The organism is Spirulina sp. CCNP1310 (genome assembly GCF_034932185.1).
Taxonomy (GTDB): Bacteria; Cyanobacteriota; Cyanobacteriia; order Cyanobacteriales; family Spirulinaceae; genus Spirulina.
Genome location: NZ_JAYGHW010000008.1, coordinates 1 through 56371, shown reverse-complemented (window position 1 = coordinate 56371; position 56371 = coordinate 1). Strand labels below are relative to the sequence as shown.

The window sequence follows — 56371 nt, the reverse complement described above, 5'->3', positions numbered from 1 at the left end:
TACCCCTTGAGCATCCTGCAAGGCGGGGAAGGGGATAAAAAACAACATATCCTGAGGGATGAACGTCACACGGGCGGCAGGATCACGGGGGAGTAAGGAGGCAATAGGGGCGATCAGCAGTTGGTGGAGTTGTTGCAGTTGCTCATCCGCAGTACGACCGCGACGGCTGAGGAGGCGGTTGCGAGTGCGTTCGACGAGGAGGCCGAGGTCTTCCTCTAGGGCAAGGGTGCGGTGATGAATTTCCCCGCTGGGGGTGATCACCCAGATCAGCAGTTGGGTGGGAGTTCCGGCGGGGGGTTCCCCCGGTTGGGGGGTGCGATAACTAAAGGGTGCATCGTAGAGGAGGCTGTACTGAACGAGGGTGGTTTGTTCGCGGCGGGCGATCGCCTGAATTTCCGCCACCGTCGGCGGTTCGAGGTCAATATAGCGATTTGTTCCTGCCTGACGATTGAGCAAGAGTTGTAAGAGGGCGCGACTGCGGCCCGCCTCAGCCGCAACGAGGGCATCATCGGGGCGATTTTGAGCCATCAATACCCCTTGTAATGTGCGGTAAGCATCAACGCTGGGGCTATAGCTGCCGATGGTGACTTCATCGCGGGTGGTGGCATAGAGGTTGGTATTCTCCAAAAGGATGCGGCGGCCATAGCTATCCATGGCCAACCCATCGCGGAGACTGGTTTCTGCGGCGGCCCATTGCTTCGCCTGCGCTTGGAGAAACCCCAAATGCTGCAAACGGAAGCCCGCACTCACCAGATTACCCACATCTGCTTGTTTCCAGGTGGTCGGGTTGGTACTCATCCCGAACTGGGCGTAGGCCTGCTGCTGGTAGGCGATCGCCCCCTGAAGATCCCCTTGCCAAAAAGCCAACTGGGCCAACTCGTCGAGGGTGGTGGCCACCTGTAAACGCACCTTAGGGGTGAAGCTTTGGGCAAGGGTCAGCCGTTGTTGTTGGATGGCTCTGGCTTGGGCAAAGTTACGCTGATCACTGTGAAGATCCGCCAAGAGCGCCAACATTGTCCAGCGGTTACTTTCGACAATATAGGTGTTGGGGTTGGGGTAAGCATCCAGGCGTTTGAGTCCCTCCTCTAGGAGGGCGATCGCCTCCCCATGCCGCTCCTGGCGTTGGAGATACCGGCCCAATTGGTTGACAATGGCAATCCAGGCGGTGAGATCAAGATCCGTCATGGTGGTGGCGGGTAGGGCGGCTCGTAGGGTGGCGATCGCCCCTGGTGGATCCCCATAAACCTGGAGCGCCGCTAAAATCCCCGCCGCCGCTGTGCGTTCATACACAGGGCTATCAACGGGTAAAAGCCGCATATATTCCTTCATCAGCCCAATCCCCCGGTCAAACTTTCCCCCATCCCCCAGGGATAAATACCCCAAACCCAAGGCATACAGCACCATCCGACGGCTTTGGGTGGAAAGATTCCCCCTTAACTCCCCTTCTAAAAACGTCAGGCCATAAACATCGCCAGCTTGGGCATAGATCGCCGCTAATTGTTGCAACGCCGTCGCTTCAGTCACATCTTGATTTTGCCGCAACAAAGCGAGGGCCTGTTCAAAGGCCGGGCGAGCTTCATCAAACCGGCCAAAATATTGCAGCGCAATGCCATAACTCAACCAAGCCCGCCCCAGCAGCATCCCATCATTCCCCGCCGCTGTTCGTTGGGCAGGGAACATTTCAATCACCATCCGATAGACGGCGGCGGTTTGCTCGTTGACATCTTGAGTTGTTGGCGTTGCTTGCGGTTGGGGAGGATCCAGAATTTGAATATTTTCAAGACCCTCAATATTTTCAATGCCTTCAATACCTTGAATGTCCTCCCCAAACCCCAAACCGCCACCTTGCCCCGTTAATAGCAACGCCCCTAAGAGCGATGCCCCCCACCGTTCCCAGTTTTTCATGATCATTTCTGCCAACTGCTCTTTTCGGTTATAGCCTTTATTGGGGAAATGGCAGCGATCTAATCTCGCCAGCAAGGGGCGATCGCCTCCCATCGTCGTGATACAGTTTTCCCACGCTCACCCTCCCCCTTTGACCCGTGAACCTCCCCACCTGGATCACCGTTTCCCGCCTCGCCGCCGTTCCCTTCCTCCTCTATTGGCTCCAATCCCCCACCCCAGAGCGCCAATGGTGGGCGGTAGCTGCCTTTTTGCTGGCGGCGGGAACGGATTGGCTCGATGGCTACCTGGCCCGCCGTTTGAACCAAGTCACGGATTTAGGCAAATTCCTCGATCCCTTGGTGGATAAGCTCCTTGTCCTTGCCCCTCTATTGGGTTTGATTGCCTTGGGACGGGTTCCCGCTTGGGGCGTGTTCTTAATTTTGGGGCGGGAGTTGGCTGTTGCCGGTTGGCGGGTGAATCAAACCCAGATTAGCGGGGCAAACCTTTGGGGGAAGGTGAAAACCGTGGTGCAAATGGGGGCGATCGCCCTTCTCATCGCCCCCGTTCCCCAATGGCAAGGGGTGGCGATCGCCACCTTTTGGCTAGCGGTAGCCTTAACCCTCATTTCCGGCGGCATCTACCTTTGGCCGCCATCTTCTCCCCCAGAATGAGAGGCTTCTAGCAATTTCCTAATCTGCGTAGGGGCGAAACATTTTTCGCCCCTATATCCAGGGTTTCAATTTTGCGATTTTGCATAAATTTAGCTGATCGCCTTAAACTTTGGAGACCCAATCATGGTTAAGCCACCTGATCATTCTCATTGAGACCATGGCCTAAAATTTTGTATACCTGTTTGTGCATAAACACCGCTACCAAATCCCCATTAATCTTTCCTTTATCTGCCTCCTCCCGCAGGATGCGTAACGCCACATCTAAAGGCAACGGCCGTTTATAGGGTCGATCCGCCGCAGTTAAAGCATCGTAGATATCCGCGATCGCCATCATCTGGGTTTGAATCGGAATCTCATCCCCTTTCAATCCCCTTGGATAACCACTACCATCCAGCTTTTCATGGTGGCCATAGGCAATAAGGGGAATCCCTTGTAGCGGTTTTGTCCAGGGAATTTGTTTCAAAAACTCATAGGAATAGGTGACATGGGCTTGAATTGCTTGCCATTCTATTTGGGTGAGATTACCCATGGGCAGCATTAATTGTTCGATTTCCTGGGGTGTGAGCAGGGGTTGTAATTCCCCATTCACATCTTGGTAACGATATTCTGCCAAAGCCGTTAATTCTCCCCAGGCCTCCTCTGAAAGGGCTTCAAATTGTTTAGGGGCGATCGCCTCCGGCTCATTAATTTCTAAAATTAACGATTGATACCGATGGAGGGTGGCGATCGCTCGCTCTAACTGTGCATCTAAACCTTTTAAATATTGGCAATGGGGGCAATTTTCCCCCTCCTGATGAATGTGGCTAGCATGGTTTACTAAATAGGCATATTTGGCCTCTGCGCAATCTCGCTCTAGGGTGCGTTGGGCCACCGCAAAGCGCTGTTGAATGACCATCAACTGTTCAGGATATAATTTTTTGCGTTTATTGAGAATTGCCTCAGGAACCCCCACCTTGCCAAAATCATGGAGTAAGGCAGCATAACGAATTTCTTGAATTTGGGGCGGCGTGAAATAAATTAACTGTAAAGGCCCCTTGATCACATCCCCCACCTGCTGGGCTAACTGCACCGTTAAATCCGCCACCCGCTCCGAATGGCCCGAAGTGGTGGGGTCTCGGGCTTCAATTACCTGCACCGCAGACCGGACAAACCCCTCAAATAAATTTTCAATATTCTCATGGAGCATTTTGCGCTCAATGGAAATTGCCGCCTGGGATGCCAGCGATCGTATCACCCGCTCCTCCCATTCCGAATAGGGTTGGGTGACAGTGACAGCATTTTCGGGGGTGATCCTCACATCAGGGCGAATCTTGCGATTGATCAATTGCAATACCCCAATGGTTTCCCCCGTGTTGTCCTGCATGGGTAAAACCAAAACTGAACAGGTTTGATACTCAAAATCTTGATCAAAATTGCGGTCCAATTGATAGGGCAATCCTGGTAAAATATTTTGAGCATCGGGAATATTTAAAGTGCGCCCCGTCAAGGCCACATAGCCTGCCAAGCTATGGCGGGTGAGGGGAATGGCAAATTCCCGCAGGCGTACATGGGGCAGAGAATCATTCTGGGCCACCTTAAATAACAGATAACGACTTTCCCCCTCCTGTTGTTGGACTAAAAAGACACTCCCTGCGTCACTGTAAGTAATTTCTCGACTTTTCGTCAAAATAAAGGCGAGCAGTTCCTCGAGATCCTGAGCCATTGACAAGGCTGTGCCAATGGAGAGCAGTTTTTCGATTAACTTAATGTGATCACTAGGAATAGACGTTAAATCAGAGGATCCAGAAGGTTGTCGTCCATGGGAAGCCGTCATGGTAATTGCAAGAGAACGGGGAGGGTTCTGACTCATGAGCAATATTATCGCAATTATGCGGGGCAAACTGTTTTCCCGCGACGGGTTCAGGTTCGATGCTGGCCGTTGGCTCAGATACGGAGAATTTTGCCACTATCGGTTAAACTCACCCCCGAAGGGTATCATTTTCTTCCAAAATCACCATGGCTTTGAAACCCACCCTCGCTTTTCAATTCCCCACCGTTGCCCCCGCTCTCAAGTTAGGAACCATTTTGCTCCTGCTCCTGGGCATTGGTTTTGGCACGGTGGGGGATTATGGTGTGTCTTGGGATGAAGGCACGGAAATTTCGACGGTGAAATATAACTTTGAATGGGTTACTCAGGGACGGGAGATTCCCAAAGACCTCAAGCATTACGGTTTACTCTTTAACCTCACCGCAGAATTGGCCTATCAGGGGAAAGCCTTCATCGAACAGGGTTTAAACTATAATCCCCTAGCAGAGCAGGGCTTAGAAGAAGGCGATCGCGCCATTGCCCAAGCCATCCACCGTCGCATTGAGATTAAACATCCCCTGACGTTTTTAACGGCGATGATCGCCTACGGCTCAGTGGCGGCCCTGGTGGCCATGTTCACGGGCTTTGAATATGCTTGGTTTGGCCCCTTGGTGTTAGCCCTGATTCCCCGGTTTTGGGCCCATGGGTTTTATAACCCCAAGGATATCCCCTTTGCTGCCCTGTTTACCCTCACCACAGCGGTCGGCGCTGCCCTGATTGCCTACGACCTTCGCCCCCGCCCTAACCCCCTCAGCCCCCATCGCTTCCCGCTTTATACCGCCCTCTATGGGGTCTTGATTGGCATTCTTTGTAGTACCCGGATTGGCGGGTTTGTGGTGTTGGGCTTTTTCCCCTGCGCCCATGTCATCGCCCAAGGTTTTCGTCGCGGTTGGTTGGCGATGCTGGGCCAAGCTGCCCCTAGTTATCTGCTCATGGGGATCACTTGGGCGGTGACAACGACGGTGTTACACCCGGCGGCCTGGGGGAATCCCTTGGGTTGGTTTTTGGAAACTTTGGCCTATTTATCCCAACATACTTGGCCGGGGGTGGTGGTGTTTGCGGGGGAAACCCTACCGGCTTCTGAAATTCCCCGTTCCTATTTGCCGGTGTGGTTGTGGCAAACTACGCCGTTACTGTGGCAGGTGGGGTTGGGGTTGGGGTTGCTGTTTATGGGGATTAATTTTCGCCGTTTTACCCCCTTGCAACGGGGGGCAACGGTGTTGCTTTTATTGCAAATGATCGCGTTGCCGGGGTTGGCCATTGCCCATGGTTCCCCGATTTATAACGGTCTGCGCCAGTTTTTGTTTATCCTGCCGGGGGTGGGGGCGATCGCCGCTGCGGGGTTGATTTGGAGTTATCAGCAGTTGGTGGGGCGGGTACAGCGGTTTTTTGCTTTGACGGGGATCACCCTAGCCATGAGTGCGATCGCCGTCACGATGATTACCCTCCATCCCCACCAATACGTTTATTTCAACCGCATTTCGGGGGGATTGCCCGCCGCCTATGGTCGCTACGATACGGACTACTGGGGCCTGAGCTTACGGGAAGCCATTGAATGGGTGAATGAGCAGGCCCCCCAGGGCGCAACGGTGGCCGTCGGTGGCCCCCAATATATCGCCCAAATGTTTACCAGCCCCGATTTAACCCTGTTGGATCTAGAAGTAGATTTAGACTATGGTGCGAAAGGTTCGCCCCCGGATTACTACGTGGCCATGCCCTATATTGAATTGCCTTTGCTCTTTCCTCAATGCCCGGTGGTTTACGCCGTAGAGCGGGAGGGAGTGCCTTTATCGACGGTGAAGCGGTGTGAGTAGGGAAATGGGGAATGGGGAATGGCTGTAGGGGCGTTGGCGTAAGCCTGCCGGAGGCACAAAAATTTTTCGCCCTCCCCTGTTTAGGCCTTCCTCGCGCTCGGTTTTTCGCCCCTACTCTAGAAAATCGGTGGTGATTTCTACAGCTAGGGTTTCTTCGTCTATGGCGACGTAGAGGGTGTTGGGGCGGCAACAAACTTGGCAATCCTCAATATAGGACTGGGTGAGGCCTTGGCTCAAGTCTACCCAGGTAGAATTGACTTCGCCGCAACAGGCGCAATAATATTCCGCAACGTTTTCCACAGGTCTTTTTAAGAGCAAAATTGAGGCCCTACTGGTGATCTGGCCAGAAAATCAGTCAGAATAGGATCATGATCCCCGATGTAATCTACCACACCATCGGGATTTCCTCCCTCCACTGGACAGAGCAATGGCGAAGGCGAAACGACGAAAACTTTTTCCCTGTGGTCATCGTGGCCAAGGTCAAGTCTGCCATCGTTGCGCCCAAGAGGCGGAGGCTCGGAATGAACGACAATCGGAAAAAGCCCATTGGCTCGCAACCTTTAGAGAAGATGTCATCGATTTGACCCATCTGCCGAAAAATGTGGTGCTCAAGGCCCGCCAAATTATCAATGGCCTCCAAGAGCAGCAGGATTATCGCCGCTACAAGGGCAAGCGACTCCGCCACAATCGGTTTGTGATTAGCATTCCGGTGACGCGCCATTATCGGCTCCTCTGTCGGGATCACGGCAGTCTGGTGGTTCCGGAAGCGGTGATTTCCCATGAAGACTACAATGTTTGTAAACCCGGCGGCTAGTTGTAAGGCAAGGAAGCATCATGCAGATTTATCTGGATTACAGTGCCACCACTCCCCCGGATCCGGCGGTGGTGGCAACGATGCAACGCCAAGCTTTAACGGGCTGGGGCAATCCTTCCAGTCTGCACCATTGGGGGGAACGGGGGGCTTTGGCGGTGGAAATGGCCCGTTGGCAAGTGGCGCAACTGATCCAAGCTCCTAGCCCGGAAACAATTGTGTTCACTTCGGGGGGAACGGAGGCTAATAACCTGGCGATTTTTGGCGTGGCCCATGGCTACGATCGCCCCCAGCATTTAATTATTTCCGCCGTTGAGCATGATGCGATCGCCGCCCCCGCTCGGCAATTAGAAGCAAGGGGTTGGCAACTAACGGTGTTGCCGGTGGATCCAACGGGGTGGGTAAATCCTTTCGATTTAGTTGCGGCGTTGCGGCCCAATACGGTTTTAGTGTCGATGATTTATGGTCAAAGTGAGGTGGGGACAATCCAGGCGATCGCCGATCTAGCCCAAATTACCCACCGCCATGGGGCCTTGTTTCACACCGACGCGGTGCAGGTGGTGGGGCGGTTGCCGGTGGATGTGCAGGGGTTGGGGGTGGATTTGCTCTCGCTATCGGGCCATAAGTTCTATGGCCCCCAAGGTTCCGGGGCGCTCTATGTGCGGCCGGGGGTGGCATTGGTTCCCCTGTTAGCGGGGGGGGGTCAGGAGGGAAAATTGCGATCGGGAACCCAGGCGGTTCCGACCTTGGCGGGGTTAGGGGTGGCGGCGGCTTTGGCGGCGGAAAGGCTGGCGGCGGAATCGAAGCGGTTAGGGGAATTGCGCGATCGCCTGCTCTCCCAATTACGCCACAATCCCCACCTCCTCCCCACGGGCAACTTTAACCACCGCCTCCCCCATCACCTCAGTTTTGTTTTAAAGGATGTTCCCCCCACGCTGACGGGGCGGGAATTGGTGCGGCAAATGAATTTAGCAGGGATTGCCATCAGTGCCGGTTCTGCTTGCCACAGTGGCCAGGCGGCCCCCAGTCCGGTTTTAACGGCGATGGGTTATGGGGCCAGGCAGGCGCAAACGGGAATCCGCTTTTCCTTAGGGCGGGAGACGATGGCGGCGGATGTGGATTGGGTGGCAATGGTGTTGGAGCAGGTGTTGGGGCGGGCGATCGCCTCCCATTTGGCCCCTGTCGCGGGTTGAAACAAAGTTGAAACAAAACAGCCTACAGGCGGGCTGTAGGCTAAATAAACTCTTCGTCTGTCGTTTTGTCGAGAAAATCCAAGCAGGTCGCGTCGGGGGCGGTGCTTGTAATATTTCTTTACGAGATCAGTGTAGCAGGATTGACAAACCTTTCCAAAATTAATTTGAATTAATTTGTCTGTAGGGGCGAAAAATTTTTCGCCCCCTAAACTTTTCGCCCCTACGCAAGGAAGGCGGCGGCCTGGTGCGATCGCCCCCATAACACCTGCTCCCGTTTATAAATGGCTACGCCGGGTTTCGCCCCCTTGGGTTTATAAACAAATTTTGGCTGAGTGTAAACGACAGGAACTTGATCACTATGACGACCCCGGCTGTAGTAGGCTGCTAAATTGGCCGCAAATTGCAAATCTTCCCCATCGGCAACGGCTCCCGGCGGCAATCGCAACAGCACATGACTCCCGGCAATTTCCTGGGCATGGAACCAGAGATCATATTCCCCAGCGGTGCGAAAGGTGAGGTGATCATTTTGACGATTATTGCGCCCCACCCACACCTCAAACCCAGAGGGGGAAGGGTAGCGGCGGGGTTGGGAGGGATTCGGGACAACAGGGCGATCTTTCCCCGCATTCAAATAGCCCGCTTCGATTAACTCACTGCGAATTTCCGCCAGGGAGATGAGATCATCGGGGCCGAGATAGCGATCGCCCGCTAAACTCGTCTCAATATTTTCCAAATAGGCAATTTCCCCCTCCACAGCTTCCAATAAGGGAACCACGGCAATTTGCGCCCGCTTTAGTTTTTGGTGTTGTTTGTAGAAGGCTTGGGCATTTTGCAAGCCGGTTTTTTCGGGATTGAGGCGGATATTAACGGATTTGCCGGTATCCAAATCGGGGACGCTGATTTTTTTCGCCCCCGGTTGCCAGCGGTGGAGATGGGTCATGAGCAGATCGGCGCGATCGCGATACACCTGAGCATCGGCGGATTGGGTGAGGCGATCGCGGAATGTCGTCGCTTTGTGCCGCAATTTTTCTAAGCGGGTTTTGACCGTTTGGCTCAATTGGTGGTGGAGTTGTTGAAAAGCCTGCTGCTCTCCCTGTTGGCTGTAGTATTCATCGAGCAAAACCTGCAACGCCATCACCTCGCCCCCTGCACCGGGTAAAACGCGATAACCTTGGGGTAAGCGGGTGGGGGTGAAGTTGCCCGTATTGAGGATCTCGATCCATTGCTGCCATTGCTGCCAGAGGTGATCCCATTGGCTCGGCGTGAGGCTGTGGGTGGATTGTTGGGGATCGAGGCCGGCCATGGTGGCTAAATGACGGCTCACCATCGGACTGAGGCCACGATAGGTTTTCAGGAGTTGCTTATGGAGGGGGCCGGGGATGAGGCTGACCCGCTCCTGCCAACGGCTTTGCGGTTCCTCTTTTTGGGGGATCGCTCCGAGCAGGGGCGGTGGCGGTTCGTAGGTTTGGCCGGTTTGGACGGTGCGGAGGCGGGATTGTTGGGCGTTGACCTGATGGGCGGTGGTGATAATTTGCTGATCCCGATCCGTTAACACCACATTGCTGTATTTCCCCATGATTTCCCCATAGAGATGCCACAGGGCCGGCTCCCCTGGCCGGCGGGAAAATTGCAAATCCACCACCCGCTCCCAAGGTTGGAGGGGGGCGATCGCCACCAGGGCTAAACCATTAAGTTGATGGCGCAATTGATCACTGAGGGTGAAGGTATCCGGATGACGGGGGGGAGGGCTACCGATACAGAGCCGCGCCCGCTCTGGATGCCAGCAGAGGGTTAACCAACCTCGGCCTTGGAGCGTGCGCAGGGCGAAACAAAGGGTGTGGCGATCGCGCTGATAAACCTGCTCCAGCTTTGCCGGAACCCAATCCCTGTTTAATTCGTGGCAAACCGCCACCAGCGTTGTATAGTCAAAAGCTTGCATCGTTCAATCTGCTCAACTGTTGGCGGGTTTTCAGTGATCCGGAATCTGTAGGGGCGTTGGCGTAAGCCTGCCGGAGGCACAAAAATCTTTCGCCCTCCCCACTAAATTCCGTACTAGGATAGAGATCATCCTTTACCCCTGGCCCTATCCTCGATTTTCCCCCTGTCTATGGATAGCCCTTTGATTAATATTGGCTTTGGCAATATTGTCGCCAGTCAGCGGATTATCGCCATTGTCAGCCCCGAATCGGCACCCATTAAGCGTATCATTACAGAAGCCCGCGATCGCGGCCAACTCATTGATGCCACCTATGGCCGCCGTACCCGTGCGGTGATCATCACCGATTCTAACCATATTGTGCTATCGGCCATCCACCCGGAAACTGTAGCCCAACGCTTCCTCCACCCTAAAGATTCCCCCGCCCCGTAGCCCCAATGAATTGCACTGAAACCCTCGCCCCCCAATCCCCCACCCTCACCCCCTTAGGTCGATTAGTGGTGTTAACGGGGCCCAGCGGTGTGGGCAAGGGAACCCTCGTTAAAGCCTTACTCGCCAAACATCCCCCATTGCACCTATCGGTTTCCGCCACCACCCGCGCCCCCCGCCCTGGGGAAACCCACGGCAAAGAATATTATTTTTTAGACCGGCCCGAATTTGAAACGCTGATCGCCACGGATCAACTGTTGGAATGGGCGGAATATGCGGGTAATTTTTACGGCACGCCCCGCCAAGCCGTGGAAGCGGAAATTGCCCAAGGGAAAACGGTGATTTTGGAAATTGAACTGGTGGGGGCGCGGGCAATTCGGGAGACATTCCCCGCTGCACTGCGGGTGTTTATTTTGCCCCCCTCGTTGGATGAGTTGGAACGACGACTGCGCGATCGCGGCACGGATGCCGATCCCGCCATTCGCCGCCGCCTAGACCATGCCCAGGCGGAAATTGCCGCCCGCGATGAATTCGATGTGCAGATCATCAATGATGATTTTGATCGCGCCCTCGAACAGATGGAGCGGGTAATTATCGGTTAGGAAGCATCCCTCACCCTAAATCCCTCTCCCAACATGGGCAAGGGACTTTGAATCTGGCTCCCCTTCTCCCTTTTTGGGAGAAGGGGCGGGGGGATGAGGGCAGACTAGGATATATTCATCGGTTAACCGCCATCCTTTTCTCCCCAGAGAAACGATAGTATGGGAAAATAACCCAACCTTAAAGATCTGCCTAAAACCGCTATGACCTCCTATGCCGCCGCTTCTGCCCGCGCCGAAATGAGTGAGCTTCGGCGTTTAAAAACCCTCCTCCCCCCAGAATTACAAAGTTGGGTGATGGTGGAAGCCTCTACTGAAGTGAATCCCCCCTTGATCCGCTGCGAAGAATTGGGCCGGGATGAAATCGAAATTCAAATTGATCTGTCCAAATGGGATAACCTCGCCATTGATCAGCGCAATCTCTTGTTTTGGCATGAGGTGGGCCGGATTCAGAACGACACGATCCCCAAAGAAGGCTGGGAAATGGCGGCTCTGGCCATTGGTTTGGGGGGAGCCGTGGGGGAATTATGGGTACAGGATGGCCTGTTATTGGTGTTAGCTTTGGCGCTTTGTGGCGTGTCGGGGTTTCGGCTCTGGCAGAAAAATAATGGGGATAAACGGTTAGGGGAAGCCCTAGAAGCGGATCAACGGGCGATCGCCCTCGCCACCCGTTTCGGTTACAGTATGCCTAACGCCTATAAAAGTCTCGGCAGTGCCTTAAAAACCCTGATCGAGCAAACCCCCAACCGTCGCCAACGCAAAAAATTTGAAACCCGTCTCCAAGCCCTCCGCCGCAGTGCCAATAAGGCCAAGGCCAAAATGGAAAGCAGCCCCACTGATGCCCCCCGACCCATCCTCTAACCCCTCAGATCCCTCTGGCTACGCCGGCCCCCTTAAGGGGGCTGGAATGCAGAACCCCCCCCTTTTTAAGGGGGGGCAGGGGGGGATCACCCTCACTGTTTCCGAACCAGCCCCCCGCCTCGATCGCTGGCTAGCTGCGCAAATTCCCGACCTTTCCCGCTCCCGGCTCCAAAAACTGATCGAGCAGGGGCAAGTGCAACGCAACGGCTCCCCCTGCACGGAGAAAAAAACAGGTCTGCAACCGGGGGACTCCCTCACCCTGACGATCCCTCCCCTCACCGGCCCCAACCTTGAGCCGGAAGCCATCCCCCTTGATATCCTCTACGAAGATCCTTCTTTAATCATCATTAATAAAGCCGCCGGGATGGTGGTACATCCTGCCCCTGGCCATAGTCAGGGGACGCTCGTTCATGCCCTCTTGCACCATTGCCAAGATTTAGCAGGGATTGGGGGGGAAGAGCGGCCGGGCATCGTTCACCGTTTGGATAAAGACACCAGCGGCGTGATGGTGGTGGCGAAAACGGAGCAGGCGTTACACCATCTGCAAGCTCAAATTAAAGCCAAAACTGCCCAACGCATCTATCACGGCATTGTCTACGGTGCGCCCCGTGATCAGCAGGGAACGGTGGATGCGCCCATTGGCCATCATCCGGCGGGGTTGAAGAAGATGGCGATCTGTGAGAACGGGCGGGAAGCTGTGACCCATTGGCAGGTTTTAGAGCGATTGGGAAACTATACGCTGCTGGAATTTCACCTCACCACGGGGCGCACCCATCAAATCCGTGTCCATTTGGCCCACATTGGCTATGCTTTGGTGGGTGATCCCCTCTATGGGCCGGGGCGATCGCTCGGAGTCAACCTCACCGGCCAAGCCCTCCATGCCTATTGTTTGCGGTTGGATCATCCCCTAACGGGGGAAAGATTGGAGGCGATCGCCCCCTACCCCCCGGAATTCCTACGATTACAGCGGGTGTTATCGCGGCGAGCCTGATGGTAACTTTAATAAGATTCTCAACGATTGCGATCTCAGCGAAAAATCGTGTTAGACCAGAGGCAAAATCTGTTATTGTCTACCCCCTTTTGACTGATGTTGCGTTCTTGTTTTACCCTCACTCTGTTGGCTTGGGGAGGTCTTACGCTTCCCGCCCTTGCCCAATCCATCACCACTGCTAACGATGGAACCGGCACAATGATTCAATATCAAGGGCAAACCTACCAAATTCAAGGGGGAACCCAGGCCGGGGCGAATTTGTTCCACAGTTTTCAGCAATTTGGCCTAAATGCGGGGGAAATTGCGCAGTTTTTAACCCAGCCGGGCATTGCCAACGTTTTAGGGCGGGTGACGGGGGGCGATGCCTCGGTGATTAATGGGTTGATTCAAGTTACGGGCAGTGCGGCGGATTTGTACCTGATCAATCCAGCGGGGATCCTGTTTGGGCCGGGGGCGCGGTTGGATGTGCCGGGGTCGTTTACCGCCACGACGGGCGATCGCATCAGCTTTCCCGGCGGTTGGTTTAATGCCACAGGAGCGAACGATTACGCCCAATTAAGCGGCTCTCCCTTGTTAATCTCCTTTCTCGATCAAGGGGGGTTAATTCTCAATCAAGGGGATTTAGCTGTTAATCCCGGTGAAAGTATCAGCTTAATCGGCGGGCAGGTGATCAACACAGGTAGCTTCACGGCTCCAGGGGGAACGGTGGTGATTACCGCTGTCGAGGGAAGTCAGCGGGTGCGGCTATCGCAACCCGGCCATTTATTGAGCTTGGAATTAGAACCGGAGCAAATCCCGGTGAATAGTCCCCTCAAGATCCAGGATCTTCCTGAACTGCTCACGGGCAAAGGCATCGATCCCAATTTTACCGTCACGCCCACGGGGGAATTGCAACTATCCGGCTCCGATTTACAGATCCCAACCCAAGGAGGAACGACCGTAATTACGGGCCAAATCGAGACCAGTGGGGACGAAACGGGGGGAAATATTGGCATTTTTGGCAGTCAGATCGCGTTAGTGGATGCTGAGATTACCGCCAATGGCCAAGGTGGCGGCACAATTTTAATCGGTGGCGAGCAGCAGGGTAAGGGGTCGGTTCCCAATGCTACCCATTTATTTGTGGATCAGCAGAGCAAAATTGCAGCGGATGGTGTGGGAAATGGTGATGGCGGTCGGGTGATTTTGTTTGCCAGTGATACGGCGCGAATTTTCGGCAACCTCAGCGCTAGGGGTGGGAATTTCGGGGGCGATGGCGGCTTTATTGAAACCAGCGGATTACACAATTTACAGATTGAAGGGAGTCCCGATGTTGCTGCCCCCCAAGGTCAAGCCGGAACCTGGCTCATTGACCCCAATAACATTGAAATTGGCACGAGTCCGAGCAATAACATGACGGGGACAAATCCCTTCACCTCTAACAATGATGGGGCATTTTTAAGTATTGGTGATCTCACAACTGCCTTAAATACCGGTGCATCGGTGCGAGTGGTGACAGGCAATAGTGGAACCAATAGCCAAGTAGGAAATATTACCTTATCTGATTCTTTAACATATGCTGGCACGAGTCCAGGCTTCCTCAGTTTAGAAGCTCATAATTCCATTTTTATTAATAACAGCATTGCATCGGGGCCATCGTCTTTAAACCTATCCTTGATTGGGGATTCTGATAATAATGGTGAGGGTCGGGTGGTAATCAATCAGGCGATTAACACCAATGGTGGATCGATTGCAATTACCGGAAAAACTTTAGGGAGTGAAGCAGGCGTATTGTTACAAGATAATGGTTCTCTTGACTCTAGGGGTGGTGACATGAGTATTACGGGTTCAAGTGTCAATGGTAGCGGCATTCTCATTCAATCTAATCTGAATTCACAAGGGGGAAATATTACCCTCAATGGAGTTAGTCGTAATCCCAACTTTAGGACAAGATTGGATGAGTCGGGAGAACTCATTTTTATCGTTGATGATGCTGGTGTAGATATTAATTTTGGATTGATCAATTCCTCAGGGGGAAATATTCGTATTGTTGGGAATGGAGTGGGGGGAGCAGGAATTGCCATCATAGGCAATACTATTTCTTCCTTTGGTGGAACTATTGATCTGATTGGTGATAGTCAAGGAATTGGTGGCGTGATCAGTTTGAATAGTCCCTTATTTTCGGGTGGGGGAAATATTAATATCAGTCATCAAGGCGGAGAAACTGCTAATAATTATGGCATTTTTTTGGGTGGGTCAATTGATAGTAGCACTGTGAGTCTGGGTAATGGTGGAGCCATTGCCCTTTCTGCTCCCAACAATATTGCCGTATCTAGCCTGAACTCCCAAAGTGAGACCGGACGGGGGGGAAATATCACTGTTACCAGCCAACGATTCTTTCAAGCTATCGGCTCTTTTACAGCCCGCAATGGCGTTTTAGCCAGTATTTCTGCGGCTGGGGCGCTGGGAGGCGGTGATATTACGATCACCCATGGTGGGAATGGGACTGTCCCTTTTATTGTGGGAGATGCCAATATCAATCAGCGCGATCGCAATGGTACAGCCGCCGCAATTACGAATGGAGATTTTACAATTAACGTCGGTGAAAGTTTTAATCGCAGCCATACCTTAGGAAATATTCGTATTATTACGGGAGATAACTTCAGTTGCCCGCCCTATTGTCAAGAAATAACCTCTTCCTTGGATGTGGCGGAAGAAAGTAATTTTATCGGTGAAAATTTTGCCCAAGGAATTTTACAACGCATTGCGAAGGCCACAGGGGTGAAACCGGCGATTCTCTATGCGGGTTTTGTGCCGGCGGGGGTGGTGGCTGCCCCGACCGTGGAGCGATTGGAGGCAAATTTAAGCCAAGGCGTGCAGCAATTTGATCCCCTCCAAGCCACCGCCACAGATGTTGCTTTCTCCTTAGAACCCCAAGGGAGCGATCGCCTCCAACTACTATTGATCACCGCCAATGGCTCCCCCATTGTCGAAACCCTAGCGATTACCCGGGGGGAGATAGAGGCTTTGGTGGGACGATTCCGGCGGGCGGTAAGTAATCTGCGGAGTCAGGCCTATTTCACTCCCGCCCAAGAACTGTATCAACAGTTGATTGCTCCCTTTGAGGCGGTGCTGACGGAGCGGGAAATTGATAATCTCGTGTTGATTGGCGATGAGGGATTGCGATCGCTCCCCCTCGCCGCCCTCCATGATGGCAACGGCTTCCTCATCGAACGGTTTAGCCTGGGGCAAATGCCCAGTCTTTCCCTAACGAATTTCAACTACCAACCGATCACCGCGAATACGCCTGTTTTGGCCATGGGGGCATCAGAATTCACCGCCCGCAACCTCAGCCCGCTCCCCGCTGTTCCTAACGAATTGGCGAAAATTACCCAGCAACGGCGGGGAGAAATTTACCTCAACGAGCAATTTACCTGGCGCAATCTCAAGGCCCAAAGCCAGGAGCGCCAATTTCAAATTCTCCACCTTGCCACCCATGCTTTTTTTGACCCGAATCGTACCGAAACCGCCTATATCCAACTTTGGGGAGAGGAGGCGATCGCCCTGAGTAGCCTGCGGGAATTGCGGCTCTATACCGAGCCACCGCTAGAACTGTTGATCCTCAGTGCCTGTACAACCGCTGTGGGGAACCAAGAGGCCGAATTAGGTTTTGCAGGGGCAGCGGTGCAGGCAGGGGTGAAGTCAGTTTTGGCGAGTTTATGGCAAGTTTCCGATGCAGGGACAGCGGTGCTGATGAATGAGTTGTACTACCAATTGGCACAGCCGGAAGTAACGATCAAAGCGGAAGCTGTGCGTCGCGCTCAACTGGCCTTACTCAATCAGGAGTATCCCGGCGGCATGACCGTGGATGTCGTCCCTAGCGAAGATTTTTCCCATCCCTTCTATTGGAGCGCCTTTAGTTTAGTCGGCAGTCCTTGGTAATATGGAATCCGCTGAATCAGAAAAAAATTAATCATTAAAAATCAATCCATGTAGGGGCAAAAAATCTTTTGCCCTCCCCACACCGATCAATGAATTAACGAGAAGCCCCCACGGGTAAGGGGGAAGAGGATTGGGTTTGATTCAAAACGCGGTTTAACTTGCCACTGTGGTAGCCTTCGAGATCGAGGGTAACGTAGAGAAAACCGAGGTTTTCAAAGGCTGTTACTAAAGCTGGTAAATCCGTCTGAGCCACAAAATCCTTAATCTGCTCTGGCGGTAATTCAATGCGGGCCGTATCCCCCACTGAACGGACGCGGATATTTTGCCATCCCAAGCGGCGTAGATGCACCTCTGCCCGGCCCACCCGCTGCAATTTCGCCACGGTGATTTCTTCCCCGTAGGGAAAGCGGGAACTGAGACAGGGTTGGGCGGGTTTATCCCACCAGGGCAGGCCTAACTCGCGGCTCAGTTGGCGGACTTGGGCTTTGGTGATCCCTAATTCCGCCAGGGGCGATCGCGCCCCCCGTTCCTTAGCGGCCTGAATCCCAGGGCGATAATCCTGCAAATCATCCCCATTCACCCCATCGACAACGTAGGGATAGCCCCGCTCTAGGGCCAGGGGTTTGAGGGTGTCGTGGAGTTCGCTTTTGCAGAAGTAGCAGCGGTTGACGGGATTGCTACTGTAGTTGGGGTTGTTTAATTCATGGGTGATGACGCATTCGTGGTGAATGCCAATCGTTGCCGCTTGCACCTTGGCATCTTCCAAATCCTCTGGCAACAGAGAGGGGGAAACGGCGGTAATGGCCAGGGCGCGATCGCCCAGCACATCATAGGCCACCTTTGCCACAAGGGTGCTATCAATCCCCCCAGAATAGGCAATGAGGGCCTGACCCATCTCGGCAAAGAGCGATCGCAACTGTTCTAACTGACCCATATCCTGCTTCCTTTGATTCCCAACCTCTACTGTAGCGAATCCCCCCTTTTTAAAGGAGCGTACTCTTGAACCCCCTTTTTAAAGGAGCGTACTCTTGAACCCCCCTTATTAAGGGAGCGTACTTTTGAACCCCCCCTTTTTAAGGGGGGGCAGGGGGGGATCCCGCCCCGCCGCAGTTTGTATGATCCCCCCGGCTGCGCCGACCCCCTTCATAAGGGGGTTTTCTTGAACCCCCCCTTTTTAAGGGGGGGCAGGGGGGGATCACCCCTGCAATGCCGCCAGCCGTCGCGCTAAAAACGAAGGCAACGCAAAGGCCGCTTGATGAATAGCCGCATTGTAATATTCAAACTCCAACCCCGAAGCCGTCACCCTTTCTGGATCAAAATCAGCGATGGGATCGAGGGATTTAGCTGCAAAGGTGAACGACCATAGCCCTCCTGGATACCCCAAGTTTGAATAATTATAGAGCCGTACAATGGGGAAACATTCCTGCAAGACCATCAGCAATTTATTTTGCATTTCGGCAAAGTAAAAGGGGGATTCTCCTTGGGAAACCACAATGCCATCATTGTTTAAGACGCGGTTAACATTGCGATAAAAATCAACCCCAAATAACGGCGTTGCTGGCCCGATGGGATCGGTGGAATCCACTAACACCACATCAAAGGTTTCTGGGGTTTGTGCCACATATTCCACGCCATCGGCAATCTGTAAATCCAGGCGGGGATCATCGAGCATTTTGGCCGTTTGGGGAATATGTTCCCGGCAGGCATCCACGACCATTTGATCAATTTCCACCATCACACAACGCTCTACACCAGGATGGCGTAAAACTTCCCGTGCTGTGCCGCCATCGCCACCGCCAATAATTAATACCCGTTTCGGTTGGGGATGGACAAATAACGGCACATGGACGAGCATATCGTGGTAGATAAATTCATCGGCCTCAGTGAGCATGACATAGCCATCATTGAGGAGAATTTTGCCATATTTTTCTGTATCAAAAACCTCTACCCGTTGGAAGGGACTTTGAGCCGCAAACAGTTGTTTTGTGGCGCGGTAGTGAAGTTCCAGAAAATCGTGTTTTTCAATTGCCCAAAGCGAAGATTGTAGCTCAGTCATAATCATGATTCCCCACGGGAAAAAAAGAGCGCGAGGTCAATACCATTATTACGGAGTTTGTGGCGTTGATCGCAGGATTTGATCGGCAACGCGGCACACCTCCACCATTGGCCCCACATCATGGACACGTAAAATATCGCAACGGGTGGCGATCGCCCCCCCTGCTGCCCCCGCTGTCCCCCAAATCCGCAATTGGGGATCGGGTTGGTTGAGGATCTGGCCGATGAAGCTTTTCCGGGAGGGGCCGATCAGCAGGGGGCAACGGAGGGAGTCGAATTCCCGGAGGCGGTGCAGGAGTTCAATATTTTGGGGGGCGGTTTTGGCGAAACCAATGCCGGGGTCAAGGATGAGGTGCGATCGCTCCACCCCTGCCTGTACAGCTAAATCGATCTGGGTTTGAAAAAAAGTGGTGATTTCGCCGATTAAATCTTGATAATCCGTCAGGGTTTGCATCGTGGCCGGTGTGCCTCGAATGTGCATCAGCACATAGGGAACGCCGAGGCGGGCGACGGTGGGGAACATTTCCGGATCAAATGTGCCGCCGGAAATATCGTTAATTAAATTCGCCCCCGCTGCTACCGCTGCCTCAGCAACAGCGGCGCGGGTGGTGTCGATGGAGATGGGGGTGGAATATTGGGCGCGGATCTGCTCGATGATCGGGATCGTGCGATCTAGTTCCTCTGTAAGGCTGATTTCCACCGCACCGGGCCGCGTCGATTGCCCCCCCACATCGATAATATCCACGCCAGCGGCCACCATCTGCGCCACTTGGGCCATGGCTTGATCAGGGGCGTTGAATTGACCCCCATCGCTAAAGCTGTCGGGGGTGACATTGAGAATGCCCATGATATAGGTGCGATCGCCCCAAGCAAAAAGGCGATCGCCCATCATCAACGGCGTTAATCCACGTGTATCAGTCATGATGAATCGTGAATAAATAGTATCCTCTCGTGCCATGGCTCTGCCGTGGCACGGGCCTTGGGCGGCTCTGCCGCCGGTTAAACAAGGGAGGCAGAGCCTCCGAGGGGCGTTACTTGGCAGAGCCAAGTAACGAGGAAAATTTAACCCCCTTTTTAAGGGGGTCGGCGTAGCCGGGGGGATCTTTTATTCGTAGTTAACAATCCGGGCAAAATCCCCCGCTTCCAAACTTGCGCCCCCCACTAACGCCCCGTCAATTTCGGGCTGGGCCATAATTTCATCCACATTACTCGGCTTCACCGAACCGCCATACTGAATTGGCACATCGGGATTGTCCAACTGAGCACGAATCAACCCAATCACCCGATTGGCCTCCGTCGCTTCGCAGGTGTCCCCCGTGCCGATCGCCCAAATCGGCTCATAGGCAATCACCAAATTGCTTTGATCCACCCCCACCAAATCTGCCTTCAGTTGAGCGAGGATCACCGCTTCCGTTTCCCCGGCATCCCGTTGGGCCTTCGTTTCCCCCACACAGAGGATCGGCGTAATCGCATACTGCTGCGCCGCCTTGAGACGCAAATTCACCGTCTCATCGGTTTCGCCAAAATACTGTCGCCGCTCACTGTGGCCGACGATCACATAACTCACCCCAATTTCTTTCAGCATCACACCGGAAACTTCGCCGGTATAGGCCCCCACTTCTTCCCAATGGATATTTTGCGCCCCTAACCGCACCCGGCTCCCGTGGAGATTTTGGGACATGGGATCAAGGGCCGTAAAGGGTGAGCAGAGAATAATCCCCCGTGCCGGATCGGTGTTTTCTACGTGGGGTAAAAAGCTCTGGAGAAACGCTTTCGCTTCTGCCTGAGTTTTATACATTTTCCAGTTTCCCGCGATCAAAATTTTGCGCACAGCTTAACAGGTAGGGTTGGATTGACAATCTTTTTAGTCTACGGCCTGAGGGGATCTTCTCGCTAGGGAATTTGTTAATCATGAAGCGGAAAGCGGATCGAGAGAAGTGGTGTAGGGGCGAAAAATTTAGTGGTGTAGGGGCGAAAAATTTTTCGCCCCTCCGCAGATTCTAAAAATAGTCCTGGGGTATGCTCACAGTCCGTGGCTTTTGCCCTCACCCTAAATCCCTCTCCCAGGAAGGGCGAGGGACTTTGAATTAGAGTCCATGGCTTTTGCCAATCACCCAATGGCGGCGGAAAAAGCGGGCGAGATTAGCCTCTTCTAGGGGCAGATAAATGGGGCGGCCATGGGGGCAGGTGCGGGGGTTGCGGGTTTGTTGCCATTGATCTACGAGGGTTTGCATTTCTGGCAATGTCAAGGGGATGCCGTTGCGGATCGCGCTGCGGCAGGCGGTGGCCACCTGGGCGGTTTCTAAATCTCCCCCCCGGCTCAATTCCAGCAAGGCATCAGTGCGATTCGCGATAGCGCACCCATCGCCCCCTGCCAAAAGCGCAGGAATCTGGCGCACGGCCCACAGATTTTCCCCAAAGGCATCAACGGTAATCCCTAACCGTTGCAATTGAGCAATGGCGCGATCGCCCAATCCCGGCAACAAAATCGGGGGATCCAACTCCACCAATTCCCAAGCCTGTTGCAACTGCTCAAACAACACCCGCTCATGGGCAATATGTTGCTCAATCAACCACAGGCCATGGTCATGCTCCGCGACAATATAGGTTTGATTGACCTGAGCCACGACGCGCAAATTGAGCGGCCCCAAGGGTTGGGCCGTTAAGGGATTAATCCGGCGATCTAACGTATAGGCTCCTTGGGTTTCCGCTGTTTTGAGTAACGTTCCTAACCGTTGATCCTGACCCTGGGTTTGCAATTCCAGGGGGCTAAGGCGGAGGGCTTGATCGACCCCTTGGGCAACGCGATCGCGCCATTGATCCAAATGGTGTAAATAAACCTCGCTTTTGGCGGGGTGACGGTTCCAGTCGATTTGTTCGGGGGGGAGGTGGAGGTGAAGGAAAGCGAGGGGATAGCGATCGCGGGGGAGGGTGCGGCTCAAACTAGCCAGTAGGGTTTGCTCTAGGGCGGGCGATCGCACCACCCGGCCATTGATGGCCACCTTGAGCCAATCGGGGCGGCGACGATGGCAACGATCGGGCAACCCCAACAGCAACTCAATTTCTTCATCCTCTGCCCAATAGGCCAGATCCGGCTCCTGCACGCGCCGCAACAGTTGCGGCACAATCCCCTGCACCGTTGCCCTCGGCAACACCGTCAACCAAGATTTTTCTTCCACCGCAACGCTCCAATGAATGCGGGGATGGCAGAGGGCTAAATGGTGGATCAGGGTTTGAATTTCCTTCAACTGTTGGGCCACCGACGGCAACCCCTGCCGCCGTACTGGAATATTGCCAAACAGATCGCCAACGGTGATCACCGTACCAGGGGCCAGGGCCACAGGTTCCAAGTTTTGCACTTCCCCTTTGTGGCTATAGCTGGCCTGCCAGCCGCCCCCCAACCCCTGGCAACGACTGCGGATCGTTAAATTTGCCAATTGGGCAATACTATGGAGCGCCTCGCCCCGAAAGCCCAAACTGGTAATTTTCCACAGATCCGCTGTCGTGTGGATTTTGCTCGTCGTGTGGGGTTGGGCGCAATGGCGGAGATTATCGGGATTCATGCCCTGGCCATCGTCCGCCACCTCCACCCGCCAAGCCGTGGGGGAAAGGGCGATCGCCACCCGTTGCCCTCCCGCATCGAGGGCATTTTCTGCCAATTCCCGCACCACCGCCGCCAAAGAATCGATCACTTCACCAGCGGCAATGATCTGAATAACATCGGGGGGGAGGGGTTGAATCGTAGCCATTACTGGCGGGGGGTGAGAGGCCAACCGAGGCGGGTGGGCTGTTGGTAAACCCGTTTTAATGTGTTGAGATCCCGTTGGGAAATGGGGGGGGGATTGCTCACTTGGGTTTCATAGAGAACATCTTCGCGGTTGGGGCTATGGCCCCAGATCCCCAAAGCATGGCCGAACTCATGGCGGGCCGTGCCAGCGGTTTGCCGTTGGCCTTGATGGGGGCTGATATAGACGGTGAAGCGATGGGCGAGGCGGGGGGGATCAGTGGGGGTGAGATAGACCTGATAACGGGCTTGGCCATGTTGGGCGGCGGGAATGTTGAGGCGGCCAGCTTGGCGATCAATGGTGATTTGGCGGGGGGGGCGCGATCGCACCACAACAATATCGGCATTTTCCAGATCCGCTGTTTCCACAAGGGGAATATATCGCCGCCAATCCTCTAAACCTTGACGCACCGCCACTAACCAAGCCTGAGCCTGATCGGGGTTTTCCCCAGCGAGATCAAAGCCAACGGTAATCGGAAAATCTGACCACACCAACGCCCCCAAGGGGGTTGATTCGAGGGCCGCAAAATAGTCCTCTCCTTCCGCTGTCGTGAAGGACTGAAACAAGGAAGGGAGGGGATGGGGATGCAAGGGGGGTAAGTTGGCCCCGATGACGGGGCCAGGGATGAGCCAAAGGAGAAGGGCGATCGCCCCTCCCCATAACCATTGCCCCCGCATCAGCCTATTCCGCCGGAATCGATTCCGGTGTACCGGGCAAATCCGTGGGGATTGATTGCCCACCGGGAACTGTTTGCTCAATCAAAGGGGCAGAGGGAGCGGCTTCAATGTTCGGGGTTCCGAGCCAACCCGCTGCCAGGATCACACTCAAGCTCATAAAAATCACACTCAGGAGCCAAGTGATCCGGTTAAGGGTGGTTTCGGCGGTTTTCGCACTGGTAAAGAGTTGAGCCTGGCCGCCAATGCCGCCGATGCCATCGCCTTTGGGACTATGGAGAATGACGAGAATGATCAAGAATAAAGCCGATGCTGCCCAAACGGTTTGGACAATCGATGTAACATCCATAATGAGCTTGAGTCAATAAATTTGGGATTACCGATCTTTTAGCTTAACCCAAGATGAGGGGTGGGGAGTAGGAAGTGGGAAGTGGGAAGTTAGGTGAGGAGGGCGAGGAGGTCGCTTTCGGATTTGCGGAAGCCGGTGAGGACGGCGTTACCGTCTTTGATGAAGATGGGCCGTTTGAGGAGCATGGCATCGGACGCAAAGGCGGCGATCCATTGTGCATCGCTCCAATCCTGTCGTTCGGGGCCGAGGGCGCGGTAGGACTGGCCGGAGGTGTTACGGAGGGGTTTGTTCCCCAATTGACCCACCCAAGTGGTGATTAATTCGGCGTTGGGGGGGTCGGTTTTGACGTTGATAAATGTGTGGGGGATGTTGTGATCATTGAGCCAGGCGATCGCTTTTTTGCAAGTGCCGCAGTGGGGAATACCGTAGAGGGTGAGCATGGTTGAGCCAGGTTGAGGGGTGGGGGCGATGGGAGTGAATGATGCGATGAATGTTAGAAGCGATTCCTCCGGCTGTGCCTTGAGTGTGTGATTGAATTACGATTAGAATTATCTTTCTAAAGAGATAGCAGGTTAAGAGTCAAGTCAATATCTTACCGGTTTTCTGAGTCTGAAGGGAAAAATCTGATGTTACGAAATTTCAAAGCTTTCGGAAATCAAAGTTTCCTTGATCTGTAGCAAAGTATACATCTTCAAGCATCAATCAACAAAAACTCATCCTACTTTGTTTAACTTAATACTTTGTTTACATTTATACAACCTTGCATTTGTAACAAATCAATAACATCTGAACTCCAAAAAAATTGCTTATGTTATCGTGAGATTGAAATATCAATAAAGTTAATTCAAAAATGTTTTGAATTAACTTGTGTATCCTATTGTTGTATCATGGGAGGAACAATGAAAAAAGTTGTCTTGGGTATCAGCGTTGCATTGTGTACATTTTTTGCTCAAAGTTCCAATGCTGAAATGTACAATCTTGGCCCTGCTTCAACAGGTCAGCCTATCATCTTAGATGGTAGTTCAGTTTCAATGAATGGCCGAAATAGTGCCTCAGCATGGGTTGGATTTACCTACTATTTAGGTCGAACTCGTTTTGCTGCGGATGCTCACTGTGGCAAAGGAGAATGGTATTCTGGCGGGTCAACACATAAACCTCAATCACAAGCCACTCGCAATATGTTAAGTATTGTTTGTTCGGCACGGTGGCGTGATCAAGATGCTGAAGATACAGGATATATGTTGGTTTTTGACCCACCTTCTAATGTGCGTAATCAGCCCAATGGAAATGTGATTTTTACAGTTACAGAAATGATAGTCATTCCTGTCTATCCAGAATCTCAAAATGGTTGGTTTTCCACTTACAGTTTTGGTGGTGGATGGATTCATGAATCACAATTACGCCCGTTTTATTAATTAAAAGCAGTGATTTTCAAAGGGCTTTTCTATTCATCAAGACAAGCCCTTTTGTCAGTATTTTTGATCAGCATACGCATTCTAGGGTATGTCAATTTGTCTCTTGTCCCATCAAGATAAAACTGAGCCATGTCAACATCAGAGCAATCACCGAAAAGTTCAGAGCAATCACTACAAAGTCTGGAATCTATCGTTAAAGATATATCCAAGTTTATTGAGAAATTACCGGATTTTATACCACAAAAGGCGGAAATTTGTGAAAGCTTAAACAATCTTCGTAGTGCAATTCAATCATACCGCCCACCTCGAATTATGGTTATCGGTATAACCAATTCTGGCAAGTCTTCCTTGATTAATGCAATTTGCAATTTGTATGTAACAAAGGTTAGTGCAGTAAGACCTCAACCCGTTGCAGCTGAGTGGAAAGATTATTATCACAACGGAGTCAGTTTATTTCAGATTCTTGATACAGAAGGTTTTCAAGCAATGGAAGCCTTCCAAGGAGAAAATACAATGAATCAATCATTTCAGAGTATTTTGAATGCAGTTAAGAAGAATTATCCTGATGTTATTCTCTTCGTGCATCCGGCTCATTCTGTTAATGCTGGAATTCGTGCAAATGTAGAAAATGCTGAACGTATTGTGAAGCATATATTCAACTGTCATCATTTAAAAGTTCCCGTTTTAGGTGTTTTAACGCAAGCTGATAGAATAAATCCTACACAAGGACTTCATGATCCCGATTCACGCAAAAGAAAAAATATTAAAGAAGCAAGAGATGATTTGTACGGACATTTACAGCAAAATCAAATTTTAAAACCAGTGGATGTGATTCCAGTATGCAGCTATGTAGAGTTTGAAGATATTAAAAACGGATTTCCTATACCAGATACAGATGAGAGATGGAATATCGATCAATTGATTGAAGCAATGATTCATTGTACTGGACAAGAAGCTAAGATGGGAATTGCCAGAATTTCCAATCTGAAAGAGTTCCGTTTGAATGCAGCAAATCAGATTGTAAACTGTTGTGCAGCCATTGCAGCAATAGCATCTAGTAACCCTATTCCCGGAATATCGGCTCCAATGGTTGGAAGTTTACAAGCTTTTATGGTGGGCTATATTGCTTGGCTTGGTGGATATGATTTTTCAGAGAAAACCATTGAAAACTTTCTAGGTGTTGGTGCTTTGGGTATTGCTGGTATTACTGACGTTGGCCTCAAACTTATTCCAGGTGTAGGGATTGTTTTGTCTGCAACAGCAAATGCAGCTACAACCCATGGATTAGGAAAGGTAGCAATAGGATACTTTCTAAAGAATAATATCTAGAATTATCGCGATCGCACCTTTTTCCAATCATCCAATCTCTCAATCATTAATATCTCAGAAGTAAGGTGTGGAGGCTGAAAAATTAAAACTCAGTGAGGCGTTATCCAAAAAATTGCTAGATACCAAACTGACTCATGTTCTCCAAGCCTTCAAAATTGATGAAATCTCCTTAGCAGAAATTACCCCAGAAGTTGAAGCCGTAAGGACAGAAATTCATGACCAGCAAATCGCCCATTTTTGTGCATTCTAATCCAGCTACAGAAAAAAGCTTCTCGAAAGTTGGCCCCAATCATATCAACCCTTACCCCATCCTCAATATGACATTTATCACTGACACTCCGGTAACTTGGCAATACCTAGATATTGATGCTCAAAATCAGGCAACAATTACCCATAGTCGCGTTTCAGTTTCCCAACTGATTCAAGAAAAACACGCCCACGGCTGGAGTCCAGAAGAACTGCACTTTCAACACCCAGAAATTTCCCTGGCTGCTATTTATTCTGCCCTCAGTTATTACTACACCTATCAACCCCAGATTGATGCTCAAATTGCTCAAGAACAAGAAACAATCCAGAACCTGCAAGCTGATTTAATTACAATGGGAGTCGGTCATCATACTGCCGACTTCAAACAAACGCTTCGGCAAAAACGGCAACAGCAAGGATAAGAAATGGCAATCTCCTACTATTTCGATGCTCCAGTTCATCGAGCCATTAAAATTGGCTTACAACTGAGAGGTATTGAGGTTTTGACCGCTCAACAAGACAATAACAGTAGTGCTATTGATGAAATCATTTTGAGTCGTTCTGTGCAACTCAAACGTCCTCTTGTAACCACGGATCATGATTTTCTAGTGTTAGCTAAAAATTGCGTCAATCAAGGTGAAGCGTTTACAGGAATTTTCTTTTTAAGTCCTAAAGTGTCGATTGGTTATGTAATAGAAGAATTAGAGTTTTATGCCAAGATTGGCGAATTAGAAGACTTCGCCAATCAAGTGATTTTTGTTTGATCTTGAAGTTCCGAAACTTTATCCATGAGAGTAAAAACAATGAACTTTGTGGTTTGCATCAAAAATACAGACTATGCCACTTCCCTAGAAGTTCGCAAAATCTATCAAGTCTTACCCGACGCAAAAGCCAATCACCATCAAATGATTCGCATTATCGATGAAACAGGCGAAGATTATCTCTATCCTAACGCCTATTTTATGCCCATTGAACTCCCTGCCCCACTCCAACAAGCTTTAGCAATGTCTTAGGCTGTGTGCAATCAAAAAATGAGTTTTTGAGCTAGGTTATCTGAAGCGATCGCAAAAGTGAGATGCACCTCACTTAAAAACCCCATCTCTAGGGGAGATGGGGCATCGATAGGTAGAACCTCAATAGTTAATGCTTAATCTTCGTCCGACTGTTCCGCTTTACCACCGGGAGAAGCATTATAAAGAGCATCTAACTTTTCACGGGCATCATCCACATTGATCGATCGCACCACCAATAACGGTTCATTAATCGGTTGCCCCTGATCATCCAAGAGTTCCGGGTGGGGAACCCGCACCGGGCGACGGTTTGGAGTGGGCCGGCCTTGGGGGTTCCGGGAACGACGTTGAGAGTCCGTGTTGAGCGTGATTAAACTGCGAATTAAAGTGCTAACCGCAAAAAAAGCAATAATCGTAAAGGCCAAAATATAAAGTAATTGGGGCATGAGCTGCGTCCTCTAGGCGAACAGGTGGGTGGGTTGCAAACCGGAAAAAGGAGTTAAGGAGACTGGGAAACGCGCCATTGGTGGCCAATTCGCCAGCATTCTGTAACCAGTTGATGCCAGGGGGCGAGGGTGCTGGGGGCAATGCCAACGCCCGTCACGGCTAAGAGGGCTTTCACGCTGCGGACTTCTGCTTCTGCTTCGTGAATGCGTTGGAGCAAGCGGGCTTGTTCCGAGGCAGTCAGGTTAGACAGATGATGGGTTTCCAACAGGAGACGCGATCGCCCAAACCAATACAAGAAATCATCAAGGAGGGGATCGAGAATGGCTTGGATCAGTCGAGAGTCGGAGGAGTCAGGCGGAGCCATAATTTAATGATAGCGAGTTTACCCACAGATGCTGTGGGCAAGGTTTCCTTCATTGTAACCGAATGTCAAGATTTCTCAGGTTTTTGTGACGAAATCAGCCCCACCCCCGCAAACTCAAGGCTCTGGAAACTCATAATCCATCGCCAGCACATCCGCGACGATGGGTTTAATCTGGTTAACGACGATCGCCTGATGGACAGGATGGGGCTGATAGGCCTCAAGGCCGGCGCGATCGCTAAACCGCACCACGAGGCCATGGCTATAGCCTTGGGAGCGGCCCGAAAAATCCGTCCCACAGGACAGGGAAACAATACCGGGGATCTGTCCCTCCATGGCCTGAAGGGCAGCCATGACAGCGGCGATCGCCTCAGGACTCGCCCCCTCCTGCCATCGAAACAAGACAATATGCTCAATCATCACAATCTGGAATCAACAGTTTTTCCAGGATCCCCAAAAATGCCAAAATTGCCCAAAACCTTTAGGAAAAAATAACAAACCCTGTTGGGAGGGAAAGGAGAGGGAAAGGAGAGAGAAAAAAGAAGAGAGGAAAGAGGGGTTTCACTCTTCCTCACTCCTCACTCCTCACTCCTCACTCCTCACTCCTCACTCCTACGCTGCCGTCACCAACAGCGTTAATTCCTCCCGCCCCACCACCTGCACCGGCATCCCCGGAGCAAACACTTGGCCATCTAAACAGCGGGCAAACCAATAGGTTCCCTGGAACTTGACCCGGCCCCGCTGGGTAGGGGCGATCGCCCGCTCGACAATGGCCGTCCCCTGCCAAACATAAAGATGGCGGTAAACGTGGGATTGAGCTTGAAAGGGTTTTAAAATGTTAAACATGGCTTGGCAATTGTTCTGTAGGGGCAGTGATTACCATTGAAAGCCACTCATTTTGTAACCATAAAGGGCTAACAAATGAGGGGTTTAACCCTGCCGAGTTTACGCTTGTTGCTATTGCTCTTCTCAGAAAGTATTTCTGTCTCCGGTGTTCCAGGATTAACCAGTTTAATTTCTGGCACAAGCCCTTAAAATACTCAAAACCACCGGCTTTCAATCCGGAAATTTTGCGCCATCATCTTCTTTCCCTAACGTTTTATGACCCACCCCATGATTCAAAATCGCATTTTTCTCGTCGGTTGCAGTCGTTCCGGCACAACGCTCCTCCAATGTTTAATCGCTGCTCACTCGCAAATCATTTCCTTTCCGGAATCGAAGTTTTTTGAGCATCTCATCCCCAGCCACGAACCCCGGCGGTTACAGTGGGGCCTCGCTTCTCGGCAGTTTTATCCCTGGATTACCCAGTTTTGCACCGATATGGGCCATCCCGAAAGGGCGAAACATTGGTCAAAATGGCCCTTGCCGATTCGTTGGCAGGTGCGGCAATTTGTGCGGGAATTGGATGCGATCGCCCTTGCATCCGGCCATACCCTCTGGCTCGAAAAAACCCCGGAACATCTCCATGCGTTGGATTGGATTGAACGGGATATTCCCGATGTCAAGGTGATTCATCTCGTCCGCAATGGGGCGGATGTGGTGGCTTCCCTCTGGGATGCCACCCGGCGCGATCGCGCTAAATGGGGCCATGACCACGGCACGATTGAGCAATGTATTCAACGCTGGACACGAGATATTGAAGTCGCTCGCCAACATTTACATAAACCCAATCATCATCTCGTTCGCTATGAGGCCTTGGTGGAAAATCCTCGCCAAATCATGGAAGAACTTTGTACCTTTTTAGCCATTCCCTTTGAATTAACAATGTTAGAAGACTACAAAACCACCGCCAAACCGCTGATGCAAAACCGCTATCAAAACTGTGAACCGGCAGTAACCTCTCAAATTCAAAACGCCAACGCTACGAAATTTTTCACCCTCTTTTCCGAAACAGAGCAGGCGGAGATCCGCGAAAAACTAGCAGTGGTGGACTTAGAGGGGTTAGGGGCGATCGCCTCATCCTCCCGCTAAAAAACTATCCAGATCAGACCGCTGCTTGCTAGGATCAAAGGCTGGAAATCCACAGAACAACCCATGACCACCCCCTCCCAAATCCCCGCCCACGGCGGGCATTTAATCAACCGGATTGCCAATGCCGCCGAGGGCAACGAATTCCGGGCCCAAGGGGATCACCTCCCCCGCGTTCAACTCGATGAACGGGCGTTTTCCGATCTGGTGATGATTGCGATCGGGGGATTCAGCCCCTTGACCGGCTTCATGAACCAAGCCGACTATGAAACCGTTGTCACCGATATGCGGTTAGCCAATGGCCTGCCTTGGGCTGTGCCGGTGACGCTTTCCGTCACTGAAGCCGTCGCCGAACCCCTCAAGGAAGGGAGTTGGGTACGGTTAGATGACCCCACCGGCCGGTTTGTGGGGGTGTTGGAACTGAGCCAGAAATACCGCTACAACAAAACCCATGAGGCGATCAACGTCTATCGCACCGATGAAGAACAACATCCCGGCGTGAAGGTGATTTATGACCAGGGGCCGATCAACTTGGCCGGCCCGATTTGGCTCCTCGAACGGGATCCCCATCCCCTCTTTCCCAACTATCAAATTGACCCCACCGCCTCCCGCGCCCTGTTCCAAGAACGGGGCTGGCGCACCGTCGTCGGGTTCCAAACCCGTAACCCCATCCACCGCGCCCACGAATACATTCAGAAATGCGCCTTGGAAACCGTCGATGGTTTATTTTTACATCCCTTAGTGGGGGCCACGAAAAGCGATGACATTCCCGCTGATGTGCGGATGCGCTGCTATGAAATCATGATGGAGCATTATTTCCCCCAAGACCGGGTGATTTTGGCCATTAACCCCTCGGCCATGCGCTACGCCGGCCCCCGCGAGGCGATTTTCCACGCCTTAATTCGTAAAAACTACGGTTGTACCCATTTCATCGTTGGCCGGGATCATGCCGGGGTGGGGGACTATTACGGAACCTATGATGCCCAACATATTTTTGATGAGTTTGAACCGGCGGAACTGGGAATTATCCCGATGAAGTTTGAGCACGCCTTCTATTGCACCCGGACGCAGCAGATGGCCACGACGAAAACCAGTCCCAGTACACCGGAGGAACGGGTTCATTTATCCGGGACGAAGGTGCGGGCGTTGTTGCGTAGTGGCGAATTGCCGCCGCCGGAATTTTCTCGGCCGGAGGTGGCGCGGGAGTTGGCGCGGGCGATGCAGATCCCGCATTAAAATCTCCCATTCACAGTTCCTCTGGGGAGGATGGGGGCAGATCGCCCCGTCAGATCCTCCCCCTTTCCTGTTAGGCTGATAGCAACGCACTCGAGATCATCAGCAGCACGGGTTATGGGATTGGATCGGCGCACCTTTTTGCAACGGGTGGGGCTAGCCCTGCTGACGACCGGAACCGGGGCGATCGCCCCTTCCCCCAGTTGGGCAGCCTCCGCCACAGAGTATCAACAAACTTTAACCGCTGCGGGCCCTCGTAAGTTGGCCCTCCTAGTGGGGATTAATCATTACCCCCATCATCCCGCCCTCGAAGGGTGCGTGACGGATGTGGAATTACAACGGGATCTCCTGATCCATCGCTTTGGGTTTGTCCCGGCGGATATTATCACGCTGACGGATCAGCAGGGAACTCGCGAAAATATTGAGACGGCTTTTTCTGAGCATTTAATTAAACAGGCGAAAACCGGCGATCAGGTGCTGTTCCATTTCAGCGGCTATGGGGCCCAAGTCCATGGCCCTGGGGATCAGCCGATGCTGATCAATCGTTTGGTTTCTGTGGATCGTGAAACCGCTGAGACTGCTGAGACTACTGAGGGGGTGGGCAATGGCATTTTAGAGGAAACGCTGTTGCTACTGTTGCGATCGCTCCCCACAACCCAGGCCCTAGTGGTGTTGGATACGGCCTATCAAAGTTTTGGGCAGTTGCTCCAGGGCAGTTGGCGATCGCGCTCCCATCCCGATGCTCCGGCAGCATCCCCCAATCCAGCGGAGTTGGTGGTGGTGGATCAACTGCGCCAACGCCTCGGACGGGCCCGATTTAAGGCCAATCTCCCCCTCAATTGGCAGCAATGGCCGGGGCTACTGTTGGGGTCAGATGGAGCCTTAGAAGGGCGGTGGTCGGGGATGACAGCGGGGCTATTGACCTATAGTTTGACCCAATGGCTTTGGGCCCATACCCCCGCCCCGACTCTCTGGTTTACCCTTGAACATCTCAGCGAAACCTTAACGCCCGCTGCGGCTCAGGAACCCTATATTAAGGGGAAAGTCCAGGGCGATCGCCCCCTTTTCAACACCAACCCCGCCCAACCCACGGGCATCGAGGGCTATATTGCGACGGTAGCCGAAAATACTAATGAAATTCAGTTGCAATTGGGGGGGATGAATCCCTGGATTTGGAGCCATAGCCAGGGGCGATCGCAGTTTCGGGTGACGGGGACGGAGCAGGTCTTAGAGGTGCGATCGCGTTCGGGTTTGACCGCCAAGGCCATCGCCCTAGGGCAAACACCGCTCCAACCGGGGCAAGGGGTGGAGGAATGGCTCCGGGTCTTCCCGCGCAATCTGGGCCTCACCATTGCCCTTGATCCCCAATTGCAACGAATCGAGCGGGTGGATGCCACCAGTGCTTTAGCCAATATTGGCAGCGTCAGTAATGTCGTCCTCGCTGGGGAACAGGCCACAGACTATCTCCTCAGTCGTACCGGGTCGATTGTGCCGGTGGCCATTGCCACGACCCAACAGCAGGAAATTGCCCAGGGCTATGAGTTATTTTCCGCTGGCGGTGTGCCGGTTCCCAATACCGTCGGCAGTTCTGAGGAGGCGGTGAAGTTAGCGGTGAATCGCTTTGTGCCTACCCTCACAACGCTGTTAGCGGCTAAATGGTGGCAGTTATTGAGCAATGGGGAATCTTCCCAATTGCCGATTCAGGTCTCCCTGAGTCAGATCCAGACGGAGCCGAAGCTATTAGCCCAATATCGCACCCGCCGCGCCCAAACCTTGACCCAACCCCCCCCCATCCTCACATCCCCCGGTTTGCTCTCTTTACCCTTGGGAACGATGGTGCAATATCAAGTGGAAAATTGGGGGGATGACCCGATTCATATGCTTGTGGTGGGGTTAGATAGTCGCAACCGGGCCATTGCCCTTTATCCTCCGGTGACGGGCGATCGCTCCCACTGGGTCATTGAACCACAAACGGTATTGACCCTACCGGCCCCCACCTCCAGCCTCACGGGCATCATGGCCGGTTCCCCCGGCCTCAACCGGCTCTACGTCATCTGTAGCCGCGCCCCCTTCCCCGCCACCCGCAAACACCTCGCCCAACAGCCCCAACCGAAAGGCGAAGGCGATCGCTTTATGGAACTTGCCAACCCCCTGCGGTTAACCCAAGCCCTGCTCCAAGACCTCCACGCCGCCAGCCAACCCCTGGCCAAGGGGGATAGCAGCGATCATTACGAGTTCCACGTCGCCGCCTGGGCTGCCATGCCGTTAATCTATGCCGTAGGTTGAGAGCAAGGAGAGGAGAGAGGATAGAGCAAAGAGGATAGAGTCTTCTCACTCCTCACTCCTCACTTCTCACTCCTCACTCCTCACTCCTCACTCCTCACTCCTCACTTCTCACTCCTCACTTCTCACTCCTCACTCCTCACTCCTCACTTCCCACTTCTCAATTTCGTATCATCCTCGTTACATTCGCTAAAATTTTGTTGTATAACCCTAGGTTAAGCCCCTGTTAACAGAGAGGAGTCTGGCGCGTGAATGCCGCAGAACAAGCCAAAGACCTAGAACTGACCACCAAAATTGCTGCGATCGCCAATTTATTTAAAGTGGAATTCCCCGATGCCAAGGCGGATCTCACCCCCTGGCGCAGTGATCCCGATACACAAGAATGGGTCGATCCCGATTCCATTGATCTCGGCTTTCATTTCCCCGGCTGGAGTCCCCGGCTTCAGGGGCGGAGCATTTTGGTGCAAGTTCGCTTCCATGGGGAGGGGGAAGAGCGGCGGCTGATTGGCGTTGAGGTGGCCGGTTTTAATCATCGCGGTGAGGCTTGGCGGTTTTCGACGGTGGATCGCTGGCACATTGAGGGTTCGGATCTACCCTATGGCGATGTGACGGAGAAACTCAAGGTGTTTTGTCGGCAAATTTTTGAATTATTTGCCACGGTTTAGTTTTTTTTGCTACCATAGTTGACTGTTTGCTAGCATAGCTCAATTGGTAGAGCACCTCACTTGTAATGAGACGGTTGCGGGTTCAAGTCCTGTTGCTAGCTTTGGGTTTGGTGCGTGATCGCGTCATGATTGGCGTGGGGGCGAAAAATTTTTGTGCCTCCGGCAGGCTTACGCCAACGCCCCTACAGAATTTAGTCGCCCCGAAAATCCCCCGTTGGGATCACGCCCTAACCCCGCAAATGGGCCACAATGGCCTTTAACCCTAAGCGGTAACTCATCGCCCCAAAGCCGCTAATTTGGCCAATTACCACGGGGGCGATATAGGAATGGTGGCGGAATTCCTCGCGGCGGTAGATGTTGCTGAGGTGGACTTCGACGGTGGGGATTTGGACGGCGGCGATCGCATCCCGGATCGCAACGCTGGTATGGGTATAGGCTCCGGCGTTGATCACAAACCCATCGACGGTATTGAGGCCGCCCTGGATCTGATCCACCAGTTCCCCCTCATGGTTCGATTGGAAACAGGTAAGATTTACGCCCAACTCAGCCCCATCGGCCATCAGTTGCGCGTTAATCGCTGCAAGGGTTAAAACACCATAAATTCCCGGCTCTCGTTGCCCCAACAGATTGAGGTTGGGGCCGTGAAGAACCGAGATGTTCAAGGAAGGTATGGAGTTGTCGGTCATCGGGGTCGCCCGTCCTTTTAGGGTTAGCGAGAACGACGACGGTCATGCACAGGAATGGGAATCAGTTCCGGTTCGGGTTCCGGTTCTGGGCCAAAGAGTGCCTCGACAATGCGGCGGGCCCATGCTTTGAGTTCTTCCAATACCTTATCTAAATAGTCCATCGAACAAAATGCTCCTGTGAGACCTTAGTTCTATTTTAACGACAGCATTCAAGAGCGAACGCTATTTTTTAACATTGAGTTTTATCTCTGGCTCTATTGTAACGAAATTTTACAAAAATGATGAACAATGGCAAGTATTTTGGCCTATGGCCCCTAAAATGCGCTTTGCCTCAAGGATCAGGGGCGGTGGGTTAAAGTCCTAACAGTTGGCGACGGAGGCGATCGAGGGCATGGCAGGCGCTCAGGTCTCGAATGGTGGCGCGATCGCGCTCCTGGCCAAAGCGATAATCAAAAATATCCACCCCCCCATCGGGACGGGCTAAACCGATATACACCAACCCCACTGGCTTCTGCTCTGTTCCCCCATCGGGGCCCGCAATACCAGTAATACTAATCCCCCAATCGGTTCCCGCCAAGGCCTTCACCCCCAGGGCCATCTGCTTGGCCACCGGCTCACTCACCGCCCCTTGCTGGGCTAATACTTCCGGACTTACGCCCAACTGTCTCACCTTGGCAGCATTGGCATAGGTAATCACGCCGCCATAGAAATAGGCCGAACTGCCCGGCGCAGCGGTGAGCATCGCCCCCAAACCGCCCCCGGTGCAGGATTCCGCCACCGCCACAGTGTGATCCCGCGCTTTGAGTAAATCCCCCACGACCGTTGCTAAGGTAGCCTCATCCTGGCCAAAATAATCTGCCCCGGCAATGGTGCGAATTTGCGCCGCGACGGGTTCAATGAGGGCGATCGCCGCCGCTTCCGAATCCGCCCGCGCTGAAAGCCGTAGCCGTACCTCCCCCGCCGCTGCGTAGGGGGCAACGGTGGGGTTCGTTAAGGTAAAAAAATCCGCTACCTTTGTCGCTAACGTCGATTCACCAATGCCCCAAAACCGCAAAACTTGCGAGTGGATCACCTGCTGCCCCCAGCCTTGGCTGTGGAGATAGGGGACGGCGGTTTGTTGCCACATCTGGTATAGCTCTGAGGGGACACCGGGAAACGTGAGGATTGTCACCCCCGGTTGCGGTTCCCAAATTAGGCCGGGGGCCGTGCCGGTGGCATTGGGGAGCACTTGCGCCCCTTGGGGCAGCAACGCTTGCTTGCGGTTGTTGGCGGTCATCTGCCGCCGACGTTGGGCAAACTTTTCGGTAATGTCCTGTAACACCTCCGGGCGTTCAGTGAGGGGGGTATTGAAGAATTGGGCGATCGCCTCTGTGGTTAAATCATCGGGGGTGGGCCCCAGGCCGCCGGTAAAAATAATCAGGTGCGATCGCCCCACCGCCAACGCCAACACCTGATGAATCCGCTCAATGTTATCCCCCACGACCGTTTGAAAATAATGGGGAATCCCCAACCGCGCCAACTCCCCCGCTAAAAACTGGGCATTACTATTGAGGATCTCCCCTAAGAGCAACTCTGTCCCCACACAAATAATTTCCGCCGTCATTGGGTTAACCACTCACCTTGCTACTATTGCGCCACACCTGCCAACTGGCGTAGGCCAAGAGCATCGTCGCTCCAATGGCATAGGTGTAGCCGCTGGGAATTCCCGAAAACGCCAGGGCTAAACTGCCGACCCAAAAGGTTAAGGCGTAGATGAACAGAACGGTGAGGCGCTGGGAAATGCCCGCATCGAGCAAACGGTGGTGGAGATGGCGTTTATCGGCCCGAAAGGGAGATTTGCCTTGGCTGAGGCGGGAAATGATCACGGCGGACATATCGAGGATGGGAACCGCGAGGATCAAATAAGGGAGCAATACCGCTGTTACTGCTGTCGTTTTTACTAACCCAATCACGCCCACTCCTGCGAGGGTGAAGCCAATGAAATAGGAGCCACCATCCCCCATGAAAATTTGTGCGGGGTTGAAATTGTAACGGAGAAACCCCAGCGTACCGCCAGCAAGGGCGGCGGCGATCAGGGCTGCGCCAGGCTGGTTCATGAATAATGTCACGATTAGCATCACCACCGCTGCAATGCCCGACACTCCAGCCGCCAAACCATCGAGACCATCAATCCAGTTAATCGCGTTGGCCATGCCCACCAACCAAATCACCGTAATGGGTAAACTCAGCCAACCAATATCCACTAACCCCTCAAAGGGGATGGAGAGGAAGTCAATTTGTACGCCGAGATGCCAAACAATGACGGCGATCGCCACCTGCATGGCTAACCGCGACAGGGGGCTAAGGTTAAACAGATCATCGGCTAAACCAATACAGAAAAACCCCACACTGCCAAAGGCTACCCCCCAGATCCCCGCTTGGGCCGCTGGAGAAAGTCCCTCAAACCCCCCCAACCCCCACACCAAAAGCAGGGCAATGAGGGTACTGGCAAAAATCGAAACACCGCCTAAGCGCACGATGGGCTGGCGGTGAACCTTACGCTCGTTGGGATGGTCAACATGGCCACTTTTCAGGCCAAGGGTCTTGACCACAGGGGTGCTCCACAACACAACGATCGCTGAAACACAAAAGGCAATGAGATGGTAGAGATGGGGAGACATTGAGTCAGGGATTCACCGGAGGGTTCAGCTAAAATCTACACTAAATTACCGCCTAAGCCTAGGGCGATCGCCCCCAAATCTCAAAATTCTCCCCTCCGTTTATTCTCTTGCGGCAATTAAACCAAGGCGGGTAGGGCGGTTTGCAAATGGGGATAGAGGGGGAAGCGATCGCACAATGCCGCCACCCGTTGGCGACAGTTGGCCGCTACGGTTTCATCCTCAGGGTTGAGGAGGCGATCGGCGATAATGTTAGCAATTTCGGTAAATTCCCCTGCTCCCATGCCCCGCGTCGTCATGGCCGGCGATCCCAACCGTAGGCCACTGGTGACAAAGGGGGATTCTGGGTCAAAAGGCACGGTGTTTTTATTGGCGGTAATATTCACGCCACTCACCAGACCATCGGCCATTTTTCCAGTCATGCCAATGGAGCGCAGATCCACCAAAATCAAATGGTTATCGGTGCCATTGGAGACAATTTTAAAGCCGCGATCCACAAACCCTTGACCGAGGGCCTGGGCGTTGGCAATCACCTGACCACAGTAGGTTTTAAATTCCGGGCGCAACGCTTCCCCAAAGGCCACGGCTTTAGCTGCAATAACGTGCTCTAGGGGGCCGCCTTGGGTTCCGGGAAACACGGCTTTATTTAACTGTTTGCCCAGTTCCGCATCCCGGCAGAGAATCAAACCGCCTCGGGGGCCGCGTAAGGTTTTGTGGGTGGTGGTGGTGACGACATCGCAGTAGGGAACGGGGTTGGGGTGGAGGCCCGCCGCCACGAGGCCGGCAATGTGGGCCATGTCTGCTAACAGATAGGCTCCGACGGCATCGGCAATTTCCCGAAACTTGGCAAAATCAATGGTGCGAGGGTAGGCGGAATAGCCACAGATGATCAGTTTGGGTTTTTCCCGTTGGGCGATCGCCATTACCTCATCATAATCGAGGGTTTCCGTCGCTTGACTCACCCCATACTGCACCACTTCAAACCATTTCCCCGACACATTCACCGGGGAACCATGGGTGAGATGGCCCCCATGGGAGAGATCCATCCCCATGATTTTATCGCCAGGGTTGAGGAGCGTTAGGAAGACGGCAAAGTTAGCCTGGGCCCCGGAATGGGGTTGCACATTGGCCATGGCGGCCCCAAACAATTCCTTAGCGCGATCAATGGCCAGTTGCTCGGCCTGATCCACAAACTCACAACCGCCGTAGTAGCGTTTTTTCGGCAGCCCCTCGGCATATTTGTTGGTGAGGACGGAGCCTTGGGCGGCCATGACCGCAGCAGAGGTAAAGTTTTCGCTGGCGATCAGTTCGAGGTGGTCGCGTTGGCGTTGCAGTTCTTGGTTGAGGATGGCGGCGATCGCCGGATCGCTCTGCTGCAAAATCTGAAGATCAGTGTCGGCCATGGCAATAAAACGCTTTCAGTGGGGTGCGGATTTCCCATCATACCCTGACTTTGCGATCTGGGGATAGGGGCGATCGCGCCGCTCTCCCCAGATTTCGATTAAGATAAAGTTAATGAGATTGTGCCATTATTCACAACCAGGGAGGGGACAATGCTCGTCATTGTGACAGATACCCAAATTCTTACCCCCCAGCAAGTCTGCCAAGGCTGTCTACTAGCCGATTGCCACGGCCAACCCCGCTGGCGACAGGGCAAGCTCGGCTGTGCGATCCGCGCCTGTGGCCATAGCCCCACCCTTTGCACCGACCCCCCCGAAGCCGCCACCTATTATGAATGTCAAATGGGGTTCCGGGTCGCTAATATTGGATCAGATTAAACTCAAGGAGTAAAGCCCATGACCTGGCGAGGCACAACCAGCACCCAAGACCGCATTTTCGGAGCCTTGGTTTATTTAATGCCGATTTTAGATGTGCTGGGTTTTGGGCTGTTTTTAGCAAGTCTGTTCCCCCCTTTACTCCTATTATTTGTAGCCTTAAGCCCATTATTGGCAGTTTATAATTTCACCCTTGGCGGTTTTCCCCTGGTGCAAATGGGTTTATTTTTTGGCCTATTTTTATTAGTGGTGAATAATCGCGATGTTGCCCACTTTTTACGTTTTCACACATTACAAGCAATCCTGATTTCAATTTTGGCGTTTTTGATTCGCTTAGTTTTAGATATTCTCAACATTTCCAGTGGCCTAAGCGATCCCTTCCTCCGCAATACCACCCCTGATTTAATGACCTGGATTACCGGCGGCATTGAAAGTATTATTTTCATCGCCGTCCTTGCGGCGGGAATTTTCGCCATTGTCCAATCTCTCCGGGGTCAGTATGCAGACTTACCCGTGATTTCCGAAGCCGCCCAAAATCAACTGCGCTATTAGAAACTAAACCTCGTGCCATGGCTCCGCCCTAGCATATCTGACCAACCTAATCCTCGTGCCATGGCTCCGCCGTGCCACGTCCCCAGGGCGGCTCTGCCGTCTGGTGGAGGCAGAGCCTCCGGGGAGCATTACTTGGCAGAGCCAAGTAACGAGGTTGTTTTAAGCATTGTTTTAAGCATACAAATGAGCCACCTGTTCGCCATAGCCGTTGTAGGGGAGGGTTTCCTTCATTTCCCAATCTAGGGTTGCGCCGGGGCCGATAAATCGCTCCTGGGCTTGCGACCAGCGGGGATGGGGTTTGTTGGGGTTGACGTTGGCTTCAAAACCGTACTCGTTGGGAATCAGCGTATGCCAATAGGTGGCGGGTTGCTCCGCCACAAATTCGATTTTGACAATGGATTTTGCCCCCTTAAACCCATATTTCCAGGGTAAAACTGCCCGAATCGGTGCGCCGTGCTGCTTGGGTAGTTCCTTGCCGTAAATCCCCACGGCGAAAAATGCTAACTCATTGGCCATCTCCTCAATGCGCAACCCTTCCCGATAGGGCCAGGGCAATCCCCCCAAATGGAAACCCGGCCCTGGTGTGAGGGTTTGATCATAAAAGGAGGTGAACTGCACAAACTTGGCCGCTGGTTGGGGATCGACCGCCGCGATGATTTTATGCATCGGGAACCCTACCCAAGGCAACACCATCGACCAAGCCTCTACACAACGAAACCGATAGATCCGCTCTTCGAGATCAAAGGTTTTACGGAGATCGTCGAGATTATAGGTGCGGGGTTGATTCACTAACCCCGTAACTTCCAGCGTCCATTCATCGGTGGGGAGGGCTTGGGCGGCTCGCCAAATCGATTTATTGCCGCCAAATTCGTAGAAATTGTTGTACTGACTGGCGAGGTTTTGGGTAGTGAGGGGGCGATCGCCCACCTCAAAGGCCCCATTACGGCGAAAAGGCAGGGCAGGTAAATTATAGGTTTTGGCTAACTCATCCTGGGGAGCACCGGCTTTACACCCCGTTAAAGGCAAAATCGTGCTGGCCACACCGAAACCTAAGAGCGCTTTGAGGGCTTGACGGCGGGTAAAGTAGGCGGTTTCAGCAGTGACGGTGGCAGCCTTTAACTGCCAAGCGGGAGGATGATCAAAAAAGGGCATGGCAGGATGACAGAAAAAAGAGAGCTAGGGTTAAGGCAACGGAATCACCATGCCTTCACGGGCGAGGGAAAGATTCGGGAACAACGTTTGTAGTTGGGTTTCCACATGGTCGAGGTAGTCGTCGCTGTGGTCGGGATTATGAAGGGAGAGAATCACCTGCTTCACGCCCACCTCTTTAATCATTTTGAGATTGGCATGGAGGCGATCGCGCCCCTGAAAATCCAACGGCACCCCCGCCGCCGTGGCCCGGGGTGCCGCCAACATTAACAAATCCGCATGACGAGCAAACTCAAACAAGGGGGAACTGGCACTTTCCAAGCAGTCATCGGGACTCATGGCATAGACAATCGTTGTTCCGTGGGCTGTGATGCGATAGCCCACTGAGCGATGATGATCATTGAGCAAACAGCTTTCCACGATCACCTCTTCATCAATCTCCCGCTTCGCCAAATCATTGAGATCGTGAAACTCCAGTTTCGACTGCATCACTTGGATCGGCACCGGAAAATTCGGCCCGAGCATCTGCTTACTGAGGCGCTGTTGAAATGTGGAGCCGTTTGAAGCGTTGGCTCCGTAAATGTGGAAATGATTGATCGGGATAAAAGCCGGTACAAAGAACGGAAAGCCCTGAATGCGATCCCAATGGCAATGGGTGAAAAAGATATGGGCCTCGACGGGCATCCGCGCCAGCAGACTGTTTCCCAATTTTCGTAACCCTGTCCCGCCATCAAAGACCAAACAAGACTTGCCTGTGCGGACTTCCACACAGGATGTATTGCCTCCGTACCGTACTGTGTCTTCACCGGGAGTTGCAATTTGATCACGAACGCCCCAAAACTGCACATCAACACTCACAGCAAGGCTATCCTCCTGGACATCATGGGTACTTGGCATTGTGATATCTACGGCTGCTGGCTGAGAATAACGTCAACACGATGGTCATTGAGCATCCCTGTACTCCTACTGCATCCCGCTACTTCGAGGAAAGTAATGGTCATCAATGGTGAGCAGGGGGCAAAACCCTAGTTGAGCTTTACTCTTGCCCAGAAGTGGGTTCAGGATAATTCTATCCCAAGCTTCTCCCTATGGTAGCGTGACTGTCACGGGGGGCTTGTGAGTTAGGTCACAATTACAACCCCTTCTGGACTGTCCCCTGCTCATGTTAAGGGGATGCTAGTGGGCAGCTTGGATACAGCGCTCCACCAGGGTTAAGACTTCGCTCACCCCTTTCCAGCCCAAAATTTCCGTCTCTTTCTTTTCCAAGTTTTTATAGGTTCGGAAAAATTCGGCAATTTCATCGAGGCGATGACTCGAAACATTTTCGAGGGATTTCACCTGGGCATAGCGGGGGTCTTTATCCGGGACACAGATCAGTTTTTCATCGCGATCGCCCCCATCGATCATTTCCAACATCCCAATGGGCCGCACCGCAATGACGCAGCCAGGGAACGTGGGCTGATCGATCAACACCATGCCATCAAGGGGGTCGCCATCATCCGCGAGGGTATTGGGGATAAACCCATAGTCGTAGGGATAATGCACCGAGGAATACAGCACTCGGTCAAGGGCGAAGGCATTGAGGTCTTTATCAAATTCGTACTTATTCTTGCTGCCCGCCGGAATCTCAATCAGAACGTTGAGAAGACCGGGCTTGGGTTGGGCTGGAATCCGCGCTAAATCCATGAAAATACTCCGAAAGGCTCTGGGCGCAATGCCGCGCAATGCTTGATGCAATGGGATTGCACCCCAAATAATACCAGTAATTGCCGATGGTGAGCAGATTCAGGGAATGGGCTAGGGCGATCGCTCCAGCCAGGCCAGCCAAGGTGGGGGGGAAGCGTCCGGGCGAGTCGATCGCGTCGTCGTGGTACGTTGACGTTCTAATCCATCGGGGGATGCATAGGAAGCAATGATTAATGTCGGGATAATCAGCGTTGAAATTGCAATAAAAGTGCCGATCGCTTGGCTCCACCTATGACTAGGAGGCTCCGCAGCTTTGGCAGACGAACCACTGGATTCCATACCGTGTTAACGAATTGAGATGCTGGCAAGTTTAAGATATGGAGTGGCCACGCTCCCACAGGGTAGCGGGCAACTCACAACCTAATTTTAGCGAGGGATTTTTAAGATAGTGTGATCCAGATAACGAATCCTCTGCCTTTTATCCCTGTGGTGGGCATGGGTCTGACCGGTTGGCATTCCCTCACCGCACCCCAACGGTTAGCCCTAGAGCAAGCAACGCTCTTAGTGGGCAGCCGTCGCCAATTGGCCAGCTTTACCCATCTTCCCGCAGAACACCTCCCTTTAACAACCTTTACAGAAACGTTACGCATTGCCGAAGCCCGCTGGCGGGGGGGCGATCGCCTCGCTGTTTTGGCCTCTGGGGATCCCCTTTGTTTTGGCATTGGTCGCCTCCTGTTGGCCCAGTTTCCGGCGGAAAGTTTAGTTTTTCACCCCCATGTCAGCGCCCTTCAATTGGCCTTTAATCGGTTAAAACTCCCCTGGCAAGATGCTGTCCTCACCAGTGTCCATGGCCGCGACTTGGAGGAATTGAGCCAACATTTGCGCCAAGGGGCGGAAAAAATCGCCATCCTCACCGATGGGGTTCACAATCCGGGGGCGATCGCCGCCCTCTATCAATCCCTCGACCTTCCCAGTCGCTATCAAATTTGGGTTTGTGAAAATTTGGGCGGCCCCGATGAACGGGTTTGGCGATTACCGCTGGATGCACAGGGGCCTTTTGCGCCGCTGAATGTGGTGGTGATGGTACGCCAAACCGAGGCGGAACCTTTGCCCCCTCTACCTTTATTGGGTATTTCTGATCGCCACTTTCTCACCTGGCCCGATCGCCCCGGCCTGATGACAAAGCGAGAAGTCCGCATCGCGATTCTCGGGGAATTGGCCCTGATGCCGGGGCAGGTGGTGTGGGATATTGGCGCGGGTACAGGGTCGGTGGCGGTGGAAGTGGCGCGACTTTGCCCCGATAGTCAGGTGTTCGCCATTGAGAAAACCGCCATGGGGATTCATTTAATTGGCCAAAATGCCCAGCGGTTTGGGGTAACGGTGGCGGCGATCGCCGGTACAGCCCCCACTGCGTTAACGGAGTTACCCGACCCCGATCGCATCTTCATCGGCGGTGGCGGTCAAGATTTAGCGACAATTCTCAGCCACAGCCACAGCCGGTTAAAACCGGGGGGGCGGATCGTCATCGCCCTAGCCACCTTAGAATCGCTACAAATCGCTCTCACTGCGTTACAGGGTCAGGATTATCAAGTGCTGCAATGGAATGTGGCGCGATCGCACCCCATCGCCCACCTTCATCGCATGGCTCCCCTCAATCCCGTCACGCTGATTACGGTGATGTAGGGGCGAAAAATTTTTCGCCCTCCCCACAGCTAAAAAACTCTTTCCTCTCTCCTCTCTAAAGTTCTCCCCCCGGCTTAAACCCCCGCCGCTTCATATAATCCCGCAACGCCTGGGTTAACTCGTTATCTTGGGAGGCCGTCCGCGCCCCCACTTCCGCCGACCAGCGCTTGAGGTCTTCAATTTGATCGCGGGCAATGGCTGATAGGGGGACGGTTTCCTCAATGGCGCGGAGAATATCTTGATCGACAAAATCCCGCCGCTGCCCCTCATTGCCTTCCGCAAAGGCTTGATGCATCGCATCAAAAATCACCTGCTCAATTTCCGCACCGCTGAAATCCTTCGTCTGTTTTGCCAACAGCGAGAGGTTAAATTCCCGTAACCGCGTCGGGCGCAACCGTTGGAGATGGACTTTAAAAATGGCGATCCGCTCTTTTTCCGTGGGCAGGTTGAGGAAGAAAATTTCATCAAACCGGCCTTTGCGCAACAGTTCCGCCGGGAGAATCCGCACATTATTGGCCGTCGCGACGATGAACACGGGGGCGGTTTTCTCCTGCATCCAGGTGATCAACGCCCCGAACATCCGCCGCGATGTCCCCGAATCCCCATCTACGCCGCCGCTAATATTCCCGAAAGCCTTATCAATTTCATCAATCCAAAGGACACAGGGGGCGATCGCCTCACTCACTTGGATCATCCGCCGCACCCGGCTTTCACTCTCCCCCACTAATCCCCCAAACAGCCGCCCCGTATCGAGGCGCAGCAAGGGCAACCGCCATTCATGGGCAATGGTCTTGGCTGATAACGATTTCCCCGTGCCTTGAATCCCCACCAACAGCACCCCTTTAGGGTTGGGAATCCCATAGCGGCGGGCTTCTTCCGTAAAAGCATCTTTCCGCAACCGCACCCACTGCTTGAGATTTTCCAACCCCCCCACACTTTTTAAAGAGGCTTCCGCTGCGTAGAACTCCAATAAACCCGTTTGGCGGATTGCCTGTTTTTTTTCCGCCAACGCGCTTTCAATATCAGTGGCGTTAATTTCCCCCTTGGCGGCCAAGGCCCGGGCCAGCACCCGCTGAATCCGGGTTTGGCTCAACCCTTGACAGGCTTTAATTAACTGCTCTTGCGCTAAATCATTGAGATGGAGTTGATCCGGGGCTACCAAATCCCGAAGAATGCGGGCGATCGCCCCCTCATCGGGTAAAGGAAAATCAATCACCGTCACCTCTTCGGCCAATTCCGACGGCAAAATCAGCGTGTGGCTCGTCAAAATCAGCGTGTGGTGGGTGTACTTCAATTCAGCGGCAAGGTTTTTTAACTCCCGAATCACCGGAGCATTGGCAGGATTATGGGGATATTGCAGGATGAAATGCAGATCTTTGAGAATGAATAAAGTCGGCTCCACCTCCTCAGTACGCACCCGCCCCAAGGCCCCCATCACCGCATTGCGATGCGTCCCGTTGTCCTGCCAACCCCGCACCAAATCCCACACCAACACCTGCCGCTGGGGAACCAACTGCTGGGCAACCTCCCCCAAAGCCTGCAACAGCGGTTCTTCCTCCGGTGTCACCAGATAAAGGAGAGGATAACGAGCGCGAATTAACAAATCCAGATCAAGCATGAAGTCTAAGGGGGATGAAAGCGATCGCAATCCCGTTGACCGCCAACAGAGTTCACACCATGGGCAAAACTCCCGAAACAGTTCCCTTTTGCCACAACAGCGGGGAAATCATCTGAGCCGCACCAGGGATTGCGCTATTGAGATCATCCTACATCGGGGCTTTTTGGGGGAAAACCCGCGAACTTGAGAGAAAATTCGCGGGAATCAAGGGGTTTTGTTACAATACTTGGGTCATTTTCAATCTACACAACCCAACTTGAGTCAGCCGATTGAAGTTCAAGAAATCGATAGCCTCGCCCAGGAACTTGCGACTATTCAACAAACCAGTTCCAAGCGCATTGCCCTCTTAGGCTCGCGCCATGTGCCGATTACCCATCAAAACCTGATTGAGGTCATGACCTATGCCCTCGTTCTGGCGGGAAATCGGGTCATGACCTCCGGCGCAACGGGGACTAATTTAGCGGCCATTCGAGGCGCAATGCGGGCCGACCCCAATTTGCTCACGGTGATTTTGCCCCAAAGTTTAGCTCGGCAACCCCGTGAATCCCGCGATACCCTCGAAAACGTTGTGCATTTGGTCGAGCATGGCGATCATGATCAGCTTTCCCTGGCGGAAGCCAGCGCGATTTGCAATCGGGAAATCATTACCCGCTGTCAACAGTTGATCTGCTTTGCCTTCCATGACAGCCATACGCTACTGCAAACCTGTGCCGAAGCCGAGGATCAACGGCGGGTGGTGACGCTGTTTTATTTTGACTAGGATGTTACAGCCATGACCCTTGCTGTTCCAGTGGTGATCCTTTATTCCATTGCCGGGGCAGTGGCTTTGCCCTACATCCCCGCTTTTGTGATGGCCTATGGTCGCTTCCAAGTGGGGATGGATTTGGCCGCACCGCGAGCGATGTTCGATCGCTTGCCCCCCTATGCTCAACGGGCAACCTGGGCCCATCAGAATGGGTTTGAAGCGGCGATCGTTTATATTCCTGCTGCCTTGATGGCCTATATCGTGGGGGTGGATTCGCTAGGGGCTGCAGCGGGGGCGATCGCCTTCCTGGTGGCGCGATTATTGCACACGGTTTTTTATGTGGCCAATATTCCCGTGGGGCGATCGCTGATGTTCGGCATCGGCACGGCTTGCAGCCTGACGCTCTATATCCTAAGTTTGTTAAACGTGGGTTCTATTTTTGTGGATTAATCTATGGCTTCTACCTTTTCCTTTGATGTGGTCAGCGATTTCGACCGTCAAGAGATGGTGAATGCAGTGGATCAGGTACTGCGGGAACTCAAAAGTCGCTATGATCTTAAAGACACTAACAGTACCGTTGAACTCAGCGAAACCACCATTACCATCCAGACCAACAATGAAATGACCCTGGACACAATCCAGGATCTCCTACGCCAGAAGGCGGCAAAACGCAATCTTTCGCAAAAAATCTTTGTCTACGGTAAGGTGGAGTCCGCCAGCGGTAGCCGGGTTCGCCAAGAAATTACGCTCCAAAAGGGGATTGAAGTGGAGTTGGCGAAGAAAATCAGCAAGCAGATCCGCGATGGGTTTAAAAAAGTCCAAGCCGCAGTCCAGGGGGATTCGGTGCGGGTTACGGCTAAATCCAAGGATGATCTCCAAGCGGTGATGCAGTTCCTCAAGCAGGAAGAGTTCCCCGTCGCCCTGCAATTTAATAATTATCGCTAAATTTGCCCCCTCCGCCTTGCATATTTTTGTTAAACCCACTCCTTCCTCGTTCAGTGGGTTAGAAAGTTCCTTTAAAATGGAGCCTGTGACCCATTGTAGAGAGTGAAGACGGAATGTCTCGGCGAAATGACGTAATCAAATTTTTCCAAAAAGTCTGTGACGATTCAGCCTTGCAAGAGCAACTAAAGCCCCCCTGTCCAGCCACACGGGAAGGGTTTGCCGGAGTTGCCCAGGCTTCTGGATACAATATCTCAGGGGCGGATCTCGATAACTATGTGCGCTTTGCTCAGTTCTATGAGCAATGTCAAACGGCGATCGCCCGACATCAAGGGGGGGATAAACCCCTCCCCCAGTGGCTCAACGAGTGGGAAAAGCACCTGCAACGCTTTGATGAAAATCCCCTTGATGATCGCTACGACACGATCAAACGGTTTATTTAAACCTGCCCCCGATGGGGCGATCGCCCCTCACCCTCTCAATTTATCTCTCTCATTCCGGAGCCTGTTTTGCGAAATTCATCCACCCCGAACCTTCAACCGCTGATCGGCGGCATTATTGCCGCGCTGATTGTCTTGATCGGCTTTAACTCCTTTGTGATCATCAATCCCGGCCAAGCCGGTGTCCTCAGCGTCTTGGGAAAAGCCCAAGATGGCCCCCTCCTCGAAGGCATTCACTTTAAACCGCCGTTAGTCTCCCAAGTGGATATTTATGATGTGACGGTGCAAAAATTTGAAGTCCCAGCCCAAAGCTCCACCAAAGATTTACAGGAACTCACCGCCAGCTTTGCGATTAACTTCCGCCTTGACCCCTTTAACGTCGTTAATATTCGGCGAGAACAGGGAACGCTGCAAAATGTCGTCTCGAAAATTATTGCCCCCCAAACCCAAGAATCCTTTAAGATTGCCGCTGCGATCCGCACGGTAGAAGAATCGATTACCAAACGGTCGGAGCTTAAAAACGACTTCGATCGCGCTTTAACAGAGCGCCTTGATCGCTACGGCATTCTCGTCCTTGATACCAGTGTGGTAGATCTGACATTTTCGCCAGAATTTGCCCACGCTGTCGAAGATAAGCAAATTGCCGAACAGCGGGCCCAACGGGCGATCTACATTGCCCGTGAGGCGGAGCAACAGGCTCAAGCCGATATTAACCGGGCCAAAGGACGCGCCGAAGCCCAACGGCTGTTAGCGGAAACCCTCAAGGCCCAAGGGGGGGGCTTAGTGTTACAGAAAGAGGCGATCGAAGCTTGGCGCAATGGCGGTTCACAAATGCCCAAGGTTTTGGTGATGGGGGGCGACAGCAAAGGCGGTTTACCCTTATTGTTCAACATGAATGATTTTCAAGAATAGGGCTGATCCGTAATTTCCCTGAATTCAGTGATCTCGATTGATCGAGATTTGGTTATCCTGGAGCAAACGGCTCACTGAATTTGACGGGATCGATCCCTCGATCTCTGGGTTGTACAGCTTTGCTGGGCGAGTTGGGAGCAGGCCTCGCCGCTGCAAATCAATGGAGTGATTTTTAACTTCATCCTGAGTTGAGTCCTCTAGCTGTGCAGGTTAATTCTAGAGAGATTCTCTGGCGTTTCCTCCTTGCGCCGTTCCTTTCTGCCTTTGGTTCTGGCTAAACCCATCTTCATCACGCTGATATGTCCGAGCAACAATCACGATTCAAAGTTAAATTCTGGGGGGTACGGGGCAGTATCCCCTGCCCTGGTGCAGAGACAGTCCGCTACGGCGGCAATACTCCCTGTGTGGAAATGCAAGCCGGGGGACAGCGGTTGATTTTTGATGGGGGGACGGGATTGCGCGTTTTGGGGCAATCCCTTTTAAGTCAAAAGATGCCCCTGGAGGCGCATATTTTTTTCACCCATACCCATTGGGATCACATTCAAGGTTTCCCGTTTTTTACGCCAGCGTTTATCGGCGGCAATTGCTTCCATATCTATGGGGCGATCGCCCCCAACGGGGCCACCATCAAACAGCGTCACCACGACCAGATGCTCCACCCCAATTTTCCCGTCCCCATTCAGGTGATGCAGTCGGAACTCTGTTTCCATGATGTCACGATTGGGGAGACGATCGAGATTGGGGAGGTGGCGATCGCCAGCGCCAAACTCAACCACCCTGGGGAAGCAGTGGGCTATCGCGTCATGTGGGAAGGGTTAGCAGTGGCCTATGTCACCGATACCGAACATTTTCCCGACCACCTCGATCCCAATGTGCTGCGCCTTGCTGACCATGCCGATCTGCTGATCATCGATGCCTGCTACACCGATGAGGAATACAACCACCCCAAAACCAGTAAAGTGGGTTGGGGCCATTCCACTTGGCAAGAGGCGGTGAAGGTAGCCGAAGCCGCCCACGTTAAGCAGTTGATCATCTTCCACCACGACCCCCTCCACACCGATGATTTCCTCGATAGCATCGGGGCCCAAGTCCAAGCCGTCTTTCCCCAAGGTGCTTTGGCCCAGGAGGGCAAAACCATCGAACTGATTCCTCCCACGCAACCGGAAAAAATTTGATCTACCATGGGAGGAGTGGGTCGCCCAAAGATGGGGGCAATCCGAGTTAGCGCACCCATCGCCCCCTAACGCTTAACGTTGTGAGAGTCACCCTATGGCCAGTTTCGGTAACATTGTCCAAAAAGCCTTTTACCTCGGTGTGGGTCTAGCCTCCTTTGCTGGAGAAAAAGCCAGTAGCCAATTTCAAGAACTCCGTCAACAGGCCCAACTCCTGGCGGAAGAAATGGTCAAGCGGGGCGAATTGCAGTCGGAAGAAGTGGGCAAATTTGTCGATGATCTGATTCAGCAATCGCAAAAACCACCAATGACAGAAGGGACAGACCCCAACCCCCCAGAACCGGGCCCCCGTCGCATTGAAATCATTGACGACGACACCCCAGGGGAAAACCCCGACCACGTTGACCAACTGCGGCAACAAGTCCAAGCCCTTCAGGACGAACTCCGCCGCCTCCAATCCTAAATCCCCAATCCCCCTTCGGCAACCCTCATCACCATGGAAGACTGGACTAAAGAACTCTGGACATTTTGCACCGATGTTGTCACTGAAATTGAAGATGTGGTGCAGGATTTAACCCATGTTGCCGAAGCGATTAGCCACGAAATTGAAGAAATGACCCCCAGCGATTGGGAGCAGCTTATGGGGGAGTTATGGTCAGAAATTACCGAACCCCGGGGCCATACTTTGGTGGATTGGCTCAATGACGACGACCTCAACACCTTCACCACCGTAGACTGGGTAGCACCGCCCCCCACCTGCCAAGGCTGCGTTAACTACCATGGTCATGTTTATAATAAGAATCTGCTGGTTTGTGCCATTCACCCCCACGGCAAAGGCGATACCCACTGCCCGGATTGGGAAGGAAAATAACCAGTTGAGCCTGCAATCTTTACCTTAAATCCATGTCAGAATCCACCTTGACCCCAGAAGTCAAATATGGCGAGCGCGAAATTGCCGAAAGTTCCCTGATCACGTTTCCCAATCCCCGCCCCGGTCGTCGCTATACCATTGCCGTTACGCTGCCGGAATTTACCTGTAAATGCCCCTTTTCCGGCTATCCTGATTTTGCGACAATGTACGTCACCTATTGCCCGGATCAGCGGGTGATTGAATTGAAAACGATGAAGTTTTACATCAATAGCTATCGCGATCGCTACATTTCCCACGAAGAAACGGTGAATCAAATTCTTGATGATCTGGTTGCTGCCTGTGATCCCCTGGAAATGACGATTAAGGGCGATTTCACCCCTAGAGGCAATGTCCATACGGTGATTGAAGTCACCCACTGCAAGGCGTAAAGACTGGCTTAAAGACTTAATTTTTCCTAGGGAAATGGGTGAGGGCGAAAAATTTTTTCGCCCCTACGGGGTTTTGGATTTCCCTAGGGTTTGAGCTTGGCCGCAAGGGCGATCGCCTGGGGATAAATCCGATGCTCTTGGATTTGAATGCGGGCATGGAGGGTTTCGGCGGTATCGGTGGGGAGGATCGGCACGGCGGCTTGCATGATGATCGGGCCACTATCCACTTCAAGATCGGCAAAATGCACGGTACAGCCGGTAATTTTCACCCCCGCTGCGAGGGCCTGCTCTACACCATGGATGCCGGGGAAGCTGGGGAGCAAACTGGGGTGAATATTCAAAACGCGATCGCCATAGGCCTCTAGCAGCACCGCCGTCACAATCCGCATCCACCCCGCCATCACGACCCATTCGACATTATGTGCTTTAAAGATTTTGACAATTTCCCCATCGAGGTCTTCCCGGTGGGGGTAGTGGCGATGGTTGAGGAGGACGGTGGGTACATGGTATTGAGTGGCCCGCTCCGCTGCCTTGGCCTGGGGATTGTTGTAGATCAAGACCTGAATTTGGGCATTAAGGGTTTGGGCGGCTATGGCTTGGGCGATCGCCGCAAAATTACTCCCACTTCCAGAAGCCAAAACCCCCAACCGCAACCGCTGCGGGAGGGTGAGATCCACCGTCTCCACCGGAGGAGAAATCAATTCCCATGGTTCTATCGTCTCTTGATTTACCACATCCGTCATACCCGCCCCAATTTTTTCCAAGGATGATCAATTCCTATCCTACATTCTTCTTTGGCTGTGATGAGAAGTGGGAAGTGGGAAGTGGGAAGTGGGAAGTGGGAAGTGGGAAGTGGGAAGTGGGAAGTGGGAAGTGGGAAGTGGGAAGTGGGAAGTGGGAAGTGGGGATTGATGCTTGAATGTAGGGGCGAAAAATTTTTCGCCCCTGAACCCCTGAACCCCTGGCTCTATTCTCAATGCTCTATTCTCTTTCCTCTTTTCTCTTTTCTCTTGTTAAGCTGGCTCGCAGCAATCCTTGTTCAACGGCTAAAATCTGTTGGCGAATGCTGACCACGGTATCCCGCTCTACGGAAATAGCCATGATTCCGGCAGCAATTAAGCGCTCTAAATTGGCTGGACTGAGGCGGAGGGTGGAGCTACAGAGGGAGGTGGGTAGATGGAGATCATTGGCGGTTTGGATCAGGGATTCTAAGGCGGCCCAGAGGGCTGGGTGATCATCTAAGGCGGATGCGGTTAATACGCCGGAACTGGGTTCAACGCCCAGTAATAATTGGGCAAAATCCCTCGGCCCGATCGCTACCCCTTGCACGCCCACCGCTGCATAGTCGGGTAACTGAAACAGTACGGAAGGGACTTCTGCCATGAGCCAGAGTTGAAAATCTTCGGTGGTGAGCAGACCCATGGCGGCAATGCGATCGCGGGCTGTTTGCCATTCCGTGACACTGCGCACAAAGGGCAGAATCAGCCGCAGGTTGCCATATTCCGCCTGAAGTTGTTGCAGCGCTCGCAGTTCGCTATCAAACAGGCTGCTGTTATACCCATAAATCGCTGTTCCTCGCAGACCTAAGGCGGGATTTGTACCGCCTCGGGGCAGGTTGGGTAGGGGGGGAAAATCTGGCGATCGCCAATCCGTGGAGCGATAAAACACCGGCCGGGGAGCCATGGCCGCCACCACCGGCCGCAACCATTCCACCAACTGCGCCACCAACTGCTGCGGGTGGTCTAACCACCAGAGCAACGGTGTAGGGGTGGGTTCCGGTGCTGTTTGTAGCAGGGGCAGAATCATTAACTCGGAGCGAAGCAACCCCACCCCATCCACGGGCAAGGGCAGTTGGGGGTTAAAGGTTTGGGGTTGACTGAGGTTCACCCAAACCTGAGTGAGGGTGAGGCCAGGGCCAACGGTGGGCATGATCGGGGTCGGTTCTGGGAGGAGGGGGGCATTGTGGAGGACAACCCCCTGATTGCCATCGAGATACACAGAAGCCACCCCCCGGAGCGATCGCACCGCTCCCACCACCCCCACCAAGGCCGGAATCCCCAATTCTCGCGCCATCAAGGCCCCATGGCTGGTCATCTGGGACTGTTCGAGGATCAATCCCCCCGCCCGGTAGAGGTGGGGCAGCCAAGGCGGGGCAAAATCCGCCGCCACCCAGATCGCCCCCGTCGGAAATTGGGCGGGATTAGCATGGGGCTGGGGAATACAAAACACTGGCCCCTCCACCGTTCCCCGCGCCGCACTCACCCCCGTTAGCCAAGGGGTTACTGTGGGTGAGGGGAGGGTTGAGGGGAGGGGAATTGCGAGGGGCGTTTCCTGATGGTGATAGTGGGTGACTTGGGGGAGGGTGTCGTACCATTGCCAGGCGAGGATATGGTGGCGATCGCCCTGGTCGTAGCAGCGTTGGGCCAAAGCCTGAAGTTCCAGCACCTCCGAGGGGGTCAGCACCGCCTCCAGCACATCGGTGAGAGGCACAGTCATGATCGTCGCCGGTCGCTCCTCTTCTGGTTCACGGTCGAGGTAATAGGCATGGTGTTGGGAGCCTTCCCGCCAATGGGAGAATTTTTCCGAATACCAAGGGCCACAATAACGGTCGGGGGCTGGGGCCGGCAGGCCCTCGGGATGGGGCAGGCCATGGATCGCTTCAAGGGCCCAGCCGCTTTCCTGGAGCATCAATGTTCCGCTAGCCTTGGCCGCCACCACCGGCTGAATCAAAATCGCCAAATGCAAATCAGCAATCACCACCTCCTGCTGTTGCCAATAAAAGAGGTTACGGGCGGCAAACAGTTCCCCCCAAAGGTCTTGAATGGCGGCGATGACGGTGTGGGTTTGATTAGGGACGGAGGGCGATCGCCACATTTGTTCAACGTTAAAGCCTTGGTGGGGGCGATACACCAAAGAAGGTGAAAGGCGCACCACCGGGCTAGCCAAGCGAGGCAGACTGTCATCCAGAGACCGTTTCAGGTCATGGGGAAAGGGTGTAGTTTGAATCAATTGGCGGATTTGTTGAGCCAAGTGGTGTAAAACTCGATAATTCCCCCCCCCAAACCGTAGGGAGCGATCTAATAAGTCCCGCACCACCAAATGATCATCACCAATTTGTCTTAAAAAATTCGTCAATGCGGTGACAGGAACCACAAGGCCCGGTGCAATAAACTCGCCATTTTGCGCCAAACGACTGAGGGCAGCAACGGTATCCCCCACATGACAACGGTCAAGGGGCGTAGAAAAACAATCCAGCCAAAGGACATCCATCATGAAAAAAATTTATAGTGGGGTTGGCTGTTCAGGATCAAGCGCTTCTCCGGCTTTGAGCGACGCAATCACATTAACGCAACTTGTAGCCAGCGGGGGAGTTTCGGGGCGAGGGGTGGGCGATCGCCCCGAAACTTCCCTGCTCGTAATTCTTTACGAAAATAGTGCGGGAGTCTTAGAGCAACGTCGCTGTCTTCGCGGGGATGAAAGACGACAGGGCGACTTTAGTCGCCGTCCTTGCAGGGCGGTTATGTTGTGGGCTAGGATATAACGATGATTGTACTAGAGTTTAAAGCCTACGGAAAGCCCCAGCAATTCAGCGCCATAGACGAGGCGGTGAGAACAGTCCAGTTTATCCGAAACAAAGCCATCCGTTATTGGATGGACAATCGGGGAACTGGACAGAACGATCTGCAAAAGCTATGTGCTCAACTTGCTCAGGAATTCCCTTTTGCCGCTGAACTCAACAGCATGGCTCGCCAAGCATCCGCAGAAAGAGCCTGGAGTGCAATCTCGCGATTCTACGAAAACTGCAAGAAGGGTATCCCCGGAAAAAAAGGATTCCCCTCCTTCAAGAAAAATAACCGCTCAGTAGAGTACAAAACCTCTGGGTGGAAGTTAGATGAGAATCGCAAGGCAATCACCTTCACCGACAAGAAGGGCATTGGTAGACTAAAGCTCAAAGGCACTCGTGATCTGCATTTCTATCCCATAGAGCAGATTAAGCGAATTCGCCTCATCAAAAGAGCCGATGGCTACTATGCCCAGTTCTGTATTCGTGCAGAACGGACTGAATTTGTTGAACCCTCTGGTCGAGCCATCGGCTTGGACGTTGGACTCAAAGAGTTCTACACCGATAGCAACGGTGAAACAGTGGGAAACCCCCGACATCTCAGGAAAAGTGAGTCACGACTCAAGCAGTCGCAGCGCACTGTTTCCAGAAGGAAGAAAGGGGGTCAGAATCGAGCAAAGGCAAGGGTGGTTCTAGGTAAGCGCCATCTCAAAATAAGTA

58 protein-coding genes, 1 tRNA gene and 2 pseudogenes (1 of these 61 cut by a window edge) are annotated in these 56371 nt (G+C 53.0%); 33 read left to right on the top strand and 28 right to left on the bottom strand.

All coding sequences use genetic code 11. The features are described 5' to 3' along the window. Nucleotides 1-1998, bottom strand: partial view of a CHAT domain-containing tetratricopeptide repeat protein gene (locus VB712_RS04090; protein WP_323252395.1) — the 5' portion only. The gene continues 732 nt to the left of window position 1, outside the view; only the first 1998 of its 2730 coding nucleotides appear in the window; its start codon is at nt 1996-1998; its stop codon lies beyond the left edge, outside the window. A 44-nt stretch (nt 1999-2042) separates the two neighbouring features. Between VB712_RS04090 and pgsA the strand changes: the two genes are divergently transcribed. Further along, on the top strand, nt 2043-2555 hold the full coding sequence (pgsA, locus tag VB712_RS04085) for a CDP-diacylglycerol--glycerol-3-phosphate 3-phosphatidyltransferase (RefSeq protein ID WP_323252394.1): 513 nt from the start codon (nt 2043-2045) through the stop codon (nt 2553-2555). Between the two features lie 127 nt (nt 2556-2682). On the opposite strand, the gene VB712_RS04080 is transcribed toward pgsA, so the two are convergent. Further along, complete coding sequence (locus tag VB712_RS04080; protein ID WP_323252393.1) at nt 2683-4368, bottom strand: HD domain-containing phosphohydrolase; 1686 nt, start codon at nt 4366-4368, stop codon at nt 2683-2685. A 182-nt stretch (nt 4369-4550) separates the two neighbouring features. Here VB712_RS04080 and VB712_RS04075 point away from each other — a divergent pair, with 182 nt between their 5' ends. Beyond that, the gene (locus tag VB712_RS04075) at nt 4551-6215 is read left to right on the top strand and encodes a hypothetical protein (protein WP_323252391.1); all 1665 of its coding nucleotides are present in this window, start codon (nt 4551-4553) and stop codon (nt 6213-6215) included. A 111-nt stretch (nt 6216-6326) separates the two neighbouring features. Here VB712_RS04075 and VB712_RS04070 read toward each other — a convergent pair whose 3' ends face one another. Then, the gene (locus VB712_RS04070; protein ID WP_323252389.1) at nt 6327-6515 is read right to left on the bottom strand and encodes a CPXCG motif-containing cysteine-rich protein; all 189 of its coding nucleotides are present in this window, start codon (nt 6513-6515) and stop codon (nt 6327-6329) included. A 127-nt stretch (nt 6516-6642) separates the two neighbouring features. On the opposite strand from VB712_RS04070, the gene VB712_RS04065 reads away from it, so the two are divergent. Next, nucleotides 6643-7029, top strand: a complete 387-nt coding sequence (locus tag VB712_RS04065; protein ID WP_323252388.1) for a hypothetical protein — start codon at nt 6643-6645, stop codon at nt 7027-7029. A 20-nt stretch (nt 7030-7049) separates the two neighbouring features. After that, on the top strand, nt 7050-8219 hold the full coding sequence (locus VB712_RS04060; RefSeq protein WP_323252386.1) for a cysteine desulfurase family protein: 1170 nt from the start codon (nt 7050-7052) through the stop codon (nt 8217-8219). Nucleotides 8220-8439: 220 nt separating this feature from the next. On the opposite strand, the gene VB712_RS04055 is transcribed toward VB712_RS04060, so the two are convergent. Then, the gene (locus tag VB712_RS04055) at nt 8440-10158 is read right to left on the bottom strand and encodes an Rqc2 family fibronectin-binding protein (protein WP_323252384.1); all 1719 of its coding nucleotides are present in this window, start codon (nt 10156-10158) and stop codon (nt 8440-8442) included. 168 nt (nt 10159-10326) lie between these two features. Between VB712_RS04055 and remA the strand changes: the two genes are divergently transcribed. The 5 genes and pseudogenes from remA to VB712_RS04030 all read left to right on the top strand — a co-directional run bounded on the left by remA (nt 10327) and on the right by VB712_RS04030 (nt 16953). Beyond that, nucleotides 10327-10587, top strand: coding sequence for an extracellular matrix/biofilm regulator RemA (gene remA, locus VB712_RS04050; RefSeq protein WP_323252382.1), 261 nt, complete (start codon nt 10327-10329; stop codon nt 10585-10587). Nucleotides 10588-10592: 5 nt separating this feature from the next. Next, nucleotides 10593-11186 (top strand): guanylate kinase, encoded by a 594-nt coding sequence (gmk, locus tag VB712_RS04045; RefSeq protein ID WP_323252380.1) that lies wholly within the window; start codon nt 10593-10595, stop codon nt 11184-11186. Nucleotides 11187-11387: 201 nt separating this feature from the next. Beyond that, nucleotides 11388-12014: pseudogene (locus VB712_RS04040) on the top strand (DUF3318 domain-containing protein); the annotation flags it as partial. Between the two features lie 76 nt (nt 12015-12090). Beyond that, on the top strand, nt 12091-13035 hold the full coding sequence (locus tag VB712_RS04035; RefSeq protein ID WP_323252378.1) for an RluA family pseudouridine synthase: 945 nt from the start codon (nt 12091-12093) through the stop codon (nt 13033-13035). 96 nt (nt 13036-13131) lie between these two features. Then, the gene (locus VB712_RS04030) at nt 13132-16953 is read left to right on the top strand and encodes a CHAT domain-containing protein (protein ID WP_323252376.1); all 3822 of its coding nucleotides are present in this window, start codon (nt 13132-13134) and stop codon (nt 16951-16953) included. Between the two features lie 94 nt (nt 16954-17047). Here VB712_RS04030 and larE read toward each other — a convergent pair whose 3' ends face one another. The 8 genes and pseudogenes from larE to VB712_RS03990 form a co-directional block, all read right to left on the bottom strand. Further along, nucleotides 17048-17887, bottom strand: coding sequence for an ATP-dependent sacrificial sulfur transferase LarE (gene larE / locus VB712_RS04025; protein ID WP_323252374.1), 840 nt, complete (start codon nt 17885-17887; stop codon nt 17048-17050). Between the two features lie 261 nt (nt 17888-18148). Further along, the gene (speE, locus tag VB712_RS04020; protein ID WP_323252372.1) at nt 18149-19009 is read right to left on the bottom strand and encodes a polyamine aminopropyltransferase; all 861 of its coding nucleotides are present in this window, start codon (nt 19007-19009) and stop codon (nt 18149-18151) included. A gap of 48 nt (nt 19010-19057) precedes the next feature. After that, entirely contained in the window at nt 19058-19930 is an 873-nt protein-coding gene (gene folP, locus VB712_RS04015) for a dihydropteroate synthase (RefSeq protein ID WP_323252370.1), read from the bottom strand. A gap of 183 nt (nt 19931-20113) precedes the next feature. Next, on the bottom strand, nt 20114-20839 hold the full coding sequence (gene tpiA / locus VB712_RS04010) for a triose-phosphate isomerase (RefSeq protein WP_323252368.1): 726 nt from the start codon (nt 20837-20839) through the stop codon (nt 20114-20116). A gap of 256 nt (nt 20840-21095) precedes the next feature. Next, nucleotides 21096-22757 (bottom strand): DNA mismatch repair endonuclease MutL, encoded by a 1662-nt coding sequence (gene mutL / locus VB712_RS04005; RefSeq protein WP_323252367.1) that lies wholly within the window; start codon nt 22755-22757, stop codon nt 21096-21098. Then, nucleotides 22757-23470 (bottom strand): peptidase, encoded by a 714-nt coding sequence (locus VB712_RS04000; RefSeq protein WP_323252365.1) that lies wholly within the window; start codon nt 23468-23470, stop codon nt 22757-22759. Before VB712_RS04000 ends, mutL begins: the two co-directional genes overlap by 1 nt. 121 nt (nt 23471-23591) lie before the next feature. Beyond that, a pseudogene (gene secG, locus VB712_RS03995) lies at nt 23592-23816 on the bottom strand (preprotein translocase subunit SecG); the annotation flags it as partial. A gap of 89 nt (nt 23817-23905) precedes the next feature. Then, nucleotides 23906-24256 carry an arsenate reductase family protein gene (locus VB712_RS03990; RefSeq protein ID WP_323252362.1) on the bottom strand — a complete coding sequence of 117 codons (351 nt, stop codon included), beginning with the start codon at nt 24254-24256 and terminating at the stop codon, nt 23906-23908. A gap of 459 nt (nt 24257-24715) precedes the next feature. Between VB712_RS03990 and VB712_RS03985 the strand changes: the two genes are divergently transcribed. The 6 genes from VB712_RS03985 (at nt 24716) to VB712_RS03960 (ending at nt 27819) form a co-directional block, all read left to right on the top strand. Further along, a complete protein-coding gene (locus tag VB712_RS03985) occupies nt 24716-25231 on the top strand; it encodes a hypothetical protein (protein ID WP_323252360.1) in 516 nt (171 codons plus the stop codon). A gap of 129 nt (nt 25232-25360) precedes the next feature. Next, complete coding sequence (locus tag VB712_RS03980) at nt 25361-26560, top strand: GTPase (RefSeq protein WP_323252358.1); 1200 nt, start codon at nt 25361-25363, stop codon at nt 26558-26560. A gap of 67 nt (nt 26561-26627) precedes the next feature. Beyond that, entirely contained in the window at nt 26628-26810 is a 183-nt protein-coding gene (locus tag VB712_RS03975; protein ID WP_323252356.1) for a hypothetical protein, read from the top strand. A gap of 67 nt (nt 26811-26877) precedes the next feature. Continuing rightward, nucleotides 26878-27228: a DUF433 domain-containing protein gene (locus tag VB712_RS03970; RefSeq protein WP_323252354.1), complete on the top strand. Its 351-nt coding sequence runs from the start codon at nt 26878-26880 to the stop codon at nt 27226-27228. A gap of 3 nt (nt 27229-27231) precedes the next feature. Beyond that, nucleotides 27232-27570, top strand: coding sequence for a DUF5615 family PIN-like protein (locus VB712_RS03965; RefSeq protein WP_323252352.1), 339 nt, complete (start codon nt 27232-27234; stop codon nt 27568-27570). Between the two features lie 39 nt (nt 27571-27609). Then, entirely contained in the window at nt 27610-27819 is a 210-nt protein-coding gene (locus tag VB712_RS03960; protein ID WP_323252350.1) for a hypothetical protein, read from the top strand. A 134-nt stretch (nt 27820-27953) separates the two neighbouring features. Here the strand turns inward: VB712_RS03960 and VB712_RS03955 are convergent, their stop codons facing one another. The 4 genes from VB712_RS03955 to VB712_RS03940 all read right to left on the bottom strand — a co-directional run bounded on the left by VB712_RS03955 (nt 27954) and on the right by VB712_RS03940 (nt 29470). Further along, nucleotides 27954-28262 carry a DUF2973 domain-containing protein gene (locus VB712_RS03955; RefSeq protein WP_323252348.1) on the bottom strand — a complete coding sequence of 103 codons (309 nt, stop codon included), beginning with the start codon at nt 28260-28262 and terminating at the stop codon, nt 27954-27956. A 53-nt stretch (nt 28263-28315) separates the two neighbouring features. Beyond that, the gene (locus tag VB712_RS03950; protein WP_323252346.1) at nt 28316-28627 is read right to left on the bottom strand and encodes a DUF2605 domain-containing protein; all 312 of its coding nucleotides are present in this window, start codon (nt 28625-28627) and stop codon (nt 28316-28318) included. Between the two features lie 114 nt (nt 28628-28741). Then, nucleotides 28742-29044, bottom strand: a complete 303-nt coding sequence (locus VB712_RS03945; RefSeq protein WP_323252344.1) for a Dabb family protein — start codon at nt 29042-29044, stop codon at nt 28742-28744. 192 nt (nt 29045-29236) lie between these two features. Beyond that, nucleotides 29237-29470, bottom strand: a complete 234-nt coding sequence (locus tag VB712_RS03940; RefSeq protein ID WP_323252342.1) for an NfeD family protein — start codon at nt 29468-29470, stop codon at nt 29237-29239. Between the two features lie 255 nt (nt 29471-29725). Between VB712_RS03940 and VB712_RS03935 the strand changes: the two genes are divergently transcribed. The 5 genes from VB712_RS03935 to VB712_RS03915 all read left to right on the top strand — a co-directional run bounded on the left by VB712_RS03935 (nt 29726) and on the right by VB712_RS03915 (nt 34874). After that, nucleotides 29726-30595, top strand: a complete 870-nt coding sequence (locus tag VB712_RS03935; protein WP_323252340.1) for a sulfotransferase — start codon at nt 29726-29728, stop codon at nt 30593-30595. Nucleotides 30596-30658: 63 nt separating this feature from the next. Next, on the top strand, nt 30659-31828 hold the full coding sequence (gene sat, locus VB712_RS03930; RefSeq protein WP_323252338.1) for a sulfate adenylyltransferase: 1170 nt from the start codon (nt 30659-30661) through the stop codon (nt 31826-31828). 114 nt (nt 31829-31942) lie between these two features. Then, nucleotides 31943-34111 (top strand): caspase family protein, encoded by a 2169-nt coding sequence (locus VB712_RS03925; RefSeq protein ID WP_323252336.1) that lies wholly within the window; start codon nt 31943-31945, stop codon nt 34109-34111. Nucleotides 34112-34356: 245 nt separating this feature from the next. Next, nucleotides 34357-34773, top strand: coding sequence for a hypothetical protein (locus tag VB712_RS03920; RefSeq protein WP_323252334.1), 417 nt, complete (start codon nt 34357-34359; stop codon nt 34771-34773). Nucleotides 34774-34801: 28 nt separating this feature from the next. After that, nucleotides 34802-34874: transfer RNA gene (locus VB712_RS03915), tRNA-Thr, on the top strand. 126 nt (nt 34875-35000) lie between these two features. On the opposite strand, the gene aroQ is transcribed toward VB712_RS03915, so the two are convergent. From aroQ to glyA, 5 genes are all read right to left on the bottom strand, one after another. Beyond that, entirely contained in the window at nt 35001-35459 is a 459-nt protein-coding gene (aroQ, locus tag VB712_RS03910; RefSeq protein ID WP_323252332.1) for a type II 3-dehydroquinate dehydratase, read from the bottom strand. Between the two features lie 23 nt (nt 35460-35482). Continuing rightward, a complete protein-coding gene (locus VB712_RS03905; RefSeq protein WP_323252330.1) occupies nt 35483-35620 on the bottom strand; it encodes a hypothetical protein in 138 nt (45 codons plus the stop codon). 191 nt (nt 35621-35811) lie between these two features. Then, nucleotides 35812-37062, bottom strand: a complete 1251-nt coding sequence (locus VB712_RS03900) for a competence/damage-inducible protein A (protein ID WP_323252328.1) — start codon at nt 37060-37062, stop codon at nt 35812-35814. A 4-nt stretch (nt 37063-37066) separates the two neighbouring features. Then, a complete protein-coding gene (locus VB712_RS03895) occupies nt 37067-38119 on the bottom strand; it encodes an MraY family glycosyltransferase (protein WP_323252327.1) in 1053 nt (350 codons plus the stop codon). 116 nt (nt 38120-38235) lie between these two features. Further along, a complete protein-coding gene (gene glyA / locus VB712_RS03890) occupies nt 38236-39519 on the bottom strand; it encodes a serine hydroxymethyltransferase (RefSeq protein ID WP_323252325.1) in 1284 nt (427 codons plus the stop codon). Between the two features lie 150 nt (nt 39520-39669). Between glyA and VB712_RS03885 the strand changes: the two genes are divergently transcribed. Then, nucleotides 39670-39894 carry a hypothetical protein gene (locus tag VB712_RS03885; RefSeq protein ID WP_323252323.1) on the top strand — a complete coding sequence of 75 codons (225 nt, stop codon included), beginning with the start codon at nt 39670-39672 and terminating at the stop codon, nt 39892-39894. Between the two features lie 18 nt (nt 39895-39912). Next, nucleotides 39913-40443, top strand: coding sequence for a Tic20 family protein (locus tag VB712_RS03880; protein WP_323252321.1), 531 nt, complete (start codon nt 39913-39915; stop codon nt 40441-40443). A gap of 171 nt (nt 40444-40614) precedes the next feature. On the opposite strand, the gene msrP is transcribed toward VB712_RS03880, so the two are convergent. The 4 genes from msrP to VB712_RS03860 form a co-directional block, all read right to left on the bottom strand. After that, nucleotides 40615-41595 carry a protein-methionine-sulfoxide reductase catalytic subunit MsrP gene (msrP, locus tag VB712_RS03875; RefSeq protein ID WP_323252319.1) on the bottom strand — a complete coding sequence of 327 codons (981 nt, stop codon included), beginning with the start codon at nt 41593-41595 and terminating at the stop codon, nt 40615-40617. A gap of 30 nt (nt 41596-41625) precedes the next feature. Continuing rightward, on the bottom strand, nt 41626-42489 hold the full coding sequence (locus tag VB712_RS03870) for an MBL fold metallo-hydrolase (RefSeq protein WP_323252317.1): 864 nt from the start codon (nt 42487-42489) through the stop codon (nt 41626-41628). Nucleotides 42490-42768: 279 nt separating this feature from the next. Further along, nucleotides 42769-43278, bottom strand: coding sequence for an inorganic diphosphatase (locus VB712_RS03865; RefSeq protein WP_323252427.1), 510 nt, complete (start codon nt 43276-43278; stop codon nt 42769-42771). Nucleotides 43279-43389: 111 nt separating this feature from the next. After that, nucleotides 43390-43617, bottom strand: a complete 228-nt coding sequence (locus tag VB712_RS03860) for a hypothetical protein (protein WP_323252315.1) — start codon at nt 43615-43617, stop codon at nt 43390-43392. 156 nt (nt 43618-43773) lie between these two features. Between VB712_RS03860 and cbiE the strand changes: the two genes are divergently transcribed. Next, nucleotides 43774-44961: a precorrin-6y C5,15-methyltransferase (decarboxylating) subunit CbiE gene (cbiE, locus tag VB712_RS03855; RefSeq protein ID WP_323252313.1), complete on the top strand. Its 1188-nt coding sequence runs from the start codon at nt 43774-43776 to the stop codon at nt 44959-44961. Nucleotides 44962-45016: 55 nt separating this feature from the next. Here the strand turns inward: cbiE and VB712_RS03850 are convergent, their stop codons facing one another. Beyond that, entirely contained in the window at nt 45017-46579 is a 1563-nt protein-coding gene (locus VB712_RS03850) for an AAA family ATPase (protein WP_323252311.1), read from the bottom strand. 256 nt (nt 46580-46835) lie between these two features. Here VB712_RS03850 and VB712_RS03845 point away from each other — a divergent pair, with 256 nt between their 5' ends. From VB712_RS03845 to queF, 9 genes are all read left to right on the top strand, one after another. Further along, complete coding sequence (locus VB712_RS03845) at nt 46836-47339, top strand: DNA recombination-mediator protein A (protein ID WP_323252309.1); 504 nt, start codon at nt 46836-46838, stop codon at nt 47337-47339. Nucleotides 47340-47351: 12 nt separating this feature from the next. Beyond that, nucleotides 47352-47774 carry an MAPEG family protein gene (locus tag VB712_RS03840; RefSeq protein WP_323252307.1) on the top strand — a complete coding sequence of 141 codons (423 nt, stop codon included), beginning with the start codon at nt 47352-47354 and terminating at the stop codon, nt 47772-47774. 3 nt (nt 47775-47777) lie between these two features. Beyond that, nucleotides 47778-48269: a YajQ family cyclic di-GMP-binding protein gene (locus VB712_RS03835; RefSeq protein WP_323252305.1), complete on the top strand. Its 492-nt coding sequence runs from the start codon at nt 47778-47780 to the stop codon at nt 48267-48269. A gap of 113 nt (nt 48270-48382) precedes the next feature. Continuing rightward, nucleotides 48383-48709 carry a Nif11-like leader peptide family natural product precursor gene (locus VB712_RS03830; protein WP_323252303.1) on the top strand — a complete coding sequence of 109 codons (327 nt, stop codon included), beginning with the start codon at nt 48383-48385 and terminating at the stop codon, nt 48707-48709. Between the two features lie 66 nt (nt 48710-48775). Further along, complete coding sequence (locus tag VB712_RS03825; RefSeq protein ID WP_323252301.1) at nt 48776-49618, top strand: prohibitin family protein; 843 nt, start codon at nt 48776-48778, stop codon at nt 49616-49618. Nucleotides 49619-49917: 299 nt separating this feature from the next. Continuing rightward, a complete protein-coding gene (locus VB712_RS03820; RefSeq protein WP_323252299.1) occupies nt 49918-50793 on the top strand; it encodes an MBL fold metallo-hydrolase in 876 nt (291 codons plus the stop codon). A 94-nt stretch (nt 50794-50887) separates the two neighbouring features. After that, nucleotides 50888-51253 carry a hypothetical protein gene (locus tag VB712_RS03815; RefSeq protein WP_323252297.1) on the top strand — a complete coding sequence of 122 codons (366 nt, stop codon included), beginning with the start codon at nt 50888-50890 and terminating at the stop codon, nt 51251-51253. A 33-nt stretch (nt 51254-51286) separates the two neighbouring features. Next, nucleotides 51287-51661: a hypothetical protein gene (locus VB712_RS03810; RefSeq protein ID WP_323252296.1), complete on the top strand. Its 375-nt coding sequence runs from the start codon at nt 51287-51289 to the stop codon at nt 51659-51661. A 32-nt stretch (nt 51662-51693) separates the two neighbouring features. Then, nucleotides 51694-52089 (top strand): preQ(1) synthase, encoded by a 396-nt coding sequence (gene queF / locus VB712_RS03805; protein WP_323252294.1) that lies wholly within the window; start codon nt 51694-51696, stop codon nt 52087-52089. A gap of 83 nt (nt 52090-52172) precedes the next feature. Here queF and purN read toward each other — a convergent pair whose 3' ends face one another. Together purN and VB712_RS03795 are read right to left on the bottom strand one after the other, a co-directional pair. After that, nucleotides 52173-52832 (bottom strand): phosphoribosylglycinamide formyltransferase, encoded by a 660-nt coding sequence (purN, locus tag VB712_RS03800; protein ID WP_323252292.1) that lies wholly within the window; start codon nt 52830-52832, stop codon nt 52173-52175. A gap of 238 nt (nt 52833-53070) precedes the next feature. Then, nucleotides 53071-55359 (bottom strand): putative PEP-binding protein, encoded by a 2289-nt coding sequence (locus VB712_RS03795; protein ID WP_323252290.1) that lies wholly within the window; start codon nt 55357-55359, stop codon nt 53071-53073. A 273-nt stretch (nt 55360-55632) separates the two neighbouring features. Here VB712_RS03795 and VB712_RS03790 point away from each other — a divergent pair. Continuing rightward, on the top strand, nt 55633-56371 hold a 739-nt coding region (locus VB712_RS03790), incomplete at its 3' end, for a transposase (protein ID WP_323252288.1).

What these genes read in the sequence shown, in the direction of transcription:
- VB712_RS04080 (WP_323252393.1), bottom strand. Translation starts at nt 4,368, where the DNA reads ATGACGGCTTCCCATGGACGACAACCTTCTGGATCCTCTGATTTAACG.
- VB712_RS04075 (WP_323252391.1), top strand. Translation starts at nt 4,551, where the DNA reads ATGGCTTTGAAACCCACCCTCGCTTTTCAATTCCCCACCGTTGCCCCC.
- VB712_RS04065 (WP_323252388.1), top strand. Translation starts at nt 6,643, where the DNA reads ATGGCGAAGGCGAAACGACGAAAACTTTTTCCCTGTGGTCATCGTGGC.
- VB712_RS04060 (WP_323252386.1), top strand. Translation starts at nt 7,050, where the DNA reads ATGCAGATTTATCTGGATTACAGTGCCACCACTCCCCCGGATCCGGCG.
- VB712_RS04055 (WP_323252384.1), bottom strand. Translation starts at nt 10,158, where the DNA reads ATGCAAGCTTTTGACTATACAACGCTGGTGGCGGTTTGCCACGAATTA.
- remA (WP_323252382.1), top strand. Translation starts at nt 10,327, where the DNA reads ATGGATAGCCCTTTGATTAATATTGGCTTTGGCAATATTGTCGCCAGT.
- gmk (WP_323252380.1), top strand. Translation starts at nt 10,593, where the DNA reads ATGAATTGCACTGAAACCCTCGCCCCCCAATCCCCCACCCTCACCCCC.
- VB712_RS04035 (WP_323252378.1), top strand. Translation starts at nt 12,091, where the DNA reads ATGCAGAACCCCCCCCTTTTTAAGGGGGGGCAGGGGGGGATCACCCTC.
- VB712_RS04030 (WP_323252376.1), top strand. Translation starts at nt 13,132, where the DNA reads ATGTTGCGTTCTTGTTTTACCCTCACTCTGTTGGCTTGGGGAGGTCTT.
- larE (WP_323252374.1), bottom strand. Translation starts at nt 17,887, where the DNA reads ATGGGTCAGTTAGAACAGTTGCGATCGCTCTTTGCCGAGATGGGTCAG.
- speE (WP_323252372.1), bottom strand. Translation starts at nt 19,009, where the DNA reads ATGACTGAGCTACAATCTTCGCTTTGGGCAATTGAAAAACACGATTTT.
- folP (WP_323252370.1), bottom strand. Translation starts at nt 19,930, where the DNA reads ATGACTGATACACGTGGATTAACGCCGTTGATGATGGGCGATCGCCTT.
- mutL (WP_323252367.1), bottom strand. Translation starts at nt 22,757, where the DNA reads ATGGCTACGATTCAACCCCTCCCCCCCGATGTTATTCAGATCATTGCC.
- VB712_RS04000 (WP_323252365.1), bottom strand. Translation starts at nt 23,470, where the DNA reads ATGCGGGGGCAATGGTTATGGGGAGGGGCGATCGCCCTTCTCCTTTGG.
- VB712_RS03990 (WP_323252362.1), bottom strand. Translation starts at nt 24,256, where the DNA reads ATGCTCACCCTCTACGGTATTCCCCACTGCGGCACTTGCAAAAAAGCG.
- VB712_RS03985 (WP_323252360.1), top strand. Translation starts at nt 24,716, where the DNA reads ATGAAAAAAGTTGTCTTGGGTATCAGCGTTGCATTGTGTACATTTTTT.
- VB712_RS03980 (WP_323252358.1), top strand. Translation starts at nt 25,361, where the DNA reads ATGTCAACATCAGAGCAATCACCGAAAAGTTCAGAGCAATCACTACAA.
- VB712_RS03970 (WP_323252354.1), top strand. Translation starts at nt 26,878, where the DNA reads ATGACATTTATCACTGACACTCCGGTAACTTGGCAATACCTAGATATT.
- VB712_RS03965 (WP_323252352.1), top strand. Translation starts at nt 27,232, where the DNA reads ATGGCAATCTCCTACTATTTCGATGCTCCAGTTCATCGAGCCATTAAA.
- VB712_RS03960 (WP_323252350.1), top strand. Translation starts at nt 27,610, where the DNA reads ATGAACTTTGTGGTTTGCATCAAAAATACAGACTATGCCACTTCCCTA.
- VB712_RS03955 (WP_323252348.1), bottom strand. Translation starts at nt 28,262, where the DNA reads ATGCCCCAATTACTTTATATTTTGGCCTTTACGATTATTGCTTTTTTT.
- VB712_RS03950 (WP_323252346.1), bottom strand. Translation starts at nt 28,627, where the DNA reads ATGGCTCCGCCTGACTCCTCCGACTCTCGACTGATCCAAGCCATTCTC.
- VB712_RS03945 (WP_323252344.1), bottom strand. Translation starts at nt 29,044, where the DNA reads ATGATTGAGCATATTGTCTTGTTTCGATGGCAGGAGGGGGCGAGTCCT.
- VB712_RS03940 (WP_323252342.1), bottom strand. Translation starts at nt 29,470, where the DNA reads ATGTTTAACATTTTAAAACCCTTTCAAGCTCAATCCCACGTTTACCGC.
- VB712_RS03935 (WP_323252340.1), top strand. Translation starts at nt 29,726, where the DNA reads ATGACCCACCCCATGATTCAAAATCGCATTTTTCTCGTCGGTTGCAGT.
- sat (WP_323252338.1), top strand. Translation starts at nt 30,659, where the DNA reads ATGACCACCCCCTCCCAAATCCCCGCCCACGGCGGGCATTTAATCAAC.
- VB712_RS03925 (WP_323252336.1), top strand. Translation starts at nt 31,943, where the DNA reads ATGGGATTGGATCGGCGCACCTTTTTGCAACGGGTGGGGCTAGCCCTG.
- aroQ (WP_323252332.1), bottom strand. Translation starts at nt 35,459, where the DNA reads ATGACCGACAACTCCATACCTTCCTTGAACATCTCGGTTCTTCACGGC.
- VB712_RS03905 (WP_323252330.1), bottom strand. Translation starts at nt 35,620, where the DNA reads ATGGACTATTTAGATAAGGTATTGGAAGAACTCAAAGCATGGGCCCGC.
- VB712_RS03900 (WP_323252328.1), bottom strand. Translation starts at nt 37,062, where the DNA reads ATGACGGCGGAAATTATTTGTGTGGGGACAGAGTTGCTCTTAGGGGAG.
- VB712_RS03895 (WP_323252327.1), bottom strand. Translation starts at nt 38,119, where the DNA reads ATGTCTCCCCATCTCTACCATCTCATTGCCTTTTGTGTTTCAGCGATC.
- glyA (WP_323252325.1), bottom strand. Translation starts at nt 39,519, where the DNA reads ATGGCCGACACTGATCTTCAGATTTTGCAGCAGAGCGATCCGGCGATC.
- VB712_RS03885 (WP_323252323.1), top strand. Translation starts at nt 39,670, where the DNA reads ATGCTCGTCATTGTGACAGATACCCAAATTCTTACCCCCCAGCAAGTC.
- VB712_RS03880 (WP_323252321.1), top strand. Translation starts at nt 39,913, where the DNA reads ATGACCTGGCGAGGCACAACCAGCACCCAAGACCGCATTTTCGGAGCC.
- msrP (WP_323252319.1), bottom strand. Translation starts at nt 41,595, where the DNA reads ATGCCCTTTTTTGATCATCCTCCCGCTTGGCAGTTAAAGGCTGCCACC.
- VB712_RS03870 (WP_323252317.1), bottom strand. Translation starts at nt 42,489, where the DNA reads ATGCCAAGTACCCATGATGTCCAGGAGGATAGCCTTGCTGTGAGTGTT.
- VB712_RS03865 (WP_323252427.1), bottom strand. Translation starts at nt 43,278, where the DNA reads ATGGATTTAGCGCGGATTCCAGCCCAACCCAAGCCCGGTCTTCTCAAC.
- VB712_RS03860 (WP_323252315.1), bottom strand. Translation starts at nt 43,617, where the DNA reads ATGGAATCCAGTGGTTCGTCTGCCAAAGCTGCGGAGCCTCCTAGTCAT.
- cbiE (WP_323252313.1), top strand. Translation starts at nt 43,774, where the DNA reads ATGGGTCTGACCGGTTGGCATTCCCTCACCGCACCCCAACGGTTAGCC.
- VB712_RS03850 (WP_323252311.1), bottom strand. Translation starts at nt 46,579, where the DNA reads ATGCTTGATCTGGATTTGTTAATTCGCGCTCGTTATCCTCTCCTTTAT.
- VB712_RS03840 (WP_323252307.1), top strand. Translation starts at nt 47,352, where the DNA reads ATGACCCTTGCTGTTCCAGTGGTGATCCTTTATTCCATTGCCGGGGCA.
- VB712_RS03835 (WP_323252305.1), top strand. Translation starts at nt 47,778, where the DNA reads ATGGCTTCTACCTTTTCCTTTGATGTGGTCAGCGATTTCGACCGTCAA.
- VB712_RS03830 (WP_323252303.1), top strand. Translation starts at nt 48,383, where the DNA reads ATGTCTCGGCGAAATGACGTAATCAAATTTTTCCAAAAAGTCTGTGAC.
- VB712_RS03820 (WP_323252299.1), top strand. Translation starts at nt 49,918, where the DNA reads ATGTCCGAGCAACAATCACGATTCAAAGTTAAATTCTGGGGGGTACGG.
- VB712_RS03815 (WP_323252297.1), top strand. Translation starts at nt 50,888, where the DNA reads ATGGCCAGTTTCGGTAACATTGTCCAAAAAGCCTTTTACCTCGGTGTG.
- VB712_RS03810 (WP_323252296.1), top strand. Translation starts at nt 51,287, where the DNA reads ATGGAAGACTGGACTAAAGAACTCTGGACATTTTGCACCGATGTTGTC.
- queF (WP_323252294.1), top strand. Translation starts at nt 51,694, where the DNA reads ATGTCAGAATCCACCTTGACCCCAGAAGTCAAATATGGCGAGCGCGAA.
- purN (WP_323252292.1), bottom strand. Translation starts at nt 52,832, where the DNA reads ATGACGGATGTGGTAAATCAAGAGACGATAGAACCATGGGAATTGATT.
- VB712_RS03795 (WP_323252290.1), bottom strand. Translation starts at nt 55,359, where the DNA reads ATGGATGTCCTTTGGCTGGATTGTTTTTCTACGCCCCTTGACCGTTGT.